The organism is Gottfriedia sp. ABJ_BB2_2 (assembly GCF_055484705.1).
In genome coordinates, this window is record NZ_JBVFKR010000001.1 from 173,014 (window position 1) to 230,684 (window position 57,671).

The window sequence follows — 57,671 nt, forward strand, 5'->3', positions numbered from 1 at the left end:
AACTCCATCAACCTTCATTCCAAATTCCTTCTGGAAATTTCTAAGTGACCAATAAGTACCCCAGCCAAAAACACCATCAACTTTCCCTTTAAAGAAACCGATGAATTTTAAACGTGACTGAAGCTCTTTAACGTCCTGGCCAGTTGATCCTCGAGTCAGTACTTGACTAGTAAAAGCATTTACTTCATCTTTAGGTAAATATGTGTTTACCATAAAAAATGACAAGCATATTATGCAAAAGATTATGAAAGCTGCTTTGATTTTATATTTTTTTTGCAAAATAAGTCCTCCTTAAAAAGCATTTAAACTTACTATTTGTAAAAAATTTCTTTTTATTAACAGAAACAGTAAAAAATGATATTTTTTGTCGTTGAAATCAGCGAATAGATTTATTCGAGCGGTTGAATAGTATGGAAAAGAGCAGAGGAGGAGGAAAGATGCAAAAACCATTAAAGCTTATCCTAATTTTTTCAGTTTTATTTTCAATTTTTATGAAAATGTCTCCTGTACATGCAACACCAGTTTATGAACCTCCATATGCAAAATGGGGGAAAATTGCTGTAGAAAAAACAAAAGAGCAATATCCACAAGCAGATATCATTGATTATTTACATATAGGTAGAGAATGGAAATCAACCAATGTAGCGGTAGAGAAATTTAAATTGTGGTTAAGAGTAAAGAGCGGGAACAGAGAATTTGGGGTATTTGTGAATGTTGAATTTGAACCAAGTACAGACCGATATTTAGGCATTTCTTATAGAGAAACTGATCGATAATTTTAAAACACTACAAGTAAGACGCATAATAAAATGGAATTATTTAACCGATAATTTTAGCAAGAATGTATAACACATTCAAATTTAAGTAAACTGTTAATAAAAAATGCACAGTTATAAATGAATAAATAAGTTAGTTTGAAAAATTCAGGAAAATCAATTAAGCAAATTGAAAATAATAGCAATTAAGAATTTAAATATGAATGGCTTAAAATGATTATCTAATTAAAGTAGTAACAATAAGTAATTGTTTGAGACTAATTAAAACGAATAATCTAATAAATGACTAAAAATTTATTTTAAATTAGGATCAAAAAATTCTAAGCAAAACTTATGATTTAAATTTTAAAGATTAAATTTAGAATTCAGATAAAAATCGCTAAAAATGTTAGATTAACCAATTGTATTAAAAAATCTAAAAATCACTTAAATTTCTAATTCGTCTCAAAACTCTAAGAATACTTAAGAATTGAGACGGATTTTATTGTTTTATCATTAACTTCCTATAATATATATTATGTAAACTAGCAAAAGAAACTAAACTTGATCTTCAGGTCTCATTTGAATTCGTATCCCCGCTCTTTGTCTATCACGCTCAACTTGTGTAAGAACAAATGTAATATATAAACCAAAGAAAACCCTTACTCCCATATAAATTTACAATAAATCTTAGTTCTGATTAAATTAATAAATTAAAAAAACTGGCGAGATCTTTCGCCAGTTTTTCTCTTTATTTATTTCATTTACTATAGAATTTAATTCATGGTTTGATAAACACGTAAATTAGATCGTTCTTTGTATTAAATTCTTCCATAAATCCAGGCATTTCTCCCAATTCTCCTCTTGGCTAACTTGTTGATACAAGTATTGCTCATAATACATAGTTAATTCGGTCATATCGTTTGTAGTAAAAAGAGAATCAATATATTTTGCATAACTTCTTAGTGTTTCATTTTCATTACGCTTTAATCCATATCGAGCTAATTGACGTAATAAAGTAAGGTAAGCTGATTCTAGTCTATCTTCTTTTTTACTAAAACGGTAAATTAACATGTAAAAGTATGGGAGCCATTTTCTACGATTTAAATAAAGGATACTTATTACAACAAGAATCAAAACTAGAGTAAGAATAATCTCTTTCCAATCACTAATTTTCGACTGTTTGATTTCATTCCAGAGATTAGTAAATACATTTGTTTTTTCGGTTTTCTTTGTTACTTCACCGTCTACTTCTAGTGCAGGATTCGGTTTATTTTTAATAATATCTGTAGGTAATTCTTGCTCATCGCTGGTTGATGAATTTTCATTGCTGGTGCTGATATTTAGTTCATTCGAAAAGCCTTTAGTTGGTTCAAATGACACCCACCCTTGATTTGGTAAAAATACCTCAACCCATGAGTGAGCATTGTCAGCAGTCACTTCGTAAATTTGTTTTGATGTGTCTTTTTTGCTGTTGTTCACAAAATTTCCGCCAGTAAATCCTTTTACCCAACGTGTCGGTACTCCTAGTGTTCTAAGCATGACTGCCATCGATGATGAAAAATTATTACAATAACCAGTTTTTGTGTCAAATAAAAATTGGTCTACATAATCTTCATTCGGACTAGGAAAAGCTACGTTCTTTTGAGTATATTTGAATTCTGCCTGATCAAAGTAATTCTCGATTGCTTTCGCTTTGTCATACCAATTTGTTTTTCCTGTTGTTATTTGCTGCGCCAACTCACCTATTCTCTTAGGTAAGTTTGCTGGTAATTGAGTATAATTTTGGTAAAAGGTAGCATTTATCAAATTTGAATCAAGTATTACTGTTTTGATTAAATCTTTTGCTTTATATCTAGGTATTTCATATTCTACTTCAAAGCTAGCTGGAATTTCTGGAATGCTATTTTTGAAATAGCTTATTCTTTCAATAGCTGTATCAAGTTTGAAAACATTTATACCGGATTCAAAAGGTAGAATATTTACTACTTTAGTAATTCCTTCAGGATACATAATATAGTGATACTGATAGTTATCATCAATCTTGACCTTTGCTGTTTCAATTTTGGTTTCAATTGTATCTGGATAAGTATTTAACATGACAAAATCTTCTTTTTTCAAAGGACGCTGCGTCGATGCAGAATCAACCCACCCTCGTCCTGTATATGTATCTTTTGTCTCCATTTTCCAATATGTTCTTTGATTAGATTCATATTGAAAAACTGGGCTATCATTACTTTTTATAGAACCGCCTAGAAATGCATCATCGGAGTCATATCCAACAGTCTTTGTTCCTCCCCCGGAACCATTACCATCCTGATTTGATACTTGGAAAGACCAGTTTGGGAAAGTCCAGATTGGTGAAGGCTTAGGAGCAAAAGATCCAATTAGGACAAAAAGAATAATCATACTAACGAGAGGAATCATCCATTTTTTTACATATTCTGAATAATAATGAACTCTTCCCTTATCCAATAGATTGTCAAAAATTAATAGACTCATAGTTGTAAAACCAAGTAAAACAGTTCGAATAATAGCAAATTTGGCTTCATAGTCGGTAAATGAATCTAATATAGAAATATATAGAACTGTCAATAATAATAAGTAAAAAATCCAATTTCGATTTAAAAAGAAATTGATGAAATAGACGATTATCGAAAGGAAAAGTATGAATAAAAATGTCTTAAATTCATAAGTCAATTCATTCAATTGGCCAGTTATAAGCCAAACCATATTCTCAAATAGATGTGAAATAAAAATGATGATCCATTTAAACTGAAAGAAACCTATTTCGTAATGGAATCGATTAACGAAAAATAAAACTAAGATTATGTTAATAAGCCATTGTAGGATTTTTTTTACTTTAAAAAAAGATACTGTAAAAACCATTACCATGTAAAACATGAAAAGTTTCATATGATCCGTAGTGGTTAAATGATCAATTGGCCTTACCCATTCCAATAACAATATACAGCCATATGAATACAACAAAAATAAGGTGAAATTACTTTTAGTCATCGTAAATCTCCCCCTGTAAAAGCTGCATTAAAATTACCTTCACGTACAATGATTGTTTTCACCCCGCGTGTATTGGCGATTGAAATGAGGGTTTTTTCACTGTTCGGTATAACCGTATTCGCTGCCTTTATGACAAATATTGTAAATGAACCTTCTCTATTTTTAATAAAACTCGCTTTTTCGACCAAATTCTTAGACAAATGGGTAGTGACCAAGATATAAGATACATTTTGTTGACTGAATCGAGTTTCTTTTTCTAAAACCAACTCAAGTGGTGAAGTATTATTTGCCTCGATCTTCGCTAGATGGTATAAAAGTGTTTGAAAATGCCCTTCTCCCCCTCTAATTGGAAAGGAATCTCGTTTTTTGTTATTTGTTAAAAGGCCAACTTGCACACCTTTTTTCAGAACAGTATGCAAAAAAGATGCTGTAAACGAGACAGTTGATTCGAAAACTTCATTTTGAGCACAATCCATTATGACAAACAAGTCATTTGATTGTAATTCTTCAAACTCTTTTGTCATCATCTCATTTCGTTTCGCAGAAGCTTTCCAATTAATCCATGAAAACCGGTCTCCAGAGCGATATTCTCTGATGCCAACAGCCATTGATATATCCCGCTGAAAGTGATGGCTTGAAATTGTTGAGCCTTGATTATTTTGATGCTCAAGTGCACGATAATAGAGCTCCGAATACTGAGGAAATACAACGAACCTATTCATAATGTTGTATTTTATTTTCGATTCGAAAATACCAAGCGGGTCGCCAATCTTTATCGTTATGGAGTTAATAAAGTACTCCCCTCGTGGTAATTTTGGAATGATATAATCAAAAGTACATTCCTTTTTAAAGCCAGTTAATATCAGCTCCTTTTTAAATCCTTGCTGATCAGTAGTGTGTATGTTATTTGAGAAATTTTCTTCTATTAAGAAATAAAATGCTGGTAAAAAAAACGATTTTCTTACAGTTAAATTAACTTTTATCGGATCACCGACCTTGAAAACGTTTTTAGGAAGCTCTCTAGTCACTTTCAGATTTTCCAAAGGATAAAATGATAATGCCACACTATATAAGATAAAAGGTAGACAACTATAGAATAAAAACCAACTTACAAATCCTCCTTGAAACAAGGCAAACAATAATAGTGATGGTATTAGAAATAACAAGAAATACTTCCTGGCTTTATTGAGGATACGTAATTGAATTTTCATTAGTATTTCACTTTCCTTTGAACAGGTACAGAAATATTTTTAACAATATTTTTAATAATTCTTTCAGCGGTAATTCCTTCAAATTTTGATTCTGAATTTAATATAATTCGGTGTGACAAAACAAATGGAGCTAGATATTGAATATCATCCGGTAAAACGTAATCACGTCCGTACATGAATGCATATGCTTGTCCCGCTTTCATCAGTGCGAGTGAACCTCTTGGACTTGCACCCAGATACACATTTCCGTCCTGTCTCGTTCTATTAACAATACTCACAATATAATGTTTAATGGATTCGTCGATAAAAACTTTCTTCATTTCCCTTTGTAGCGATAATAAACCATCAATGTCAATAACGGGTTTTAACTGATCAATTGGAGGTATATTTTGGAACCTATTTAATATTTCTAATTCTTCATCAATTGTCGGATACCCCATTGTAATCTTTAACAAAAATCGATCTAGCTGTGCTTCAGGAAGAGGATATGTACCTTCATATTCAATTGGATTTTGTGTCGCCATAACAAAAAATGGTTTTGGTAGGTTATAGGTTTTCCCATCAATTGTTATACTTGCTTCCTCCATGCCTTCTAAAAGTGCAGACTGTGTTTTTGGAGATGTTCGGTTAATTTCATCAGCTAAAATAATATTTCCCATTAAAGGTCCTGGATGGAACTGGAACTCCATCTCTTTTGGATTGTAAATAGATACCCCTGTTACATCTGAAGGCAACAAGTCTGGGGTAAATTGAATTCTACGGAAATTTGCACTAACGGATTTTGCAAGTGATTTTACCATCATGGTTTTCCCAACACCCGGCACATCTTCCAATAAGACATGCCCCCCTGCAAGAAGGGCTACCAAACTAAGTTCAACTACATTTCTTTTTCCAATCATTACATTTTCGATATTTGTTATAATATTTTCGATATCAGGATGCATTTTTTCTTTGATCATGCTTTTAATCCTCCCCAAAGTGTAATAGTTTGCTAAATAATAATATTCATCGTTAGATTCCGGCTATGGTTATTTTCAAGGAGTATTTAATAATTAATATTTACTTTTCATTCTTCTTCGTTGACAGACTTATTCAATAAAACAAATGCGAAAATACAAATCGTTTTAAATGTAAGTGTTTAGAATCGAAATAATCACTAAAATTCAGTTTTAGAATATTAGTTATTTTAAAAGTACAAGTTTCATCCTCCATATAATGTTCATGTTGACTATGGGAATCTTTATCTACAGTATAGTATAATTTTAAAAAAATTTCGATAATTTAAAATACTAATATGACAAAAAATTCCAATTTTAGAGTTGGTATTTAATGGAATTTCATCCGTAAGAACCGTTCCAATATGAAAAAAGCCACTCCATATGGAATGACTTATTTCAACAATATATATGAAAATGCTAGATCGAATGGGTTTCTAACTCTCTTTCAGGGAATAGCTAGACACTAAGTTTCCAATCGAAACTTTTAAAAACTAAAATTTGGTTTATATTGACCTTTATAAGGTTCATGTTCAACAAAAATAGTAATGTCATTGCCATCTTTGTCTTTACCAGTTCTTTTATAAGTAAATTTATTTTTATTAAGTTCTGTAATTTCAAGAACTGCACCATACTTGTTAGCACCAATAGAAACATGGGCTCTTATTTTGTTTTCGTGACCTATATCGTAGTATCCATAATCACCACGGCTTTGGCCCGTTGTTGGATTAAAAAATTCATATTTATTTGACTTGTTGTCATATTTAGCTAGACTAATAAAATTAGTATTATACGGCGTTATATCATTACCATTTGCATCTAACACTTTTGTTCCGTTCCAAAGAGTATTACCTAAAATAATATCTCCGTCAATATTACGAATAATATTGCCAGTCGTAGTATCTAACTGTTTGTCCGGATTAGTAAAAGAAAGATTTTTTTCTTTAAAAGGAACATGCTCAACGAATACTTCTACATCGTTACCATTAGCATCTTTTCCCATTCTTTTATAAGTAAATATATCTTTGTTCAGTTTGATCATTTCGACAACCGCTTGATATTTTAGTGATTCTGATATAAGTATTCTCTTTTTTCCATCATTTGAAATAAAAAATGTTCCAGTATCTCCACGACTATTACCAGTCTTAGCATCAAAAAATTCATATCTTCCTGATTTTGCTTCATATTTTGCAAGACCAATAAAATTTGTATTCTCTTTTGTTAAGTCATGATGATTTTTATCATATACTCTTGTTCCTTGCCAATTTGTACTACTTAGAATATTAGACATTTCCTGTCCTTTTGTTTCTAGTAGATTATTTTTGTAAAATTTATAAATTGCATGTGATTTTGCTTCTACCCTTTTAATTAAGTAAGCTTTTTCGTTTGCATATTTCTTAGAGGTCAAGCTCTTATTCAAATAATTTAATGTAGCTTTTTTGATCTTTGCAGAAGTCTGAACATTAGTAACATTTTGGATAGATAGTTTGTAGTAATTGTTTACCTTTTCTTTTGCAGTTTGAAGCGTACTCGTACTGTTCGCAGCAGCAGGTGTTACAATAGTCACCAGCATTGCAGTAGCAGCTATAGAAGTCAATAATTTGTTTCTTTTACTTGTAATAAATGTCATAATAAAATCCTCCACTCCCAAATTTAATCTATAAATTTATAATTAATTGATAGAATACAGCTGTGTTATTTATACCCTATCAAAATTATTTACTGCCTTCTCTTAATAAAAATTTTTCTTTAAACTTAAAATCATTCTCAAATGTACTTTGTAAAAGAGTTACATTTGTTTATAAGCTTTGTTCACAACAAATCTATCATCTATAAGCAACTATGCTGTTAACAACAAAAACAAACAACGTGTTTTAAAAGACGAGGCTCTTTAAGAGATAATCCTCCTTTAGATAACTGTGTTTCTTCTGTCTTTCATTATGTTAATACATGAAAATAAACTCCCTCTGAACAATTTCTTAACAAAGTATTAAATTAATAAAAAGTTTTCATGAATTTTTTTAAAAACCAGTCACCTTAAATAAAGTAAGAGGTACTTAACCTTTGAAAGTTATAGAGTTATATTCATGCTTGAACTAAGTAACCGTTAGTAATGTCGGTTCATAGAACGTAATATAAAAAACTCTAGAAATGTCGATTGATCAACGATTCTAGAGTTTTTTTGTTTTTACTGTTATTAATGTCATCTCTACTCTTAATTAGTGGAGGTTAGGAAATATTCAGAAACCTAAATAATTCAAAAGTTATGTATTAGAACCATATAAATAGAAAAAAGATTAGTGTCTAATTACGACACTAATCTTTGTAAATCTTTTCTTTTAACGAAACAAATGGCCAATGCCTATACATTGCGCGAGTAAACTCATTGGTTTAATCTTTGTATTATTGTATTGGTATCACTTTTAAGTTATTACATAATCAATTAGGATGCTACCTAAAAAGCTTGATACAGCTTCAATAACTTAATTCTATCTATATTCTCTCTGTTGAGAAATGAAACTTGGCTGAATTAAACATTTGATTTCGTTACCTCAACCTGTATTTCGTTAAGTTTACTTACATTAAAAATACAAACACACTCAACAATTAATCCAAAAATGACAAATTTATATCTATAATTTTATTTAATTTTTCTCTGTCAGATGTCAGCTTTGCCTTCACCTGAAGTCCTATTATTGAATTATATAAAATCATAGCCATCTCTTTTGCGTCTAACATCTTGGAAAATTCTCCTGACTGTTGGCCATCCAAAATTAGTTCATATACTAATTGTTCTGCAAAATCCCAGCTCCTCTGAACCCATTGTCTGGCTTCAGGATCATGTTTTGCTAACTCAACTGCGGTGTTAACTATTAAGCAACCCAAGGGAAATTCTTCTTCTTGTTCGATTGCCCAGTTGAAAATGAATCGAATTGCTTCCTTTGCAGATTTGGTATCAGATATTCCTTTCTTAATAATTTGTTGGCCCAATTCAGAATAATGTTCTAATGCATTGACATACAAGGTATGTTTATCACCAAACGTGTCATACATGCTCCCTTTATGGACTCCCATTTGTGAAACAAGCTCTTTCATGGAAGTCTTCTCATAACCTTGCTCCCAAAATAACAACATTGCTTTATGTAAAGCGTCGTTTACATCGAATTCCTTTTTCCTTGCCATTTAAATAGTCCCTCCTTGAAAACAAATGTAGCACTATAAACAAACGGATTTCATTTTTGAACAAACGTTCTTAATATTTATGGTTGATTATATCCCAAACAATTATTTAAGTCCAATCATATTAGGTTTTTAACAATATGAATCCTAGCATTAAAAAGTTACGATGCTATAACCTCATTAAAATCTCGATTTATATGATTCTAGAATTAAATAAAATCTTATCATTCATAAAATGTTTCCAAAAAAATAGAGAAACAACCAAATATCTGGCAGATTCTCTACTATTATGTGCATTGTTAATTGGAAGAAGTAACTAAATATTAAATTGGTTTAGAAACTTGTTGAATTAACTCTTATGTTTTACATAAGATTTTTTTCTTTTTCTTTTAATTCTTGAAGTAATTTTCTTAATTTTTCATGTTTCTTAACAATTTTTAGCTCTATATTATCTAATGCAGTTTGATCACTTATAATTAATTTTTTATTTTCTTCAATTAATTCATAAAATGTCTTCTTTTTTAGTCTTCCCATAATTCCACCGCTTTTAGTTCCATTTTTTTATTTAACGTTCCTTTCTTTTGTAGTTCTTCAAATTCACAACAACGTAGGCTAAATAAAATACAGCCCCAATTTTTATCGGGGCTGCATTATTCTATTAAGGTTCAATTTGATTGAATGAAAGCAACTTTATTTGATCAGATTTTACTTCGTCGTTTAGCGTAGCTTCTTTAAAGCCGTGCGTAGTTCGGAAGTGATGTGTTCTGGTTGCTCCCAGGCTGCGAAGTGCCCACCCTTAGGAAGTTTGTTGTAATGAATTAAATTAGGGTATGCTTTTTCTGCCCAGCTCTTAGGTGCTTCGTAAAGCTCATCTGGAAAAACGCTTACGGCAACTGGGATTTTTACGCCCTTGACACCGAAGAATGAAATTCCAGCAACTGTGTTCTCCCAGTAAATACGAGACGTCGAAACACCAGTATTCGTAAACCAGAACAACGAGATATTATCAAGAATGTCGTCGATTGTGATACCTTCTTCTAATCCAGCAATAGATCTCGACTTCATTGCAAGACTCTTCCAATCATGGTCTAGTAGGAAGGCTGCTAACCCGACAGGCGAATCAACCAGACCTGTCATTGTTTGTGGGCGCGTTCCCAATATAGCTGCGAAAGCGAATTTATTTTCTCCAACTTGTGCAGCAGCTTTTTTCTCTTCGTCTGAAAGACCTGATGGCAATGGATTACCTGTCCATATTGCAGCATCAACTTCTGCTGGAATGACACCAGCCATGTTAGTGTGAATTCCGATTAGTCCTTCTGGCTCCTGAACTCCCATGAAGTCAACAACAATCGCACCCCAGTCACCGCCTTGTGCAGCATATTTCGTATATCCAAGACGAGTCATTAGCTCACCATAAGCACTAGCGATGCGTTTTGGATTCCAACCAGTAGTTGTTGGTTTGCCAGAGAATCCATAGCCTGGCATTGATGGAATAACCACATGGAAAGCATCTGATGCACTTCCACCATATTTAGTTGGATTAGTAAGAGGTTCAATTAACTTCATCTGTTCAATGATTGATCCAGGCCATCCGTGAGCAATGATAAGCGGCAAAGCATCTTCATGCTTCGAACGCACGTGGATAAAGTGAATATCCAGGTCATCAATTTCTGTAATGTAATTTGGATAAGAGTTTAATTTTGCCTCCATTTTGCGCCAGTCATATTCATTCGCCCAATAACGCGCCAGTTCTTGAATTGTCTCTAACTGTACACCTTGTGATTGATCTGTTACTGTTTCCTTCTCAGGCCATCTAGTTGCATTAATTCGTCTACGTAATTCGATTAGTTCCTCTTCAGGAATACTTACATGAAATGGGCGAATAGCTTTTTTGTCAGTCGTAGTTGTCATTTTAAAATCTCCTTTTACATTACATTTTTTTGTTTTTTACTTAATACTTCACGGATAACCGTATTTTTCAACCAATAGATTATGATAAGTTTTTTGTTCATAGAAAGATCGAATTCTCATGGCTTAATGATTCAAGTGTTTTCTACTCAGCAGTAACTTTTGTTTCAATCAATTCATTTCAATATTTTAGCTAGATGCTTGCCTTCATTTCAAACAAATATTTGATTGTATCCTAGCAGTATAAGTATGTCCCATGAAATACTTATCTGATTTTTCTGATAAATAAACGTACAATACCAATATTTTATATAAAAGGTTTGATTATCTATTAATGTATATTCCAAACAATTAATTGATTCACCTATTAAAGGCTAGTCCTTAGCTTTAGGTATTTTTCATACCCTGTTCGCAGAATAAATGAATGCTTTACATTAAACAGTCATTTAATACTGAGCTCCCTATTCCTTATCAACTATATGTTTGTCACCTCCTTGTGAAATAAATATAGCACATTCAAGAACGAGCGGTCAAGAATTATTTTGACCAATCGTTCTTGAATGTGCAAACTCTCAAAAAGCTTTTGTTATCAAGGAAAATTTATAATCCAACATACTTCATGAACCAATCATTTTATGAAAAATAAAAAGAATCCATTTTGAAAATAAGATGTTCAAAATGGATTCTTCACTATTACATTTATTTAAAAGGAAGGTTATGCACCTTTTTATATTTAAATACTACAGGTATCTCCAGGTTGCTCTCGCTCTTCTTTTAATTCCTCACGAATAACACCCCAAAGCGGCTCTAACAATGGATCTTTAAACTCACGTTGTATTTCCTCAATCGTTCCAATGCCTCTAGATAATCCATTTAACCTTGCTGCTAAGGTTGAATCAACAAGTAATTCTTCCCCAAAATTAAGCTGGCACCACTTTTGATATACTGGTTTCCATCGTTGAAGATAATATTTTTGATGCCGAGTTACTTCCTTATAAAATTGTTCTAGTGGCTCTAGAGCAGTATAGATAACTCCGTATTTCTGTTGCATTTCATCTACTTTTTGAGACATTTTCTCTTTTTGCTCTTCATTTTGATAGAACAAAACTGAACGATACTTCATCGAATGAGGTGCTCTTGTTGTATTATGCTGATCAAAAAATTGAGTAAGTATTTCATCTAGACTTAGTAGCTTTGGATCATATTTGATTTGCAAAGCCTCAGTAAAATCTAATGTGTTTTTCGAAGTAGGTTGACCTTCTTTTCCACCTGCATATCCAACTCTCGTTTTGATTACGCCAGGTAGATTTCCAAAGCGTGCTTCCGGCCCCCAAAAACAGCCCATTCCAAATGTAATAGTATCCAATAGAATCACTCCTTAAAAAAATGCTATCAAAATAAAGTAATGCTTAATTTGAATGTTGTTAATTCTATATTCGAACTTTATATATGATTTAGGTAAATGAAGATGTTCTTTTCTCAAAACCACAAGATACCGCTCTAACACTCCTGGTACTTTCTTTAGTGAGAATATTGGCTAACTGATAAAATCTAGCTGTTAGTTGTTCTAGTTAGTCTATGTTAAGTTCAAAATCCTCATTTAATCATACAATAAATATGAAATATTTTTGTTTAGTATAAAAAAAGTCCCTGGTGTAGTCACCAAGAACTTTACTATATGAATTTAAATAGAATTTGTACTCGCCATAGTTATCTTATTTCAACTTCTCTTTTGGTTTTCTCGAATAAATTGTGCTCTTCCAGAACCTTCCTTGTATAGTTTATAGTGGAAGGAATTTTTTTTATAGTACTGTTGATGATTTTCTTCAGCAGGATAAAACATAGACGCTTCTTTGATTTCAGTTACTATTGGCTTTTTAAATTTATTACTATCTTCTAATATTTGCTTAGATTCTTCTGCCTTACGTTTTTGTTCTTTATTATGATAGAAGATAGCTGTTCTATAAGACTCGCCTCGATCATTAAACTGACCATAAGCATCAGTAGGATCAATTTGTAACCAGAAAAGCTCTAATAACTTTTCATACTCAAAAACGTCCGGATCGTATGTGATTTGAACTGCCTCATAGTGGCCAGTTGTATTAGAGCATACTTCATCATAGGTCGGATTATCCTTATGTCCACCTGTATAACCAGAAACTACCTTTATAATGCCAGGTAACTCATCAAATGGTTGAACCATACACCAAAAACAACCACCTGCAAAAGTAGCTAATTCATATTTTGTTACCATAAATATAACCCTCCCAGTTTAGTGATATTTGAAAGAAGTAATAGCAATATATTTAAGGAAAAAACACCCTTGTTATTTCAACTAAAGTCTATCTACTAACAAACAGTAATGTCTTGGCGTGCTTTTTTTGCCCTCCACCAAAAAGTACTTTTTCAAAATAGTCTCAAACTAATATGGACATCATTTGTTTTCATGCTTCTTTTCGTTAAATTGTGGGGCATATGCACCATACCCTTTATTTTCAAGATCAGCTTTTGGAATAAATTTCAGGGCAGCAGAGTTCACGCAATATCGTAGTCCACCTGTGGATTCGGGTCCGTCTGCGAATACGTCACCTAAGAAGGAATCAGCTTTCTCGCTTCTGACCTCGGCCCCCATCAATATTCCTTTCCGTTTAAGAACAACATTTTTTTGCTCAATTGGTTTTGTAAAACTCGGCCAGCCTGTACCCGCATCATACTTGTCCTTTGAGCTAAACAACGGCTCTCCTGAAACAATATCCACGTAGATGCCTTCTTTTGTGTTATCCCAATATTCATTATAAAACGGAGCCTCGTCCATGCCATTCTGAGTTACGTTGTATTGGATATTCGTCAGCGTCTTCAATTTTTCATCTTTGTTAAAATCTTTATTGAAGTCTTGCTTTGAACTATGTTTCATTTCGAGAACACTCCCCCAATAATATATTTGAAAAATAACCCTAACCAATAAAAAGAACTCATTTATCTTGTTTACTGAATGAGGTTCGATCAATCGGTTTATGAAAGAAAATTAAACGGTTATCCTTTCGGAACAAATGTAACATTTTTAAGAACGAATGGTCAAGAATTATTTTTTACCGTACGTTCTTAAATGTTTGGGCTCTGAAATACATCTTATGATCATCTCAGTTTTAAGCGGGAAATTAGAAAAGATTAAGTATAAAAAAAGAGGCAATTGTAAATGAAAATTTTTACAAATAGCCTCTTTTTACATATTATTTAGCTTTAATTGGTATTCTAATTAGACCTATCAGCTGACTGTATCTAGGGTAAACATTCATCTTAGTTCTTTTCAAAATCAATATATCTTATGAAATTACATTAACCTATGAACTTATTGAACAACAGTTACGTTTTTAGGTGTTGATGTGATTTTAAAACCGTCTAATGTAACAATATCTACTGTAATTGTATATGTTCCATTTGGTAGGTTTTTATCTGGTGCCCACGATGCTTTTAATGAATGTTCATTGTTTATTTGGTACGAATCGACAACCTGACCGCTTGCATTTTTAATTGTAACAGTCCAGTTACCTCTGTTATAACCCCATGCTGAAATTTTTGCTGGTTTAGATTGGTTAACACCTGTAGATGGAGTTACGCCCATTGTTTGAATAGCCATACTTTGTTTATTGTAGCTTTGATCTCCCCAAGTAATCCATGAGATGTTTCCTGCAAAATCCACAGTTAAAATAACCAAACCTTTTGGTTCTGTATTAACTGTTAGAGAGTTTTTACCGTAAGGAACTTCATTATATTGACCATTTACATAAATAATTGCAGAATTTATGTCAGTTGCATTATCTTCTGCTTTATAAGTAATTTCATATTTTCCATCTTTTGGTGTTACTTTTATTTCAGATACTTTTGGTAAAACAGAATCTACAGTGATAGGCATTTTTACAATTTGTGGTTTTGCGTTTGGATAATCTAAAGTAGTTTTCATTACATATTGGTATACGCCGTCAGGTACATAATTGCCTTCTACATCTTTCATATCCCATTGATATGCACCATATTTTGTATCACCAAAAGACATGATATTTTTTCTGAATTTCCAAGGCTCTCCTGTATATTCACTAAAGTCACCTAAATATTTCACTTGTTTTCCTGATGAATCCTCGATATAAACTTCAACTTTATCTAAATTTCGTAGAGCCTGAAAAGAACCATAAATTCCATTATTTATATAATTTTTAGAGAAAGCGATATGATTAAGATCAAAAGATTTTCCATTAAATCCTAATGGAGCACTTTCTGAACTATCATCCCAGAGTGCAGTATATCCGACAAATGCATCTTTTTCCCAGGCTGGGGCATCGATATTTCGTAGCTCATCCCATTTTCCATAAAAGCCCATATAAGGAATGGTTAATGGTACAGCTTTATTTTTGTCTTTTTCTACAGGTACAAGTCGAACGAAACCTTCAACAAAAATATTTTTATTTAATGAATCTGGTAATGTTACATTAACAGTTAACATTTTTGATTGACCTGGTTTGATTTTAACTAAAGCTCCTGTTTTTTCTGTTACATTTTTATCATTTACAGTAACCGTTGCACCATTAATTCGTTCACTTGATAAGCTTAAATATTCTTTATTATCTAATTGACCATCACTATCAAGATCAAATTGCTTTGTTTCTGTTTTATCTTTTAATAGATCAACATAGATATTGTATTCAATATCATCATTATTATTTATACCTTTTGGTGCATCAAATGCTTCCATATTTAATTTAAAGCTTGTTTTTTGTCCGATTTCCTTAAGTGCAACAGCACCGGCCTTTTCTAAAGATGCATCTCTATTTGTTACAATAACTGGCGTATTGATTGCGTTTTGAATTTGCATTAATCCAGAGCCTTGAACGCGAGGGGAATATGGAACCTCACTATTAGTTCTTGGATCCATAGATACTTTTGATGTATTCATTAAAGCAATTTTTGATTTTAATACAGTTTCCTTCGAATGTGATAATCCTTTTTCGTAAAGAGATTGTAATAGTAATGCTGAACCGCCAGCCACATGAGGAGTTGCCATTGATGTGCCGCTCATCACCTGGTAATCATTTCCTGGAATTGTAGAATAAATATTTCCACCAGGACCTGAAATTTCTGGTTTGAAATCTAATGTACTTGGCGCACCAACTGACGAGAAAAAGGACATCGTGTCTTTAGCTGGATTTTCTGCCCAGTAATCACCAACATTTTTCATACTGACATATTGACCACTTGGTAAACTATTCATTTTGTTTAATAATGTCTCACCGATTGCCTTACTTGTTGAAGCAGTTGGTGTTGCAGTTGGTGTTACTGGTAATGTTGCATAATCTACCCAATTTGTAGGTGGTATCATAATAATTGCCTTTGCTCCTGCACTTTTAGCAGCAAATTGAATACTAGAGACAGTACTATATGAATTTAATAATTTAACTACTGCAATATAGTTCGTTTTACCAGCAGGATAATCAGTAACTTTCTTACCTTCGCCAACGTAAACTAAATCGTAGTTTGTATTAGGTAATAGGTTCTTTGATACACTAAAATGATAAGATGGACCAAATTGGGTATGGTCTTTAAAAGGTACTGTTAGTCCATGTCCATCAGATATTGCATTTAAATGGAATTTCGTATTTTCATAGGAAGCTACCGATAGTGCAAATGGGCTTACTCCAGGTGCACCAACTGTTCCAATATCAGGATCTTGTGCATATGGCTTCAATGATGAGAAAGTAATATTATTCTTTGTACTGTAAGCTGAATTCCCAGCGGCTACAACAACTAAAGTACCATTTTCTGTAGCAACTCGAATTGCTTTTTGAATTGGATCAAACTCCTCATCTACATAACCTGCATCTACACCTAAACTCATGTTAATGACATCTGCACCCATAGTGATGGCATGCTCAATACCTGCGATAATATCATCCTCTGCAGCTCCACTAGCATTATCTGAAAATACTTTTTCTGCTAAAAGTTGTACGCCTGGTGCAACACCAGCAACTCCACCAGTAGTTTCATCGCCATTTGCTCCGATTGTTCCGGCTACGTGTGTTCCATGAGCGCTACCTTTTGGTCCAGGAATTACATTCGTATCATTGTCTGCCCAATCATAACCAGTTGGGACTTTATCCGAATACCAGATTTCATTGACTTCTGTCTCTGCCAATCTTTGATTCATTTTTTCCTGAGTCCATTTTTCCTTTGCTTTTGCTTCATCAGATAGTTTCATATCTTTATGAGTATAATCGATTCCTGAATCAACTACAGCTACGACTAATCCCTCACCTTTATAACCATATTGCTCCCATACCTTTTGGGCCTGTACTAATTCTTTGCTTGCAGCCATATTTTCCTGGAAAGTCCTAGCGACATGAACATGGGTAACACCAGGAATTGATTGAATCTCTTTCATGTTTTTGAATTCTGTTTCAATACTGAATCCGTTAAAACCTTCGAAAAAGCGATGCTTCATTTTTAAAGTTGAATTTATTTTCTTTTCTTTTGTAATTTGTTCAATTACCTTATCTTGTTTTTGTTTATTTATTTCTCTTTTATTTTTTGTTGTTACTTCTTGTTCATCTGCCTGCTCAACTTGCACAATGAAACGAACAAGTTCATCTGGTTGATAAGTTTCCGTTATGTCATCTTTTTTAGTGTCTTTATAAATTGAATTTTCTTGATCTATTTCAATTTTATTTTTGGCAAAAAAAGGTACTCCTTGTTCCACAATATCATCTGTCGGTTCAGTTTGAGAAATGTCGTTATTGTCGGCAAAAGCCGTTAAAGATGTAAAAATTAATGAAGTTAAAGCTACTGTAGACATAACTTTATACGCTTTCAATTTTCTATTTTTCATACTCATCTCTCCTCAATAAATTTTGTATCTAATTTCCTTCCACTTTAGATCAAGAGAATAATAGTTCATTATAGAGATAACTAGCGTTTTACTATTCATCTATTTATGTGGTCATCAATAAATACAATCAAATTGTACATCTCAAATAAATGGAGGTATATTGGGGGAATTTACGCAATTTGTAAATCGCATAATTCGTCAATTTTCAAATGTAAACGATAAATAAACTTGATTAATTTATTATTAATAGTAAATCCGGTATTTTTTTGTCAGATTAGTATATAAATAGTCGGAACTTTTAAGTTAAATATTGGGCAAATATGACTTAAAATACATTTTATTAAACAAACTATCCAAAGGCTTTTTGAGAAAACAGTACAAATAACCTAGGATCGGTAATAAGAACAGTGAAAAATGTTCAGTAAAATGTTTAATATAATTTACTTATTAAAAAAAGCGGAGATCAAAAAATGATCACCGCTTTAAAAACTGTTAATTATGTAGATTGCATTCTGCCAATTTCTTTTTTAATACTCACCTTTAATGACAAAAAATGAGCCTCTAATTGTTCCAGCTAGTTTAGATTTCTGCCTAGCGAACTTAAACTTTTCTTCTAACTCTTTTGGTATCTCCATTCCCTCAGAAAGCTTAAAGCCAACAGCACGCTTTTTAGGGTCATCAACAGTATACATTACATTAATCGCAAGACCGTCCTCATAAAAAACATAAGCAAATTTGATATTTTCCACTTGGAAACGAGACGTTTCTAAAGGTTTAGCCGCAAACTCAATATCACGTTCTTGTAATATTTCGTTCACATAATCGAGAGTCTCTTGACTTTCGCTAGCCGGTACTACAGTAAATTCATGCTTATATTTGTTCATAAAGTAACGTGCTTCGTGCGCGCGTAAACCAGCAAGTGCCTCTACTACTGGTGAAGTCTCTAAACCAATTGTTGACACATTTTTAAAATCTACGATATAGGGCATTTCAATCTCTCCATTCATTTTTACTATACTTCAATTAATCATTACTTTTTCTAATCTAACAAAATTAAAATCATGTGACAATCCAATCATCGAACCATGTTAAACAATCTTTATTCGGCTCATGATTTTTACCTCTTTCTGGAAAAAATTTACTTCTATAAATCATTCTAGACGTATTTTGAAGAACCCTTCTAAAAGAACTGATATCTCAGAAATAATTTTAAAAAACTTCATTAAGTGGCTTCAGATACGCATTACGGTTAATTATTAGATTAGTAACCAATCAAAAAAAACGGTAACGTCATTTAAAACGTTACCAATTAATATATAAATATGTTTAAATTATCTCATTTACTCAAATCAGAGTTCTTGAATAACATCTACTAATGTTTTCCCTTTATAACTTTTTGCTAGCTTTAGGAAAATTGTCCATCCATGGATTTTGCATCGAGTACAAATCTTTTTCATCAACAACATGATCGTAGTTGATATCAGCTTCTTGTTTATTTGTACCCTACTTAGTTTGTAGGAATAAAGCCTCTATGTAAACGACCTTATTCATTTATTCTTTTAAATTCAATCATAGTTTCATTAATTCTAATTTGTGTATCCGCCACAACATTTTGCAGATTATCAGTAATTCCACTTACTTTTACTACTTCGTTTTTCATGTTATCAATATTATTATTAATTTTTATAACTGCTTCTTTCACACTTTCGGCTAATTTTCCAACTTCTTGTGCTACGATATTGAAGCCTTTTCCATGTTCTCCAGCTCTAGCAGCTTCAATAGAAGCATTTAAAGATAATATATTTGTTTGAAAAGATATATTTTGTATTGATTTTGATAAACCACTTATTAATTCCGTTTGTTTCTTCAGCGATTGTAGTGCTTGAATATTTTCATTTGAATTTTGAACAATTAAATCACCAAGTTCAACAGACATATGGTTTAACTTAGCTACAGTTGCTTTCATATTTGATTCTCGCTCAGTAATATCAGTCGCAATCTTTAAAACAGCGATAACATCTTCTGCTTCATTAAATATTGGCATATAAGTAGCTTCAAGCCAAAGCAAATTGCCTCTTTTTCCAATTCGCTGAATCTTTTTTTGAGATTTCTTACCACTTCGAAGATCGTTCCATAATTCAATGTACTCTTGGCTCTCATAAAACTCTTTTGTACAAAATTGCTTATGCATCATTTGCTTTAATTCATAAACTTCATATCCTAATGTTTTTGCAAAATTTTCATTTGCCCATAAAACTTCTCCATTTGGAGTGAACTCGATCATAGCTAAATTTCGCTCTAATGATTCTAAAACATCAATCATATCTAAAATTTGAGAACTTCTATTTTTCATAATTTTCTCCCTAGTTGAAAATATATTTCAAATTATTTTAGCAAAACTATGTAATGGTGAACAGATTATGATTTACCTATGACAGAGGTCCTGGATTCTAATGTTATGAAGCTATCATCTAGCTTATCAATGAGTGCCTACTAAGAACACAATGTGTAATAATTGCCTTTTTAGTATAAGTTCTACGGAAAGAGTTTTGTTTTGATCAGCACTGGCAAGTATAGATAATATAAAATTTCAAATAATAATGATAGTCAATTTATGCCTACATTTTTTATTTTAGGAAATTTAGAAATGGCTCAGTTTGTTTATTTAAAGCTCTTAGTCAATGGATAGATTCTGATTATACGCAAAAGGCTCATTTAAAGTGAGGATATCAAATGGATAAACCAACTAAACGAAAACTCCAAATTATCAATATTCTAATTAGTCAAGATAAGTGGTACACATCAGAAGAATTAGCAAGCAAATTAGCTTGTACAGAGAAAACGATACGGAATGATATACAAGCAATCAACATGAGTTTACCTAATGGGTGGGAAATTGAAACAATTAAGGGTAAAGGGATTTATATAAAAAAGCCTAATACGGCGTCTATTTATGAAATTCGTACACTATTTGTCAGAAATTCAAGCACTTTCAGAGCAATATTTTTTATTCAATTTAAACAAATAAAAAGTATAAGTGGTTTAGCAGCGGCTCTTTATTCTCAACAACAAGCTGTTTATAAGATTCTTGAAAGAGTTGAAGCATTACTTAATTCGTATAATTTGCAGTTGAAACGTGGACCGCTCCAAATTATTGGAAGAGAATTTGATATTCGATTATTGTGCTGTGATATTTTGGTTGCATTAAATGATCATAGAAATAACAATTTAGATAATTGGCCATTCGAAGACATCTCATTTTCAACATTGAAAGATATTGTCACAACTACGTCAAATCAATTCAAATTATTCATATATCCTATCACGATTTACAAATATATTTATTTCCTTGCTACGCTGCTAAACCGAATGAAAACAGAAATTGATCTAAACTTAAATAATGAAACAATTCAAAGAATTGTTGATTCTCACTTCTTTACTATCTCAGATGAAATTTGTGCAAAAATAGAAAATGAATTTAACGTTGTTATTTCATTGAATGAAAGGATTGCATTTACTTTATCTATATCTACTTTACCTTATTATAGTTTTGATGAAATTGAGAAATCTAAATTTTTATCGTTATTTCATAGTAAAAAAACGCCATATTATCATGACATGTTTGACTTGGTAGAAAGATTAGAACAAAAATTAGGAATTTCATTACTTAATGATGAAGATTTTCTCTATACTTTTCAAAGTCAATACAAACGATACTCGTTAGTTTTATATTCTATTGATAAAAGAGAACCTTCATATACGTTAGACCGTTTTACATATGAGAATTACCCTGAATTATTTACTAAAGTAAAAAACATTTTGCTCGAATGGACAAATGAAAAGTCTTACCCAGAGGTTACAAGAGATGGAATTGCTAAAGTTACATTGAATATCCAAGCAACAAATATTAAATTAGAAATGTCGAAAAAAAATATATTATTACTTACAAGTAATGGTCCGGCAGTTTATCGATATATTTCCACAAAGCTAATAAAGGAATTCGGCCATAAAATGAATATTCTGCAACCAAAACAAGGTGATTTTGAGTCTAAAAACTTAAATAAACTTTCAATAGAATTTATTATTGCAGATTTTCACTTGGAAATTGATACAATCCATCCTGTTATTATGATTGATCCAACTCTCACACAACGAGATTTAAACCAAATTTCTCTTTTATTAGATTCAATATAAAATGATAACAAAAAAAGGCACAACTAATGTGCCTTCTGACTGCCCGCCCGCCAAAGCATCTTACTTATTTGGATGTACTTCTTTTTGATTCTTCATATTTAGTAGCATGTCTCTGTTTATATAGCGTCCCTGAGTGAGACCGACTGAATCAGTCATTGTTTTTTATTAATGAAAAGTAAGAATTCCCTTTATCATTTGGATTTAGTCAGAACATAGTGTGAAAACTTTTGAGGTGTTCCATAACGCATGATGTCTTGGATTAATTCAGCATCTTCATCTGTAATTGTATTTTTTACGGAACCATTGTCTTCTTGAATTGAAACTGGAATTAAATTCCCATTAATATAGTCAAAATTAATAACCTTTCCTACATTTTTCCCTTTTACACTTAAGCTAATTCCCTCATTTAACATTGCATATCCGACTATTTCATACTTTTTACTAAAGACTTCTTCAATTGCATCAAAAGAAATAAATTCTTTTTCTCCATCATTGTAGACTGTATCTTTATCAAATGTAACCTGTATTCCTACTGGTTCTGAACCTCCTTTTGCATCTTTTCCATAGACGATTTCATTGAGTGTTCCAGAATGATATATTGGCTCTTCATCATTTATACAATATTGATCACTTCTCTTTATAATTTCTACTCGTTCACCTTCATTTACTTCTAGCTCTTTTTTATTACCAAAAACATTATAGAATTTCAATTTTAAACCTCCTAATTTTTTATCTAATCAAATTGGGCTAAACCAAATGTAAGCTACGCAATTTTCGATACCACATATACTGTACAAATACCATGATCATAATGAAGGTATCTAAAACTGTTGCTTATAAACTCAAAACATCAGCTAATGAAATCTTTTAACGGTTTGGTGTATTTACCACAATATGATTTTTACGATTCGTTTATTAGAATTTGAATAATCACTCCATTCCATACAAAAAATAAATAGGTCTAAATACGGAGAAGAAAATATGAATAAAAGAAGCTCCATTAAGAAGCTTCTTTAAATTGAAAACTAAAAAAAACATGAAACTTCCATTCCATGCTTTTTCTATATTTTTTAATGACTACTGTTTATTAATTAAATGTAACACTTTTATATGCTAACCATCAGAGTAGTTTAAACCCAATAGCACTTATATTGTTACAACTCTATTTGTTTCGGCTGCTTCAATAATACCTAAAATTACTTTTAATGATGATAGTGCATCTTCACCTGTCACAAGTGGAACCTCATCAAGCTGTATACTTTTAATAAAAGCATCAATTACACCACTTGATGTTTGGTTATCATTTGTTTGAATATTTTCAAGTTGATAATAAACCTTTTCCCCATCTTTTGTAATGACCTCTATTTGATAGTCATTACTATGATATATTTTAATGATCCCTTTTTCACAATAGATGATTGTACTATTGTCTTCTTCTCCGTAATAAGTCCATGAAAACGATGCTGTACCTAATCGGCCTTTTTTTGTTTTTAAACTACATACAATATTATCGCAAACCTCGATTGGTTCTCCGTTTTCATTGACCTTATCTAGTGATCCTTGAAATGCACTAACCGATGCGATTTCATCATCAAGTAAATAATGTAATAAATCTACTTTATGAATGCCTAAATCTCCAGCAACGCCAAGACCAGAACGCTCCTTTTTAAAAAACCATGTTGAATTTGATTTATTTACACCCCAATGCTCAGGTCCTGCGTGTCCAAAAGTCGTTCTAAATGTAAGCACTTTTCCTAGTTTTTTAGACTGGATGATTTCTTTAGCTTTTTGATGTGCACGTGTAAAGCGTTGATTATGATCTACCATTAATTTTTTCCCAGATAACTTTTGGGCTTCCACTATTTCTTTTGCATGTTTAATTGTTAATGAAATCGGCTTTTCACATAAAACATGCTTTCCACTTAGCAAAGCTTTTGTAGTAAATATATGATGCTGCTCATTGGATGAGCAATCACTAATCACGTCTATTGAATGATCAGCTAATAAATCTTCAACAGTTTGAGCGATCCTTCCATCAAACATAGTTGCTAAATTTTTTGCCCGTTCAATATTTCGGTCGTAAAAAACGATTTCATCCACAAATTGATTGGCTTTATATTCTGGGGCATGACGCAATTTTGCGATTGAACCACATCCGATAATACCTACTTTCATTATTATCTACCCCTCCTACTCTTTCTTTTGGAATACAACAGCAATGATGATGATTAATCCTTTTACAAACCCTTGAAGATGTGGAGAGACATTCATTAAATTCATCATATTATTCAAAATTCCTAAAATCAGAACACCAAAAAATGTTCCAATAATCTTCCCGCGACCACCAGTCATTCTCGTACCTCCAATAATAACTGCAGTGATTGCATCTAATTCATATTGAACCCCTGTACTAGACGATGAAACTGAATTTAATCGTGATGCTTCAATGATTGCAGCTACACTGACTAATAAGCCTGCCAAACTATATACTCCGATTTTAATGCGATCGACTCGTATAGCTGACAGAAGTGCAGCTTTTTCGTTACTTCCAATTGCATACACATATCGTCCAAATCTAGTCTTGTGCATTAATACATAAACAAGTGCTGTCATAACGAAGAAAATGATTATCGGGTAATCGATGATCCCTAAATTATTATTTGCGATTGCTGTAAATCCAGTTACTTTACCAGAAATACTACCACCTTCAGTTATATACAAAGCAATTGAGCGTGCAGCGGCCATCATCCCTAAAGTGGCAATAAATGAAGCGATTCTTCCTTTGGCAACCATTAATCCGTTCAAAAATCCAGCAAATAAACCTACCAATAGTGCAGTTACGATCGCTACAAATATACTACCAGTAGCATTTAAAGCTAACACGGTACAAACACCGACAAGTACTAGTACTGAGCCAACAGATAAATCTATTCCACCTGAAAGCATGACAATCGTCATTCCTAATGCAACAATCCCAATAATAGAAACTTGCATTAAAATATTGAGTTGGTTATTCATATCAATAAACCTAGGGTTCATAATTGTTGCTGCAATAAAAATTATTAAAAATGCAATAATGACGCTATACTCTGACCAAAGCCAAGAGAGGCGACTTTTTGTATTTGAAGTTTTAGGATTATTTTCATTTAACACTACATTAGCCAATTTTTCCGACCTCCCGTTTCGAGCCAGTTGCATAACTCATAATTTCATCTTCAGTTGCTTCTTCACCACTGAATCTAGCAGTTATTTCTCCTTGGTACATTACATTAATGTTATGACAAATCTTTAATACTTCTGGGGCTTCTGATGAAAGAATTACAACAGCTTTACCTTGTTCAGCTAAGGAAACGATATGCTGATAAATCTCTTGTTTTGCCCCTACATCAATCCCTTGGGTTGGGTTATCAAAAATGATAATATCCGTATTTACTTCAAGCCATTTAGCAATAATCACTTTTTGTTGATTCCCACCACTTAACTTGTCGATTGTAATTCGTGGATTGTGTACTTTTATGTTTAATTGGTTCTTATAATATTCGAATTTCTCCTTTTCTTGTTTTTCTTGGATCAACCCTGCATTTTCAAAATGCCCGATTGAAGATAGACTCATATTATGAATAACACTTAAATCTTTTATGATTGCATTTTCCTTACGATCTTTCGGAACAAGACCCATACCTGCTTTTAATGCTTTACGTGGATGATCTATTTTTACCAACTGGTTATTTATTCTTATTTCACCAGTGTATTTTTTTCGATAACCAAATAAGCTTTCAAATAGTTCAGTTCTACCATCTCCAGCTAAACCAGTAAAACCTACTATTTCTCCTTTACGAACTGAAAAAGTTATGTTCTTAAACAATCTTTGACTGGTTAAGTTTGTAACCTCTAATAAAACAGGACCTAATTTGTTATTTTGAACAATTCGATCTTCTGAAATAGATTTTCCTACCATTAGTTTCGTTATTGAATCTAAGTTTTCATTTTCAATACTTCCAGTACCTACAACCTCTCCATCACGTAACACAGTATAGCGGTTGCAAATTTCTTTTATTTCTTTAAGCTTATGAGAAATATAAATAATTGAAACACCAGAATCCTTTAGGTTATTCATTAGTTCAAATAATCGATTCACTTCATGTTCAGCTAAGGATGCTGTTGGTTCATCCATTATAATAAGAGTGGATTTATGTAATAGTGCCTTTGATATTTCTATCAATTGTTTATATGAGGTATCTAAATTTCTAACATATTCTTTAGGATTGATGTCAACACCTAGCTTTGCTAAAATCTCACTAGTTTTGTTGCACATCTCATCTACTTTTAAAAAACCTATTTTATTGCGAAGTTCAGAACCTAAAAACATATTTTCATAGACTCTTAGATCGGAGACTACATTTAATTCTTGGTGAATAAAGCTTATTCCATGTTCCTGTGATATTCTTGGATTCAGCATTTTAATATCGATTCCATTTATCTGAATTGAGCCTTGATCAGGTTGATGAACCCCACCAAGAATATTCATTAATGTCGATTTTCCTGCTCCATTTTCTCCTAATAATGCATGAATTTCACCCTTCTCAACTTGAAGTGATACATTTTTTAATACCGGTATACCGTTAAATGATTTTTCAATGTTGTTCATTGTCATTAAAGGATTCGTAGTCATGGCATGATCCCTCCTTTATAGGAAAATAGGAAATACAATATCTGTGTCTACAATTATTGTATTTCCTCTCGATTAATTAGAATTTAGAATCTGGATTGTAGTATTCTTCAACATTATCCTTTGTAACTTGTGTTGCTTCTTTTACGATAATATTTTCATCTGGATCATTACCTTGCGCGATATCTGCTGCAATTTTTACTGCATCAGCGACCATCGTTGGTGAATATAAGAACGTTGCAGTAATTAAACCGTCTTCTTTCATATTATCAAAAACAGCCTTACCACCACCGGCACCTGTGATGAATTTGATATCTTTGCGTCCTGCTTCCTTAATTGCTTGAAGTACACCTAGTGCCATGCCATCATCCTGAGTGAAAACTGCATCAATATGTGGGTGGGCTTGTAAAATATTTTGCATAACTTCTAATGATTTTTCAGTAGAAAAATCTCCACTTTGTGAAGCGATTACGTCAATTCCACCAGCAGAATCCATTGCTTCTTTAAAACCAGATCCTCTTTGCTCAGTAACTGAACTTGGTGGCCCTGTAATTTCAACTACTTTCCCTTTACCATTTAACTTTTCAACGAAGTATTTACCAGCGTTAACGCCAATCCCTTCATTGTCTCCTTTTACGACAACAGTAGCGGCATCATTTTCTAGCTCGCGATCTACGATTACTAACGGAATACCAGCATCTTTAATCTTTTGTCCTACTGGAGTAAGTGCAGCCGACTCAATTGGAAGCATTACAATCACATCTACATCTTGCGCAATCAAATCATCAACGTCGTTTGCTTGCTTGTTTGGATCAGTTGCATTTGTCATTACATACTCAATACCATCACTCTCTTTTAGGTCCTTTGCTTGTTTTTCAGCACTATCAATTAAAGCCCCCATCCAACCATGTGTTGCAGATGGTAAAGATATGCCGATTTTTAACTTATCATCTTCTTTTCCACCAACACTACTGCCTTTATCATTACAAGCTACCAACCCAAATACTGTTACTAAAGACATTCCAGCCACTAGTAATTTTCTCAAAACCATTCACCCCTTAGTATTTGTTTAATAAACTCCCCTTTTATGTAATCGATTACATTTAAGGTCAGCGCTCTACTATTAACCTCTTTTAATAACAGAGCGCTGACCTTAGATCGATTTAACCCGAAGTAGACTCACGGATCACTAATTCATGATCTAATATGATACTATCAACCTTTTCCCCTTTAATCTGATCAATTAACATTTTAGCTGCTATGGTTCCCATCTTATGCATTGGTTGTGCAATCGTTGTAAGAGTAGGATTTGTCATATTTGAAAAATCAATTTTATCAAAACCTACAACTGCTATATCATTTGGTACGTGTAGTCCATTACTATTGATTTCTTTTAATGCGCCAATTGCTAAAAGGTCAGATACTGCAAAAACCGCAGTTGGTCGATCTTCTATATTTAATATTTTTTTCATTGCCTGCTGGCCGTACTCGAATCCTAAATGCTGAGTATGAATGATATATTCATCTCTTACTGTGATCCCGTGCTCTTCTAATGCTTTTTGATAACCTTTTTTTCGTTGTCTTGCATATAGATATTTTTCATCAGAATTCATTAACGCAATTTTTGAGTGACCTATTTTAATTAAATGCTTCACTGCTCGATAAGAAGCTTCCTCATTATCAATTGTTACATAAGGAATTCCGCTGTCCTCTCCATATTCACTACATTGAATAATAGCATGGTTTTCTGCTAGCTTTTTTAAAGTATCTACATTCACAGCAGGATCCATAGAAATAATTCCATCCGCCATTTTTTTCCTAACTAGGTCAAAGTAAATATTCTCTTTTTCAGGATTTGAATCTGTTTCACATAGTAAAATATTATAATTTTGACTGATTGCAATATTTTCAATTCCTTTGATAATGTCCAAATAAAATGGATTTGAGATCGTGGGTATTAAAATTAAGATAATCCGACTTTCGGAGTTTCTTAAATTTCTACCTAACATACTTGGTTCATAATTTAATTTATGAATGGCTTCTTCTACTTTAATTCTTGTTTTAGAGGAAACTGTGTTCTGTCCGTTTAATACTCTTGAAACTGTTGCTACAGAAACTCCTGCTTGTTTAGCAACTTGTTGGATGTTTGCCATCTTTTTATCCTACCTTCTGTAAAATCAATGTAAATAATCTTTTGAAATCGATTACATTTTCATAGTATTATGTTCTGAATTATCTGTCAATAAAATATTTTAATTCAAATAAAACTATTGATTTAAGTGAAAAATTTATATATGTTAGAAATGTAACGGATTACATAACAGTATATTCTGATAATTATATTTAAGGAGGGATTTTTCATTGAAATTAGGTGTCTTTACAGTTTTATTCTCCGATCAAAGTTTTGATGACATGTTAAGCTATGTTTCTTCTAAAGGTATAGAGGCTATTGAGTTAGGTACTGGAGGATACCCCGGTGATGCTCATTGTCAAATTGATGAGCTATTACATAATGAATCTAATATAAAAAAGTTTAAGCAAAAGATAACTGATCACGGATTAATCATTAGTGCTTTGAGTTGTCATGGAAACCCCCTTCACCCACAGAAAAAAATCGCAAAGTCAGCTGACGATGTTTTAAAGAAAACAATACGCCTGGCCTCCGAATTAGAAGTCCCTGTAGTAAATACTTTTTCAGGTTGTCCTGGTGATCATGAAAACGCTCTTTACCCTAATTGGCCAGTAACTGCATGGCCACATGATTTTCAAGAAATTTTAAAATGGCAATGGGAAGAAAAGTTAATACCATATTGGAAAGAAAAAAATGACTTTGCCATAGCACACAATGTGAAAATCGGTTTAGAGCTACATGGAGGATTTTCCGTTCATACACCAGCGACAATGTTACGATTAAGAGAAGCTTGTGGACCTGCTATTGGAGCTAACCTTGATCCTAGTCATATGTGGTGGCAAGGAATTGATCCAATTGAAGCAATAAAAATTCTTGGACGTGAAAATGCCATCCATCATTTTCATGCAAAAGATACAATTATTGACCAGCAGAACATGAATCGCAATGGCCTCACCGACATGACTGACTATTCGGAAATGCGTGATCGTGCCTGGTATTTTAGAACCGTAGGATTTGGTCATGATCAAAAAACATGGGCAGATATCATAAGCACTCTTCGACTCTATGGTTATGACTATGTTGTTAGCATCGAACATGAGGATGGATTAATGTCAATTAACGAAGGATTTACTAAGGCAGTCGAAAATTTAAAACCGCTAATTGTAAAAGAATCTATTAGCCAAATGTGGTGGACTTAGCATGTAGACTATGTAACTCTTGTTTTTAAGAATAATGAAAGTAATCTACCCCGTAAATGTTAGACGTTAACTAATATTTACGGGGTGTTTTGCATTCCCTTCCCTCCCTTCTTTTCTAATGTAACTGTACTCTGTGACTTATTTCATATAGTTCGAATTTCTCATACTCAACTGTAATATATATAACTCTAGATGGATGGTATTACCCTCTACCCAAAACGGTTCGTGTAAAAAGTGCATAGTTTGAATCACTAAAACGATAGCTATATGGTTAATTTATTATCTTGTCCCAGTATGATTTAGTTTTACTGAAATGAGGAGGAATATTTATGAAGGCTATAGTTTGTAGGAAGTATGGAGCACCTGACGTTCTTGAATTATTAGAAGTTGAAAAACCAATTCCAAAATCCAATCAAGTACTTGTAAAAATAAAAGCAGCATCCTTAAATTATGGAAATCTTGTTCTTTTAAAAGGCGAACCTTTTCTAGCTAGATTTGCTTTTGGACTTCTCAAACCAAAATACTCTATTCCTGGCGGTGATATAGCAGGCCTAGTTGAAGCAGTTGGCAAAGATGTTAAACACTTTAAACCAGGAGATGAAGTGTTTGGAGACTTATCAGCTTGTGGTTGGGGTGGCTTTGCCGAATACGTAGCTGTACCTGAGAATGCCATGGCAATCAAACCAGTAAATTTGTCCTTTGAGGAAGCAGCAGCTGTTCCTATGGCAGGAGTAACAGCATTACAGGCGATTAGAAATAAAGGTAATATTCAGTCGGGACAAAAGGTATTAATAAATGGTGCTTCTGGTGGTGTGGGTACTTTTGCAGTCCAGATTGCCAAAGCATATGGTGCTGAAGTAACTGGTATTTGTAGTACAAGAAATATAGATATTTTAAAGTCGATCGGTGCAGATCATTCCATGGACTATACTATAGAAGACTTTAAAGAAATAAAGGATAGCTACGATTTAATTATTGCTGTAAATGGCTACCACCCAATATCAACTTATAAGCGAGCACTTAAACCAGGCGGCAATTATGTAGTGGTTGGAGGTTCAGGAGCTCAATTAGCCGAAGCGATGGTGATTGGTCCTTGGATTTCAATGATTGGGCGTAAGAAAATGAGTAGCATGTTACAAAGGGCAAACCAAAAAGACTTGATTACTTTGAAAGAACTACTTGAAGAAGGCAAAATAAAACCCATTATTGATCGGTGTTATAAGTTAAGTGAAATAGCTGAAGCTTTTAGGTATTTTGAAAAAGGTCATGCTCAGGGTAAAGTTATTATTACTCTATAAAAACTTTCATATGATAGATGTACATAAAAAAGGCTGATTATCAGCCTTTTTCCATTTTTTGTTTTGTCATATATGCAAATGCCTGTTGAAGGTCGTCCACAATATCCTCCCATGCTTCTAAACCGACTGACATACGTATCATATTTTCTGTAATTCCCATTTTTTGCTGTAATTTTTTAGGCACAACTGAGTGTGTCATTGTGGCTGGGTGTTGAATTAGTGTCTCTGTATCCCCTAGACTTACTGCAATTTTAATCATCTTCAGCTGATTTAGAATATCTTGTGTTTCTTCCTTCGAACCGTGCACTGTAAAAGCAATCACGCCTCCACCTTTTTTCATTTGCTTATTAGAAATGTAGTAGTCTGGATGATCTGAATCGCCTGGATAAAATACTTCTTTTACAATTGGATGAGATTGTAAAAAAGTAAATACTTTTTCAGCATTATCACAATGGCGTTCCATTCGAACAGCTAAAGTTTTTAATCCACGAAGCAATAACCATGCATCAAACGGAGACATTATGCCACCGGTGTCCTTCCTTACTGGTGCCATTGCATCAGCCAATTCTTTTGTTTTACTCACAACAATTCCTGCGATGACATCCCCATGTCCGCCAATATATTTCGTTGCACTATGTAACACAATATCACAGCCAAGAGTTAATGGCTTTTGTAAATATGGTGAACAAAATGTATTATCCACGACCACTACTATGTTCTTTTTATTTGCAACTGTTACTACCTTCTCAATATCAATAACTTTCATAGTAGGATTTATTGGTGTTTCAATAAAAATAACCTTTGTGTTCTCTTTTATTACATCCATTAACTCTTCTTCTGTGGACATGTTGCAAAAATCGTGTTGTACATTAAACCTATTTTCCAACATTTCTAATAAACCAAAGGTACATCCGTATATTCCTTTTGAGCATACGATATGGTCTCCAGATTTAATTAATGAAAACAAAGTAGTCGACACAGCGGCCATGCCAGACCCAAACGCTAATGCAGCTTCACCTTCTTCCAAAGTAGCCATTCGCTCCTCTAAAATATGAACAGTTGGGTTGCCTAGCCTTGAATAAATAAAGTCATTATTCTCTCCACTAAAGCTTCGTTCCCCATGTTGCGCTGTTGGAAAAGTAAAAGTGGAGGTCTGAAATAAAGGTGGTGTTAAACTGCCCTGATACTCACTTGATTCATATCCTTCATGAATTAGAGATGTCTCGATTTGTTTTTTTTTCATACCAAATTAACCCCTCTCTTTTAACGGTCTTTTTTTAGTTAAATGAGCATTCATGCTTTGGAAGTTATAGAAATTGATGAGGTTCTAGCAGATTTTTAAGTAGTATCTAATCGCAAAAAAAAATAAAATGATTAGAAAATAGATAATAAAAACCATACTCAAAGAAAATAAATGCAATTATGAAATAAATGTAAGCGCTTTACTATTTATGTTTATTAGCTTATTTTGATAGAAATACATATTTTCATTAATAAAATGAAAACCGTTTAAAGATATTTGTTTGAATGGAAGATTCCTAAAATAGTTAATCCGATGACTAGTCTTAGTTCATTTACTCTTTAAAATTTCAAATCCGCATAAAATATTAAAAATCATTATGGATTTATTTACCATGAATTTTATTACTTTTATGAATCAAAATAATAAATGCTCTTATTCTAAATAAGGTGGTGAATTGTCATGAAAAGATTTTGTTTAGTGATATTCTCTTTAGTATTAGCGCTATCATTTTTAACGAATAATGCTTCAGCTGAGAACAGATATTCAAACGATAATATGAATCGTTATAATCCAACGCCAGTTGCTAACACAGCAGCAACAGACGATGACGATGATAACGATTGGGGTTGGCTTGGATTACTGGGGTTAGCTGGATTATTAGGATTAAGAAGAAGAGATCGTGACGACAGAAAATAAAAAGATACATTTCCCTGTATTTCTTATAGTCTAGAATGATGCTTTTAAAAACCTGTTGTACAGGTTTTTTATTTTTTGAACTACATTATTAGCTTAAAAAAAGCTGTAGCTCTAAGCTACAGCATATTTGTCATAAACTATATTCTTCCGTCGGTATCTTACCGGTAAGTATGTCATATTCAGCTTTCATTTCACCGAACTTCTGAGGATTACCTTCATTTAGGGCATAATCTGGGTGCCACAGTCTTGTATATTGTCTCATATGTTTTTTCCAAACTTCAGCTCCATCTTTTGGATTGAAGTACTTATATTGATATGTATGATTTTCTTTTATTGTAAATGAATAATCTCTAAAATATCGTTCCCACTCTTTCGCCCAATCATCTAGTTTTTTCTTAAACTTTTCGGCTTGCATGCTGTTCTTCATTTTCTCTTCGTTCTTCCAATATTCCATTTTTTGATTGAAGTCATCTAAATCTTTATTAGAGGTTTTCCATCGTTGCTCGGCTTCTTTTAATTCCTGGTTAAATTCTTGTTCTAAAGAGTTCTCAATTACAGTATCTTCATTAAAAATTTGATTAACGCCAGTAAGATTCAAATGATTGGCATACTTTTCATTAATCATTTGTTCTAACAATTCTGCCATAGTTTTACCTGTTAATTGAGAAAGTTGATCTAACTTATTCATGCTTTCTTGATGCAATTTATGTGTTACATACACTTTTTTAGGTTTCTTTTTCAACCACCTCAACTCCTTAACTAAATGTTACTATACAAGAATGTAGCAAACCATTAAAAAATGGAGACAATCTTGTTACAAAAATCAAATTTCTAAAATAATTGGTAAATGAAGTAATTTGAATTGTTTTTTTAATAAATCATTTGTTTTGGGGTTGTCTTTTTTTTGATTTTTAAACAAAAAACACTTTAACAAATTGTTAAAGTGTTAAAATCAATTTATGCATTATTTTCGAAAGGAACGCTATAATCTGCCTTTTGTCTATATACAACTTTACCTACTTGGGTTTTCCCTTTCACGTCGGCGGTTGCTTTTACACCTACTAGTTTCACATGTTTCGTTAGTTCCTTTTTAGAAACCATCTTTTTTACGTCTTTAAAATCAATATATCTTGTCATTTAGAACCACCTCCAAATAGATAATCGATTGTACCCATCAGTCTTGAATTAGCTACTATTAAAAGATCCAATTCTTCATCCTTTAATTCTGCTTCATCATCCGTAGCTGTGATTGTCACCGTTAGAACGCCCTCTGTTCCCATAGGATAACATATTAAATAACTTTTATACAAGTTATCTCTTGTTAAAAGGAACAATATATTGCTCTTCAAATAACTGTCTACCACGAGAATTCGCTCACCAGAATCTTCCTCAATACCATCATTCACATTAAATTCATGAAAATGTTTACTTGGTACTTCTCCAACAATATGTCTTAATCCTTCTGAACCTTCCCTTTTCCAAAAACCAATATCGGTTAGTTCGAATCCTCTTGGAACACCATACTTAGGCTTTAGTGTTTCAACTATGTATTCATGAATATGATCAGGACTTGTTTTCATTAGTTTTATGGCGATATCTGCAGAGAATTTTGAAGCCACGTTTAATGCATTGATTCTAAGTGTGGCTTGTTCATAAAGATCTTTATAATCGACAAATGGACCAGTTTGTTGAATGATTTCACCAATTTCACCACATGCTACTCTTACTGCAGCTTTATGGTTTACTATATCTCTTATTTCATAAGTAAGATGATTTATACCAACTAAATCAGAAAGGAAATGAAAATCTAACAGTTTCAGTTCTTCTTCAACTTGAATTTTTTTTGTTTTATTTGGGATTAAAAAAAATACTCGACCTCTACGTAGTTTCCCCCAAAACAAGCCCATTTCAAACAAAGTATTGTCACGAGTAATTAAGCATTTATTGCCTCGAATAGTAATGACATCATCAGGAGAACATATAAATACACCATAATCATTTTGATCTAGCTGTTTTTCTAAGTCTTCCATCGTATATTTATTTATAGTAAAGGCTGAATTCCAAGGTGTAACTTCTGCATAATAGCTTAAATGATACTGTACTGCATCAACATATGGCATGGCTTCCCTAGATGAACCTATAAAAACTCTAGATCTTCTCTCTTCCATAAAACCTCCAACGATTAGTAAATATTACCACAAATTATATCATAAAATTCTCAGCATTTGATTGTAATCATTCACAACAAACGACAAATGGTTCAAATTTCCTTGGACAAGTTTGAAAAATGATATTTTATGCTCTTTAAATTGGGTTGTGAAATTTTCAGTTAATCAAGTAGGTTTTATTTTCGCAAGGTACATTAAGTCACCAAAATAAAAAAGGTAAGGAATTCCTACCTTCTCAATTAATGCATTAATTATTAAGAATGCTTACTTCTAATACATCATCTTTATTTCCGTATTTCTTTATGATATGACTTTCTCCCCACACACATAATGAATACAGGATTTCATTCAAGCTTACTCCATAATCCGATAAAGAATATTCAACTTTAGGCGGGATTTGATTATATACAGTTCGATTTATGATTCCATCTTCCTCAAGTTCCCTAAGCTGTTGAGTTAGCATTTTTTGAGTGATTCCTGGCATTGCTCGTTTTAGTTCACTTGTTCTCCGAGTACCTAGTTTTAAATGGCATAAAATCACGACTTTCCATTTTCCACCTATTACTTCTAATGCTGCTTCAACCGGTATGTTATATTTCTTCATTACAAATCTCCTTCGAAACATGATAGACGTACTAATAAATAATCCTCACTATATAGCGAGGATTATTATTCAACATACTTCTATTTTTATATATGTATCCAAGTTTATTGTTTTCCTATTCTAACTTAATCATTCGTAGGAAATAGCCATATAACTTGGAGTATTATAGAAGATTAAAATCCAGTTGTGTATTGTCTTGGAATCGTTGTCTCTTTATTTAACTTAGATGCTGCTTCTAAAGTCCAATAAGGATTTCTCAACATCCCTCTACCTACTGCAACTAAGTCAGCGTCTTCATTGCCAATGACAGCATTTGCAAGACTTGGTTCGTCTAATCTTCCAACTGCGATGACAGGAACATTAAGAGCTTGTTTAATTTCCCTTGCAAGAGGTACTTGATATGCTACATGTGTACCAGGTCTACCGTGTGCAGCAATTTTCCCTTCACCACCAGAGCTTACATGGAAGATATCTACACCAGCATTTTGATATTCTTTAGAAAAATCAATGCTATGATTCATACCATATCCATCTTCTACATATTCAATAGCAGAAATACGTAAAATCAATGGCATTTCTTCTGGCATCACACTTTTTGCAGCCTGAATGACTTCTTTACCAAAAAGAGTTAAATCCTTCCCGTACTCATCAGTCCTATGATTTGTTAATGGAGATTGAAATTGATGGATTAAGTATCCATGTGCACCATGTAACTCAATCGTGTCTACGCCGATTTTTACAGCACGCTCTACAGCTAAACGGAACTTTTCAACCATATCCTTTACTTCTTGTGTTGTAAGTTCTCTCGGTATTTTTGAATTTTCATCGAAAGGAATTGCAGATGAAGATACTGGTACTTGTGCATCTACAGCTTTACGTCCTGCATGTGCAATTTGAATACCTACTTTTGCACCGTGTTGCTGACAAGCTTCAACAATTCGTTTTAAAGCTGGAATTTGATCGTCTGACCATAATCCTAAATCAAAATCTGAAATTCGACCATCTGGTTCTACATCTGTCATTTCAATAATAATTAAACCAGCTCCACCTATTGCTCTACTTACATAATGAGTGTAGTGCCAATCAGTTGCAATTCCATCTTTGTTTGTAACTGAATATTGACACATTGGAGGCATGACAACTCGATTTTTTAATTCTAACCCTTTTAATTTAAATGGTGTAAACAAATGATTCATTTTCATTACCTTCCTTTTGGTTTCCAATATTTTAATGTAAATTTACTTCATTCCCAAAGTGATTGAAAGTTTTTTGCTTATAAATAATATTTACGAAAAAAAAATTCAAATTCTTGTATCAAAACATTGGAAAATAGCTTTTAAATCATAAATTAAAGTATTGCCTAAATCTAAAGAAAAAGAATAATTATTTTTGTCGATTTCTAAGTATGTTAATTGAAATAAAAGAATATTGACAGTAGATAGTACTAGTTTTATTATAGTTCTATGACTATCAAACAAAATACCTCAGATGATAAACGTGTAAAAATATTTAAAGCACTAGCTGAAGTTAAAAGGATTGAAATCATACGATATCTTTATCATGAAAAATATAAAAATTCATGTGGGGAAATTGGTGAAGCAATTGGAATGTACAAATCAAATGTCTCATACCATCTTAAGATTATGATTGAAGCGGATCTTGTTGTTTATGGTAGAGATGGACAGCAAAAAAACATAACGTTAAAGGAGGACACTTTTCAAGAGTTCTTACCAGGTTTTTTGGCAACACTTTAGTGCCAAAGAGCCTTTATTTTTAATCAATAGTTTTAAAGTTCTAGAACTATAATATTGTTACTTTTGGTGATTTGAATAATCAATATTACTTTTTCTTCTTTGTAAAAAATAAATGAGGAGTGTTAGAGTTGGAAACGAAAAAAGTTAAAATTTCAAGATGGTTATTATTTACATTATGTTTCATCGTTATGTTAGGTCCAATGAATGCTGTATTATTTAATGTGGCACTTGAAGATATTTCTAAAGACCTATCAATTAGTTCTACAAAGGTAAGTTGGGTTGTAATAGGGTATTCTTTAATTGTTGGTATTGGTTCTATAATTTATGGAAAACTTGCCGATCGTTATAGTGTGAAAAAACTTTTAATTATTTCTATATTGTTATTTATATTAGGTTCAGTGATAGGTTTTATTTTTCAAACATATGAGTTTTTAATTTTTGCAAGGCTTTTACAAGCTAGTGGTGGTGCTTCATTTATTTCCTTAGGTATGATAGCAGTAACAAAAATGTATTCAATAGAGAAAAGACCGGGTGCGCTAGCCATGATCAGTTCTTCTATAGCACTTGCTGTAGGTATTGGTCCTTTAGTTGGTGGTGCCATTACCAATACACTCGGGTGGTCATATTTATTTTTATTTATGGTTATTTCAATCATTGGAATTCTTTTACTTTTGAAGTTTATGCATATCGAAGTTATCAATAAAGCTAATGAACCGTTTAGTTTTGACTATATTGGGGCAATTTTATTATTCGGTTTAATTACTTCGATACTACTAGGAATAAGTATTAACACCTGGTTTTTTATACTTTCGTTAGCTCTTCTATATCTATTCAAAATTCGTATGATGAAAGCTAAATATCCCTTTATCGATATTGAATTATTTAAAAATATACTATTCTTACGTTTAATAACAATTGGATTTATTATTAATGTAGCGTTATGTGCCAATTTATTACTACTTCCAATGCTATTAGCAAGAAAACATGGGTTATCACCATTTATCATTGGAATCGTATTATTTATCAGTTCATTATTCGGTATTTTGTCTAGTTATATGACAGGAAAATTTATTCCTAAATTCGGCAATGTGAACATAATTTACGGAGCATCAATATTAATGATTATTGGCTTTATATCTTTAGGATTGATCCCAAATGCCAACATTAGTTTAATAGTAATTTCAACTATTTTAACGTTTTTTAGCTATTCTGCAATTCAAGTATCATTAAACACATTTCTTCCAAGGATTTTAAACCCAACAAAAATTGGTGTTGCTCTTGGTTTATATAATTTAATCAATTTTGTAGGAATGGCGTTTGGCCCAGCGGTTGCAAGTAAATTAATGGAAACAACAAATAGTTTTAGCCTAAACTATGTCTTAATCTCACTTTCAATCACAATGCACTTCCTATTACTCTTTAAAATCTCAGTAGTAAAAGTAAAATCAAAGCTGTTAAATAGAGTTTAGAATATAATGCCAAAAAAACCTTAGTTATAGTTAGTCATCAATAACTAAGGTTTTTTTATAAAGACAATAAATGACAATCCTATTACCGATCTGTTCAGATTGATACCGCCCTTTTAAATTTATAACTTGTATTTTTATACATGATTACATATCATTAATTATCTTAATTATTTACTAGTTAAAGCTTTAATGTTCTTCTTCACTACTTGTAAAAGTATTTCTAATAAACTCTAAAATCTTTTGTTCGTATTCTTTTGGCTCTTCTTGATACGAAGTTATATGTCCATAGTCAGTCAACCATATTGTTTTTTCACTTTCTTTTGGAATTTGCTCTAAAATTAATTGGCTACTAGTAAATGGTACGCGTTCGTCATTTTTACCGTGAATAAGCAAATAACTTGTGTTGTGGCCTTTTTGGACTTCCAAGATTGGTGAAACTGTTTTCGGGTCTATCCGTAATAAGTGTTTCATCGATTTTATAATAATTGGTGTAAATGGCTTTTTTGGTAGTTTGGACCAAACATTTAAGTTCTCTTCTAAGTAAGTTTGCAAATCATGAAACGGACTGTCAGCTATAACACCTTTCACATAAGGATGTCGACTTCCAACAAGTAAACTTGTAGCAGCGCCCATACTCCAACCTAACAATATGATTGATGATTGACCTTTAGATTTTAGTGCAAAATCCACTGCAGCTGTTAAGTCGTGCTGCTCATAATAACCAATTCCTGTACTACGTCCACCTGATTTGCCACTATTTCGAAAATCAAACATAAGTACATTGACATTATTTTCATGAAGTTTTTGAATTAGCCGTAATGATTGAATCGTTTTTTGACTTCGCTCATCAGTATAACCGTGAGCAGTTATGACCGTATTCGAAGTAGTTACTTTTGAAGGAATCCACCAGCCTCTTAGTGTGACCGACTGAAATTCACTTTTAAATTCTACCTCATCGTATGATAATCCATAATCAGCAGGTGTTTCATCAGTTTTCCTTCTTTTCGGATGTGTTAAGATCAAGCCAACTAAAATTGGTAAGATGAAGATAACAAAAGGTGTAAAAATTAATGTCCAGATTACGGTTTTTTTGATTTTGTTTCTTTTCATCTGGTACACTCCTTTCAATCTCAAACATCATGATCTATTGTGTTCCAATATATAATTCATATGATTCAAGATTATTTTCTCTGTTCATATTCTATTTATGAAGGATTTGTAACTTTTGTTCAAGTGAATTTTAAAAAAAGCCCAATATTTTCAACAAAATAAATGCTTCTTTAATTGTTTATAAAAATCAATAAAATACAAATAATAATACCCAACTACATTTTTAAGTAGTTGGGTATTAGAAATTTATATGAATTATGATGATTGGGCTACTCTCTCAACATGATAAAGTTTGATATCTTGAGGACCTTGCTTAAAAGTCACTACTAATAGAGTTATGATTGCAAATAAATATAATAAAAGCATTGTACAAAAACCAATAATTAAGAACATTTGATTACCACCTTTTAATTTGATGTGATTGAGTTCTTACAAGTTCAATGTAACATATAAGATCCATAAAACACTTTCTATTTCGTGAACAATTTGTGAATATTTTCACATGATGATATCACAAAAAAGTAAGCAAATGATAAGTGCTTACTTATTAAGATCTCGGATTTCAAAAGAGAAATCATTTTCTATTTTAATATTCAGCTTGTTTTTGATTATTGTTTAAAATACTAGCATCTTCTTTCTTTCCATAACGAGACCAAATCACAACTGGAATTAGTAAAAGTGATAGAGCACCACCTATTAATGCTAATGTTGAGTAGCTTGAATTTGCGACAACCATGCCTGACATGGCACCTCCAGAAGCGCCGGCTAATGCAATAAAAACATCTATTAAACCTTGCGTTTTAGCTCGAGTTGAAGAATTTGTTGAATCAATAATCTGTGCTGTACCGCTTATTAATCCAAAATTCCATCCTAAGCCTAATAAAGAAAGTGCAACAATTAAGAATATCATTGAATCACTTGGAGCTAGTGCCGCTAACAAACCCGCAAAAAGTAAGGTAATTCCAGCGGCAATTGACATGGCAATTCTTCCAATCTTATCAACAAGAACTCCAGTAACAAGTGATGGTAGATACATAGAACCAATGTGAAATCCAATGACTACACCAACATCACTTAAATTATGGCCATGATGCTTCATATGCACTGGGGTCATCGTCATGATTGCAACCATCACGATTTGAGTTAATACCATTATAGACGCACCAACAACTATTCCTCGTTTATTATTTATTTGAGAAGGCGAATTGTTGTCTTTTACAACTTCATTTTCTCGCTTTTTTGATTCTATGAGTCTTGCAATCATGAGTGGGTCCGGTCGTAGCAAGATGTAAACGATTAAACCTGCCAAAATAAATGCTATTGAAGAGAGAATGAAAGGTCCGGCTAGAGCAGGCACCCCTATTGAGCTTGCAAAATTGCCCATTACGCCAACTAAACTTGGACCAGCCACTGCACCAAATGTAGTTGAAACCATTGCAATACTAATTGCTGTCGCTCTTTGATTTTTATTCGCTAAGTCAGTTCCTGCATAACGAGCTTGTAGATTCGTTGCTGTTCCGGCTCCGTAAATTAGTAAGGAAGGTAATAATATAAAAATATTGTTTGTTATTGCTGCGATCACAACGCCAATTGCTCCAATTCCACCAGTTATAAACCCTGCAGTAAGTCCAATTCGACGGCCGAAACGCTGAGAGAGTCTACCGACTAATAACGCTGCGATTGCAGATCCTAATGTAAATAAAGCAGCTGGTAATCCTGTAACTGAATCTGATCCTAGCATTTGCTGTGCAAGTAGTGCACCGACTGTAACACCAGCAGCAAGTCCTGCTCCGCCAAATATTTGCGAGATACATACGATAATGAGTGTTCTTTTATAGATGTTTTTTTGTTCTTCTGCTGTATTTACTACAACATTTTGTACATCATATGCTTTCCTTGCCATTCATTCACCTTCTTCTAAAATTGGTTCATCTATTATTCTCATATTGATTTGTAACATATTTTCATAATTTATGAAAGGCGATATGAAAAAAGCTTTTGAAATTGAAACTTTTTAATCATATTTTAATAGATTTTTTTTTTTGAAATTGTACCTTTTTCACCTCATTCTTACTTACATACGTACTTCAATTACTGATTTTTTGAAAAATTAGTAATTGAAATTTTCAGCATATTATAATAAAATAGTTTGATATCTGAGAAAAAATGTTTCTTTCAGTCAAAATTGTTTATTTTTTGAAAGAAATTATTATTCGATGATACTTTTAAAACTTCATAGAAAAACGGAGGTATATCATGGACATTCAAGTAATTATATCAATCTCTATTTATTTTATTTTTATGCTAGCAATTGGAGTTTACGCTTACAAAAAGTCTACTGATAGTTTATCTGAGTACATGCTTGGTGACCGTGGACTTGGACCAGCTGTTACTGCACTATCTGCAGGTGCAGCTGATATGAGTGGTTGGATGTTAATGGGATTACCAGGAGCGATGTATGCAACTGGGATTTCTTCTGCTTGGATTGCAATTGGTCTTACAATTGGAGCATATTTAAACTATTTATTGTTAGCACCTCGTTTACGAGTTTTTACTGAGGTAGCTGATAACTCAATTACAATTCCAAATTACTTTGAAAAAAGATTCCAAGATACAAGTAGAATCTTAAGAATTGTTTCTGCAATTGTTATTATCGTATTCTTTACATTGTATTGCTCTGCAGGTTTTGTATCTGGAGGAACTTTATTCGAATCTGCATTTGGTATCGATTATAAGGTTGGACTTTTTGTTACTGCTGGAGTTGTAATTGCCTATACACTATTCGGTGGTTTTTTAGCAGTAAGTTTAACGGACTTTGTTCAAGGATTAATTATGTTTATTGCCCTTATCTTAGTACCACTTGTTGCCTTTGTAGATGTTGGTGGTGTAAAACCTGTATTCGATGAGATTAAAAGTATTGACCCGAAACTATTAAATATTTTTACTGGGACATCATTTATTGGGATCGTTTCTTTACTTGCATGGGGTTTAGGTTATTTTGGACAACCTCATATTATTGTTCGATTTATGGCAATTTCTACTGTAAAAGAATTAAAGCCTGCTCGTCGAATTGGTATGAGTTGGATGATTTTTACGATCGTAGGCGCAATTTTTACAGGACTAATAGGGATTGCTTATATTTCAGTTAACAAATTAACTTTAGAAGATCCTGAAACAATTTTTATCTATTTCTCTGAAGTGTTATTCCATCCTTTAATTACGGGATTCTTGTTATCTGCAATTTTAGCTGCTATTATGAGTACAATTTCTTCTCAACTTTTAGTAACAGCAAGTGCATTAACTGAAGATCTATATCGTGTTTTTGGTAAAAAGGATGCTACGGATAAAGACCTTGTTCGTGTGGGAAGATTAGCAGTTTTAATCGTTGCAATCGTATCACTGCTACTTTCATTAACACCAAATGACACAATTCTAAATCTTGTTGGAAATGCATGGGCAGGCTTTGGAGCAGCATTTGGACCAGCGATTCTATTAAGCTTATTCTGGAAACGAATGACTCGTTGGGGCGCTCTTGCTGGTATGATTGTTGGTGCATTAACAGTTATGATTTGGATTAGTGTAGATGCGATTAAAGAAGCAATCAATTTATATGAAATGGTACCTGGCTTCTTCTTTAGCTTAATTGCTGTCATTATCGTTAGTCTCCTTACTTCAAACCATAGTAGTAAAATTGAAGAACAGTTTGATGAAATGGAAAAACGTCTTGCATAAAAAAATAAACCGGGGTGTGATCATCACACTCCGGTTTTTATATTGAATCTTAAAATGAATTAAGCAAGTATGACTTTTGCATCTTCAAGAATTTCTTCTATTATTTCCCTTGCGCTTTGTCCACTAGTTAGCATTCGTAAGCCTTGACCTGCCCATAGTGACATATAACCTGGATTATTTTGTTTAGCAGCTCCATTTCTTATATCTCTTGTCATTGTATTTTGAGTCGGAAAAGGGAGAGGTTTGATATCTATATTTTCCCAGTGCTCTATAAATTCATTTTTAATTCCCCTAGCTGGACGTCCTGAAAATGAATTTGTGATGACAGTACTTACTTCAGTACTTTGCAAAAGTTTTTCTTGATAGGAATTATGCGCACCTGATTCGCTTGTGGTTAAAAAACGAGTGCCCATTTGAACACCCTGTGCCCCAAGGACAAGAGCAGCTACTAATCCACGTCCGTCCATAATTCCACCTGAAGCGATAACAGGAATGTTTACTTGATCAACGATTTGCGGAACTAATGCAATTGTACCGATATTATTTCCCATTGGTTGGTCAGTAACGTTAAATGTGCCTCTGTGTCCCCCTGCTTCTGTTCCCTGCGCTACTATTGCATCACAACCCGCTTGTTCTGCAAGAAGTGCTTCCTGAACAGATGTGACCATTGACACAACTTTAATCCCTAATGCTTTTGTTTGTGCGATCATATTTTCTGATAGCAAACCAAATGCAGTACTAATAACCGGTACCTTTTCTTCTATTAATATCGCTAACTGTTCATCAAAATTAGAAGGCGATGTTATAATCTCTTCTAATACAATTGGAATCTCCAGTAATTTTCTGAATTTATTTAGTTCACCTTGTACTTCATTTATTCTAACAGTATGATCAACATTTTGAGTGGCAAATAAATTAACAGCAAAAGGGTTCTTTGTTAAACCTCGGATTTCATGAATTGCAGCTCTAATATTTTTTGGATCCATATAAGCAGCACCAATTGTTCCAAGTCCACCTGCATTTGAAACCGCTGCGGCTAGTTTTACTGTACCTGGTCCTCCTGCCATTCCTGCTAAGAAAATAGGGTAACGAATGTTGAATAACTGACAAAGTTTCGTATTAAGCTGGATATTCACGGAAATACCTCCTATTAGTAAGTACATAGTGTTAAATACATTTTCAGGAAGAAAACTAGATAAACTTCTACTAAAAAAACCTTCTCATCAAGAAGGTCTTAACTAATGTAAGAAAGTCATCATTTACTTAAAAGTAATTGAATGTCTTCTGGTATAACAGTAAATTTCCCATTGCTATCTAATGGAAATTCAACAACTTTAATGACAGCATCTAAGTTTAATGGTCCATAAATATGAGGATATAATTTACCTGATTGAATTAAATCTTCATAAACGTATTTTGATTCTAACTTTGTTGGATCGATACAAAGTATAAGTAAATTTTTATGTCCTTCAAAGAAAAGATTTGCAACTTCAAGTGCTTGTTCAAACGTAGAACAGTGAATAAATCCCTCAGTTTTTAAACTTGGTGGCATGTATATCCCCAATTCTTTTGCTCTGAACCAATCTTCATTTTCAATTATATGTAATATCATTCAGTAATCTCCTATCAATATGTTTATGATATCTATAAACAGTAACATGAATTATATAATTTTGAAATCAAAAAACCAACATTCATTTGCTGGTTTTTGATAAATTATAATTTCATTGTCATGAATACACTATTTGGATCCTCGGTATAATCAGAAAATGGATCACAATATTGAAATCCGAAGTTTGAATATAGTTTTCTTGCAGGTACAAATGCATCCATTGAACCTGTTTCTAAACTAACTCGCTTATAACCTCTATTCTTTGCTTCGTTAATGATATATTGAAGTACAGTTTTTGCAACACCTTTGCGTAAGTGTAATGATGAAGTACGCATTGACTTAATTTCACCGTGGGTTGAATCGAGCTCTTTCAGTGCGCCACACCCTAGTAATTCTCCTTGCTCCCATGCGCTCCAAAAGGTAATTTCAGGTTTTTTTAAACCCTCAATGTTTAAAGCATGAATACTTTCAGGTGGAGAATTTTTGGCCATACCTTGAAGATGTTCCCCGATTAATTGAATTATTTCTGTCCCCGATAAGTCATCTTTCTTAATTTGCATTACTTTGTCCCTCCCGCTTTTTCTGTCATGACATAAGAAATATTATACTTAATTTTAAATTTATTGAAAGGTAATAAAAAAGCGATTTTCCATTTAATTTTGAAAAATCGCTAGTTAACGTGATTAAGAAGATGAATACGATCTTCGAGAATACGAATGTGAATGTGAATGCCTATGATGATGGCGATGATGATGGTTTGAAGAAGATGAATGATGACGATGACGACGATGTTTGTTATGATGACGTTTAGAACTGCTACCAAATAATTTTCGGAAGATACCGAATTGAAGTGTGTTCGTTTCAGTACCAAATCTACCTACATCCACGATACGTATTTCACCATTATTCGTTAACATGATATTGTGGTTATGTAAATCAAATGCATCAAGTCCAGCAAGATGTGCATCAATCATTGCTTCTTGTATTTCATTTTCATAACGAATTCTCAACTCATCATCATGTCCAACCAGTTGATAAAAAGTATCGCCGTAAATTCGTTCACTTACCATAAAGTCATTTGTGTATGCTTCAACTTGTGGATAATAAATACTGTTTTCGAGGCGATGTAGCTTCATACCATCATCACGACTTTTCCCGTCTTCCTTAAACACTTTGATAACAAGGTCATTTCGAGTATAAACATCGCCATCTTTACCACTTGCTAAGTACTCAAAATGATCTGCATGCTCTCCCCATAATGAAAACTCATGTATTTCTTGCAATAAAGATTCTTTCATCCTAATCATCTCCTCTCATCTTACCTATATTTTACAATATAAACGTAACTTTTTGAAATTTGAGCATAGACGTTTTATAAATTGAAATAAAAAAAGATTGAGTAATAACTACTCAATCTTTTTAAAGTTTTTATAGCTTAATAAGCAGTCCAACCAGCATCTGCTGTAATAATTGTTCCATTTACGAAACTTGATTCATCAGAAGCAAGAAATAGTGCAACATTTGCGATTTCCTCTGATTTACCCATTCTTGGATTTACTGATAGACCAGCCTGTGTACGCCCAATTCCAAAATGATTAATATTAGTCATAGATGCACCGATATTTGTTTCTACTCCACCTGGTGCGATTGCATTACAACGAATACCATTTGGTGCATACATAAAGCCAGTATTTTTTGTAAACCCAACAACTGCGTGTTTAGAAGCTGTGTATGTTGCACCAGCACGAGCTCCATATAAACCACCAGCGGATGCAATATTTACAATGACACCCTTTTGTTTTTCTAAAAATATAGGTAATGCCTTTCGTGTTGCACGCATGACACTTGTTGTATTGATTGCAAAAACCTTTTCCCAATTATCATCTTCTATATCAGCAGCCGGTTCAAAATTGTCCATTATTCCGGCATTGTTAACTAAAATATCAAGTGTTCCGTAAGTATTTACTGTCGTATCTATTAAATTTTGAATATCTTCTTCTTTTGCTACATTAGCCATAATCGCTATTGCAGTTCCCCCATTGGATGTAATTTCTTCAACAGTTTTATTAGCTGCATCCAAATTAATATCTGAAACAACTACTTTCGCACCTTCTTTTGCATATAAGTTAGCGATAGCTTTCCCCATACCTGAAGCTGCTCCTGTTACGATTGCTACTTTATCTTGAAGTCTCATGATTGTTTCCTCCAATTGTTGTTTAATTTGTATGCGCATACAAGAAAGTTAATGAACATTTGTTTATTAACGTTCCATGTGTATATTATAATGAATAATAAGTAGACTAAACAATCGGCAAATACAGTGTGATTTGTTCGTTAATGAACAATTGACAGATAAATTGATGGTTAATTTTATTTAGTAAACATGGGAGATCACAAATGACTATTAAAAATAACAATATTGATAGAAGAATATCAAAATCTAAAAATGCGTTAAAGGAAGCTTTATTAGTTCTAATGAAGAAGAAAGATTTTAAAAAGATTTCAATCACTGACATCGTACAGCTTGCGGATTTAAATCGAGGTACTTTTTATAAGCATTACCAATATAAAGAAGATATTTTAGAGGAAATTATTGATGATGTCATAACAGACTTAATTGCATCATATCGAGAACCGTATAAGGAAAGTGAATCATTTGATGTAAGTAAACTCTCTCCATCAGCGATTAAAGTTTTTGATCATGTTTGGAAATATGCTAATTTCTATACTCTGATCGTACAATCAAATGCATTACTTGGATTTCAAAATAGATTTTGTAATGTATTAAAAACATTAGCACTGCAAGAGCTTAGTGATCAAATGTCTAATCCAAACATAAATCGAGAATTACACGCAAGCTATCAGGCATATGCCATTTTAGGAATGATCATAGAGTTGGTTAATGAAGGATTTAAATACAGCTCTAGTTATATGGCTGAGCAATTGTTAGAAATCATCATGAATAGTAAAACAAATACAATCGTTAAACCGAATATAGTAGCCAATTAAGGAATTGAAAAGGACTGTTAAATGAATTACACCTTCATTGTTAGTCGTATCTAACTTTGGGTCATAATCATAACAGTCCTTTAGTTGACATTAACTTTCTGAAAGAGATTTGATTTTTCTGAGTGAAGGAAATAAATACATCCAAAGACAGGCAACGATTACCGTACCGATGCCGCCAATAAATGCAGCTGGTACTGCTCCCATAAAGCCTGCTAATGTTCCAGATTCAAATTCACCAAGTTGATTGGACGTTCCGATAAAGAGAGAATTCACCGCGTTTACTCTTCCCCTCATTTCATCTGGCGTTTGAAGCTGAACAAGTGAAGATCTAATGACCACACTGACAACATCCGATGCTCCAATCACTAGTAATGCAAATAATGATAAATAAAGATTTGTTGACACTGCAAACAACATTGTAGCAAATCCGAATACTCCTAAAGCGGCGAAAAGTTTTGGACCAATTGCTTTTTTTAATGGAAAATTAGCTAATATAATCGACATAAGTAATGCTCCAATTGCAGGTGCTGTTCTCATTAGTCCCAATCCAAAAGGTCCCGTTTTAAGGATATCTTGTGCAAAAATTGGTAAAAGTGCTGTTGCTCCACCTAGTAGTACTGCAAATAAATCAAGCGAAATTGTACCCAATATGATTGGATGACGACGAACAAAAACTAGGCCTGAAAAGATTGAACTTAGTGTTACAGGTTCAGAAATTCTTTCAACTTTTTTAGAGTGAATTGACCAAGTAAGAATTGAGGCAACTAGTAAAGATGCCGTTGCAGTACTATATACATAAGTAGGACCAAATGCATATAATAATCCGCCAATTGATGGACCTAATATCTGAGCTGTTTGACCAGCTGATGTACTAAGTGCAATTGCTTTTTGCAAAATAGATTTGGATACCAATTGTGGCAAAAGTGCAGCAGACGATGGACCTTCAAATGCGCGGCATGCCCCAAGAACCATTGCAGCTAGTAATATTTGTTCACGGCCAAGCCAACCAAAAAGATTGCCATAAAGTAGAAGTCCCGCAACACTGGCTTCTATGATTTGGCATAAGTAAACGATTCTTCTACGATCAAAGCGGTCTGCAACTTGACCTACTACTAAAGTCAGTAACACCATTGGAACAAATTGTGCTAGTCCAACTAACCCAAGACTAAATGCATCATGAGTTAACGAATACATTTGCCATCCGATTGCAACAGACAACATTTGAAAAGATGATGAAGACAGCATTCGTGAACCCCAAAACTTCACAAAAGATGGCTGTCTTAGCAGTGCTCTCCTTGAATCTCCCAAAACAAACCTCACACCCTTTTTCTACGAACAAAATATATGTAAATATTAAGATATACAACTGATATATTATACTAAATTTTCACCAAATTTGTTGAAAATTTGTACTAAAAAGTATATTATATTGTATCGTAGTATAATTTTGTTAATGATTAAATCTACTTATTGATGACGGAAACAATATAAAAATTTTATATTTCAATTTTACGTCAAACAACTATTGAATGGGAGAAGAAATATAAAATGAAATGGTTAATAGTATTTGGTCCTCTTTTAGAATTAGCGATTACCGCTGGAGTTGCAAAATTCTGGGCAGATGATTTTAGAGAAATCGCACCCATTATTATCCTCCAATTTTTACTTTACACATTTCTAATTACACCAATACTCTTATGGGGCTTTTTCTTCAGATAGTAAATATTGTTAATTGAATGTTCAATTCCTTCCACAAACTTATTGGTATTAGCAAAAAAAAAGATGACATCATATAGTCATCTTTTTTTAGTATATTTAAACGGATTGTTTAATTTTTATAAATGAATTTATGATTCTGGAAAAATTTCTTTTAATGAACTCTTCATCTCAGGTTTAAATTTAATCGTTGGACGAATTGAGCGAACCATTTCTTCCGCTTCTTCAATTGTTTTCGCTTGACCTAATGCCAGTAATGTACCAATTGCTACAGTACCTGCACGTGTATTTCCCCCACCACAATGAAAGTATACTTTTTTATTATTTTCATAAGCATCTTTCACTTGATGTAAAGCTTTCTTTAATGACTCAGCTTGATGTTCTTGTTCATCAACAATGGGAGTATGTACACGATTAATATTTGAATCAAAGTCATACTCTCTTACTCGTAAATCAAACACTACGTCTGCCTTTTCATGTTCCATCATTTCAGATACATCATTTGCTCCACCGAAATATATACGGTTTTTAATTAATTCTTGGTATTTTTTCTCCAAAATTATTGCCTCCTTTATGCTGTCATATAATTTTACTATATTTTTACTAATTTTTTTAATTAACAAGCATTGGTTTCTTGAAAAAAAGCTCCTTATATAGAAGGAGCTTCGGTTAGTATACAAGGTATAAAAACTAAGAGATTTTGAGTCTTACTGGTTCACTGTTTGCTTTAATACACCTGGTTTATTGTATACTCCAATCGAATCAATAATTGACTTACTAGATCCATTTAGTCCAATTATTTTTGTTTTAATTCCGTTTTCATGAAGCTTTAAAACAATTTTATCTATTGCAGAAACACCAGATTCATCCCAAACATGTGCATGAGATAAATCAATTTCTACAATTTCAACATCATCTTTAAAATCTATTGCATTTACAAAATCTGTTACAGATGCAAAAAATATTTGACCTTCCACAGTATAGAAACGTGTGTTGTTTGAATCTATCAAAATGGATGACACTTTAACTTTTGAAATTTTTGCTGCAAAGAAAATAGCACTTAAAAAAGTACCGACAATTACACCAATTGCTAAATTATGAGTTGAGAGTACAAATCCAACTGTGATGACCATTACAGTAGCATCTGTTTTAGGTAATTTAAAGAGCGTTTTTAAAGATGACCAATCAAATGTACTAATTGAAACAAATACCATTACGGATACAAGTGCAGCTAAAGGTATTTGAACGACTAACTTATTTAAAACGATAATGAAAAACATCAAAAACGTTCCCGCGATAAAAGTGGATAAACGACCTCGGCCACCTGATTTAACATTAATAACAGATTGTCCGATCATCGCACATCCAGCCATTCCGCCAAATAATCCATTTACGATATTTGCAATCCCTTGACCTTTGCTCTCAAGATTTTTATTACTTGAAGTATCTGTCAGATCATCTAGTATTTGTGCAGTTAGCAATGATTCAATTAATCCAACTAAGGCAAGTGATATTGCATATGGGAAAATGATTGCAAATGTTTCAAATGATATCGGTACGTTAGGTAAGATGAAACTTGGTAAAGTTCCTTGAATATCTCCCATATCTCCTACTGTTCGAACGTCGCTTCCTGTGATAATTGCTATGATACTAATGATTAGAATTGCAACTAATGAAGATGGAATGACTTTTGTTATTTTTGGAAATAAATAAATGATTACTAAGCCCCCTGCAACCATTGCATACATCTGCCAAGATTCACCGATAAAGTAAGGTAATTGTGCAGTGAACACTAAGATTGAAAGAGAATTTACAAAACCAGTCATCACTGAACGTGGTATAAATTTTACTAATTTTCCAATTCCTAAAAATCCTAATAAAATTTGTATAACACCAGTTAAGATAGTTGCTGCAAGCATATATTCTATTCCATGATTTTTAATTAACCCTACTAATACTAATGCCATCGCACCAGTCGCTGCAGAAATCATTCCTGGTCGACCACCAACAAATGAGATCACTACAGCAATACAAAACGATGCATATAATCCCATCATTGGATTGACTCCAGCAAGAATGGAAAACCCAATAGCTTCAGGAATTAATGCTAATGCAACAACAATTCCTGAAAGAACATCTCCTCTTACGTTCGAGAACCACTGTTGCTTAAAATATCCTTCCACATTTTTTACCTCACTTACTATTTTGTATTGAAAGTGTTCATTGATATCTAACAGTATTGATATCGTTCCGACTCGATAAAAACCATTATATCTGTATAACTCTACGTTAACAATGAAATTATTTTATACTTTTTAATTTTAATGGAAATAAAATAACCGCTCAGGAAAAAATCGAGCGGTTGTAACAATTACTAAATAGAATTTTCTGAATCAAGATAATATACAGTGCTAAAGCTTTTAAAATAGTAATTCAGTTTATAATTCTTAACAAATACGTATCCAATTATTTTGAACGGCTTTAATGACAGCATTTAGACGGTCTTGAACTTGCAGTTTATGAATGATGTTTGAAACATGGTTTTTCACTGTTTTATTTGAAATAAATAATTCACTACCAATTTGTATATTAGAATATCCTTTTCCTAACAGTTTTAGAATTTCGATTTCCCTTTTTGTTAACATCTTTTTTAAAGAGTTTTCATCTAATGGTACACCTTGGTTACTTTTTTCAACTAAACGTATATTTTCTTGGATCACATCATGTGTTAAGCGATGATCTAAGAAGAAATGACCATTACGTACTTGAGTGACAACTTGAATTAAATAGTGCTCATCGATGTCAGTTAAACAAATACCATTAACACCAATGTGTAATAATCGGACAATTTCTTTATATTCTAAATTATTTTTGATAATAATAATATTTGTAGCATTGTCTCTAAGCTTAATATTTTGAGCCTTTTTTTCCATTTCTTCATTTTTAACATGACAAATAGAAATCGTATCATTTTGATCTAGTAAATATAAATGGTCTAGCTCTTCTTTTTTAACGACCATTTGGTGGTGTTCTAAAATAGTGCATATACCGGAAACAAAAAGTGAATTCTCTACAAAAATAATTGTTTTGTTCTTTTGATGATTATTTACCCTATTTGCTAACAAATTATTTCATTCCCATCTAAGTTGTTTTAATTCATCTCTGTATTTAATACGATGTATACATATTTATTAAAATTACATTAATAACTGAACATTTATTATTGTACATTGTTTTTTTAAGAAAATATATTAAGCGATTGTAATTTTAGTATTAAGTAATACTTAGAATACATGTTTTTTTATACAAATATTAAACACTTTTAGATGAAATTCCGGATTTTATGAAGGGGTTTTGATTGATAATAAAAGAAATAGACAAAACTGTGTTTAAAATTTAAACACAAATGGGGAAATGAATTTCGTATAATTGGGATATATTGTAAGAGTTGCGGATGAGAAATCCATTACAAGAACTTCGACTTCGGAAACATTACAAATCTAACCTTCTGGCATTATCCTAATTATCTCTTAATTAGAAAAAGAATCGGTTATAGATCTTTCATCGCTCACGAATTGGAGTTACTTAAGGATTTGTTGTATATAAAAAATCAAATAATATCCTCAATCATCAATGGGAATTAACATTAATACCAACTCTTGGGTATTTTACACTTCTCAAATGAATTATCTAGCTCGGCTAAAAGTTTCATTAAAAAGGTTAAACATCAAATCAATAAATTAAAAGTAGGATCATTCAAGATCCTACTTTTTTTAAATAAGTCTTAGAATCCTCAAATGATATCCTTTCTTTATCCTTGTTACATAAAGTTAGACATAAAAGGATCCTCCCACAACACCAGTTAAAACAACTAACCAAGGTGGTAATTTCCAATATGAAATCATACTAAATAAAATTGCTGCAAATACAAAGTCAATTGGATATAAAATCGTGCTTGTCCAAATAGGTTCATAAAATGATGCGATTAAGATTCCTACTACTGCAGCATTTATGCCAACTAATGCGCTTGAGATTCTATTATTACCCCTTAATGTATTCCAAAAAGGTAAAGATCCTAAAATCAGTAGAAAAGCAGGGAGAAATATTGCAAAAGTTGCTATGAATCCACCCTTCCATCCATTTAATACTGCTCCTATATATGCTGCAAATGTAAATAATGGTCCAGGGACAGCCTGCGTTGCACCATATCCTGCTAAAAAAGTTTCTTTATTAATCAGTCCTTGTTGAACAAATTCGTGCTCGAGTAGCGGTAATACAACATGTCCTCCACCAAATACTAACCCCCCTGTTCGATAAAAACGATCGAAGAGATCAATCCAAGGTAACGCAGTAAACTTACTTAGTATTGGTAATATAAAGAATAAGAGAAAAAATAAAGTTAAACAAAACAGAGCAAAACGTTTCGAGACCCTAATGATCATGTTAGTTTTTTCGTCTATCGAAGTATTTTTTTTGAAAATAAATAATCCGATTAACCCAGAAATTAAGATGATCACAATTTGGGAGAATTCCGAAGTCCAAAGTAAAGTAACAATGATTGAAAACAAAGCAACTGTTTTTGTTTTTAAATCTGGTGTTAGTTTTTCAGACATACCCAAAATTGCATGAGCAACTATTGAAACTGCCACAATTTTTAATCCATGTATCCAACCAGTATGGATGAGTGCAGAATGCTGAAAAAACTTTGCAAAAATGATTAGTCCTATGACCGATGGGACAGTAAATCCAATAAATGAAACAAATCCTCCAAGTATACCTGCACGAATTAAACCAATTCCAATTCCAACCTGGCTACTTGCTGGACCGGGTAAAAATTGGCAAAGAGCAATTAAATCTGCATAAGATTGTTCGTCAATCCACTTTTTTTTACGCACGTATTCTTCATGAAAGTAAGCCAAATGAGCAACAGGTCCTCCAAATGAAGTCAATCCCAGCTTGGTTGAAACAACCAATAGTTCTATTAATAATAAAAAAGTATTTTTGATCTTCTTCTCATTCATAAAGCACCTTCTAATTCATTTTCAGTTTGCTTTATTAATTTTAGCTTATACAATACTTTTATTTTAAGGTGTTACATATTTTTTATATAAACTTTACAATCTCTTATTAAAATGACACTCAAAAAATGTTTATTTATATTCAATAATAATGCGGAACGCGAAGGGAATCTTATTTCGAAATAAAAAATATTCTCGTATTGTCCTATCGTTTAATTTTTGTTGAGAGTTTTTATTCTGGTGGCAATTTATAAATTACGTTTCCATTTTTATCTAAAAATTCCATACAAGGAACATCAAATTCATCAATTGCTAAACGTATTCGTGGATTCCCTTCACGATCCATTAATTTCACAGATACATCACCATTTTTACTTTTACCCATAAATGCACGCTCTACATTACCACTCCATAGGTTTGCAATTTCTTCTTCTTTTATTTTTTCATCCATTAATATACTTTCGATTTCTTTATGTTTTTTTATCATGTCCGGAAGTGGCGTGCAAGGTCGATCATATATCGTAAAACCATATTGTTTATCTCCATTTTGATCAGTATAATGCATTTGTACTACTTGATCTTGTTTATATTGATCAAAAGTAAGAGAAGCTACTGCGTGATAATTGCCCTCTTCGTCAACTTCATTGCCATATATTAGTCCACCAACCTCATCGCCATCATTGTTATAAAACATCATTCCTGAGCAAGGATCATTTTTTCTATGATTTAAAAAGATTTTGTTATTCATCATTCCAGGTGGGATATGGTCATTATTAAAAAGTGATAACTTAACATTACCGTTTTTATCAACGATATTTAATTTTTCAACTTCTAAGCTATCGATTTTGATATATTTATTATTCATCCTATTTCTCCTTAAATAGTTTTTTATTATATTTTCTAGGTTTTTCCAAACATTTCCTGTAAAAAACAAAAAACAAAGTTATAAACTACTAACTTTGTTTTTTTATTTATTTATATTAAATTGATTGAGTATTTTCTACAGCTAGTTCTCTTAAGCGAAACTTTTGAATTTTTCCTGAAGCTGTCATTGGATATGTATCAACAAAATCAATATATTTTGGTATTTTATGTTTAGATATTTTCCCTTTACAGTAAGCTTGGATTTCTTCTTTGCTAATGGATACTCCTTCTTTTGGGATAATCCATGCCATAACTTCTTCACCATACACTTGATCTGGTACTCCTACTACTTGAACATCTAGAACTGATGGGTGAGTATATAAAAATTCTTCAATTTCTCGAGGATAAATATTCTCTCCACCACGGATGATCATGTCTTTTAATCGACCAGTAACTTTACAGTAACCATTTTCATCCATAATTGCTAAATCACCTGTGTGCAACCAACCTTCTGCATCTATTGCTTCATTGGTTGCACTTTCATTTTTATAATAGCCTTTCATTACATGATAACCTCTTGTGCATAACTCACCTTGTACGCCCCTTGGTACTTCATTTGTAGTCCCAGGCTCAACAATTTTGACTTCAACATTTGGAAGTGCTCTCCCAACAGACTCTACTCTTAATTCAATAGGATCATCTGTACGTGTTTGTGTAATAACTGGTGAGGATTCTGTTTGACCATATGCGATAGTTATTTCAGTTGCACCCATTTTTTCGATAACAGCCTTCATAACCTCTATCGGACAATTTGATCCAGCCATGATTCCAGTTCTTAAACTAGATAAATCATAGGTAGAAAAGTCTGGTTCATTTAATTCTGCGATAAACATCGTCGGTACACCATGTAAGCCAGTACATTTTTCATCCTGAACCGTTTGTAATACTTTTTTAGGATGAAACTCCTGCACAGGTAACATTGTCGCACCAACAGATACACAAGCCATCGTTCCTAATACACAGCCAAAACAATGAAAGAATGGGACTGGAATGCAAAGACGATCATCTTTTGTTAACTTCATACAATTTGCAATATTATAGCCATTATTGACAATATTTGAATGTGTTAGCATAACTCCTTTCGGGAACCCTGTTGTGCCCGAGGTATATTGCAAGTTAATGACTTCATGAGGATGCAAAGAATCCATTCTTTCATTCAATTCATGATTAGACACGAATTTTCC

49 protein-coding genes and 2 pseudogenes (2 of these 51 only partly in view) are annotated in these 57,671 nt (G+C 32.6%); 10 read left to right on the forward strand and 41 right to left on the reverse strand.

The features are described 5' to 3' along the window. Positions 1-213, reverse strand: the 5' end (the start) of a protein-coding gene (sleB, locus tag ACX6U0_RS01030) for a spore cortex-lytic enzyme (RefSeq protein ID WP_464958859.1). The gene continues 534 nt to the left of window position 1, outside the view; 213 of the gene's 747 nt are visible here — the first part of the coding sequence; it begins with the start codon at positions 211-213; its stop codon lies off the left edge, out of view. Between the two features lie 224 nt (positions 214-437). On the opposite strand from sleB, the gene ACX6U0_RS01035 reads away from it, so the two are divergent. Continuing rightward, positions 438-776, forward strand: coding sequence for a DUF3889 domain-containing protein (locus ACX6U0_RS01035; RefSeq protein ID WP_464958153.1), 339 nt, complete (start codon positions 438-440; stop codon positions 774-776). A 783-nt stretch (positions 777-1,559) separates the two neighbouring features. Here the strand turns inward: ACX6U0_RS01035 and ACX6U0_RS01040 are convergent. The 13 genes and pseudogenes from ACX6U0_RS01040 to ACX6U0_RS01100 form a co-directional block, all read right to left on the reverse strand. Beyond that, complete coding sequence (locus ACX6U0_RS01040) at positions 1,560-3,773, reverse strand: transglutaminase TgpA family protein (protein ID WP_464958154.1); 2,214 nt, start codon at positions 3,771-3,773, stop codon at positions 1,560-1,562. Next, on the reverse strand, positions 3,770-4,939 hold the full coding sequence (locus tag ACX6U0_RS01045) for a DUF58 domain-containing protein (protein WP_464958155.1): 1,170 nt from the start codon (positions 4,937-4,939) through the stop codon (positions 3,770-3,772). Before ACX6U0_RS01045 ends, ACX6U0_RS01040 begins: the two co-directional genes overlap by 4 nt. 44 nt (positions 4,940-4,983) lie before the next feature. Further along, positions 4,984-5,943: an AAA family ATPase gene (locus tag ACX6U0_RS01050; protein ID WP_464958156.1), complete on the reverse strand. Its 960-nt coding sequence runs from the start codon at positions 5,941-5,943 to the stop codon at positions 4,984-4,986. A gap of 523 nt (positions 5,944-6,466) precedes the next feature. Then, positions 6,467-7,303, reverse strand: a pseudogene (locus ACX6U0_RS01055) (DUF4822 domain-containing protein); the annotation flags it as partial. A gap of 1,283 nt (positions 7,304-8,586) precedes the next feature. After that, complete coding sequence (locus ACX6U0_RS01060) at positions 8,587-9,162, reverse strand: TetR/AcrR family transcriptional regulator (RefSeq protein WP_464958157.1); 576 nt, start codon at positions 9,160-9,162, stop codon at positions 8,587-8,589. Between the two features lie 360 nt (positions 9,163-9,522). Then, positions 9,523-9,693 (reverse strand): FbpB family small basic protein, encoded by a 171-nt coding sequence (locus tag ACX6U0_RS01065; RefSeq protein WP_464958158.1) that lies wholly within the window; start codon positions 9,691-9,693, stop codon positions 9,523-9,525. Positions 9,694-9,876: 183 nt separating this feature from the next. Further along, positions 9,877-11,070: an epoxide hydrolase family protein gene (locus ACX6U0_RS01070; RefSeq protein WP_464958159.1), complete on the reverse strand. Its 1,194-nt coding sequence runs from the start codon at positions 11,068-11,070 to the stop codon at positions 9,877-9,879. A 730-nt stretch (positions 11,071-11,800) separates the two neighbouring features. Then, entirely contained in the window at positions 11,801-12,433 is a 633-nt protein-coding gene (locus tag ACX6U0_RS01075) for a peptide-methionine (S)-S-oxide reductase MsrA (RefSeq protein WP_464958160.1), read from the reverse strand. Positions 12,434-12,796: 363 nt separating this feature from the next. Beyond that, positions 12,797-13,321: pseudogene (gene msrA / locus ACX6U0_RS01080) on the reverse strand (peptide-methionine (S)-S-oxide reductase MsrA); the annotation flags it as partial. A gap of 180 nt (positions 13,322-13,501) precedes the next feature. Beyond that, positions 13,502-13,981, reverse strand: coding sequence for a peptide-methionine (R)-S-oxide reductase MsrB (msrB, locus tag ACX6U0_RS01085; RefSeq protein WP_464958161.1), 480 nt, complete (start codon positions 13,979-13,981; stop codon positions 13,502-13,504). A 435-nt stretch (positions 13,982-14,416) separates the two neighbouring features. Continuing rightward, complete coding sequence (locus ACX6U0_RS01090; RefSeq protein WP_464958162.1) at positions 14,417-17,941, reverse strand: S8 family serine peptidase; 3,525 nt, start codon at positions 17,939-17,941, stop codon at positions 14,417-14,419. 527 nt (positions 17,942-18,468) lie between these two features. Next, positions 18,469-18,930 (reverse strand): phage tail protein, encoded by a 462-nt coding sequence (locus tag ACX6U0_RS01095; RefSeq protein WP_464958163.1) that lies wholly within the window; start codon positions 18,928-18,930, stop codon positions 18,469-18,471. A 554-nt stretch (positions 18,931-19,484) separates the two neighbouring features. Then, complete coding sequence (locus tag ACX6U0_RS01100) at positions 19,485-20,294, reverse strand: methyl-accepting chemotaxis protein (RefSeq protein WP_464958164.1); 810 nt, start codon at positions 20,292-20,294, stop codon at positions 19,485-19,487. Positions 20,295-20,674: 380 nt separating this feature from the next. Here ACX6U0_RS01100 and ACX6U0_RS01105 point away from each other — a divergent pair, with 380 nt between their 5' ends. Further along, positions 20,675-22,135, forward strand: a complete 1,461-nt coding sequence (locus ACX6U0_RS01105; RefSeq protein ID WP_464958165.1) for a BglG family transcription antiterminator — start codon at positions 20,675-20,677, stop codon at positions 22,133-22,135. A 191-nt stretch (positions 22,136-22,326) separates the two neighbouring features. On the opposite strand, the gene ACX6U0_RS01110 is transcribed toward ACX6U0_RS01105, so the two are convergent. The 6 genes from ACX6U0_RS01110 to ACX6U0_RS01135 form a co-directional block, all read right to left on the reverse strand. Beyond that, positions 22,327-22,845, reverse strand: a complete 519-nt coding sequence (locus tag ACX6U0_RS01110; RefSeq protein ID WP_464958166.1) for a hypothetical protein — start codon at positions 22,843-22,845, stop codon at positions 22,327-22,329. 436 nt (positions 22,846-23,281) lie between these two features. Beyond that, on the reverse strand, positions 23,282-24,316 hold the full coding sequence (locus tag ACX6U0_RS01115) for a Gfo/Idh/MocA family protein (RefSeq protein ID WP_464958860.1): 1,035 nt from the start codon (positions 24,314-24,316) through the stop codon (positions 23,282-23,284). 9 nt (positions 24,317-24,325) lie between these two features. Next, on the reverse strand, positions 24,326-25,300 hold the full coding sequence (locus ACX6U0_RS01120; protein WP_464958167.1) for an ABC transporter permease: 975 nt from the start codon (positions 25,298-25,300) through the stop codon (positions 24,326-24,328). Then, positions 25,293-26,807, reverse strand: a complete 1,515-nt coding sequence (locus ACX6U0_RS01125) for a sugar ABC transporter ATP-binding protein (protein ID WP_464958168.1) — start codon at positions 26,805-26,807, stop codon at positions 25,293-25,295. The genes ACX6U0_RS01120 and ACX6U0_RS01125 overlap by 8 nt, the downstream gene beginning before the upstream one ends. 76 nt (positions 26,808-26,883) lie before the next feature. Further along, complete coding sequence (locus tag ACX6U0_RS01130; RefSeq protein WP_464958169.1) at positions 26,884-27,855, reverse strand: substrate-binding domain-containing protein; 972 nt, start codon at positions 27,853-27,855, stop codon at positions 26,884-26,886. Positions 27,856-27,967: 112 nt separating this feature from the next. Further along, entirely contained in the window at positions 27,968-28,957 is a 990-nt protein-coding gene (locus ACX6U0_RS01135) for a LacI family DNA-binding transcriptional regulator (protein WP_464958170.1), read from the reverse strand. A 208-nt stretch (positions 28,958-29,165) separates the two neighbouring features. Here ACX6U0_RS01135 and ACX6U0_RS01140 point away from each other — a divergent pair, with 208 nt between their 5' ends. Next, the gene (locus ACX6U0_RS01140) at positions 29,166-30,134 is read left to right on the forward strand and encodes a sugar phosphate isomerase/epimerase family protein (protein WP_464958171.1); all 969 of its coding nucleotides are present in this window, start codon (positions 29,166-29,168) and stop codon (positions 30,132-30,134) included. Positions 30,135-30,463: 329 nt separating this feature from the next. Then, entirely contained in the window at positions 30,464-31,432 is a 969-nt protein-coding gene (locus ACX6U0_RS01145; protein WP_464958172.1) for an NAD(P)-dependent alcohol dehydrogenase, read from the forward strand. A gap of 40 nt (positions 31,433-31,472) precedes the next feature. Here the strand turns inward: ACX6U0_RS01145 and megL are convergent, their stop codons facing one another. Further along, positions 31,473-32,675, reverse strand: a complete 1,203-nt coding sequence (gene megL, locus ACX6U0_RS01150) for a methionine gamma-lyase (RefSeq protein ID WP_464958173.1) — start codon at positions 32,673-32,675, stop codon at positions 31,473-31,475. Between the two features lie 459 nt (positions 32,676-33,134). Between megL and ACX6U0_RS01155 the strand changes: the two genes are divergently transcribed. Further along, positions 33,135-33,371: a WGxxGxxG family protein gene (locus ACX6U0_RS01155; protein WP_464958174.1), complete on the forward strand. Its 237-nt coding sequence runs from the start codon at positions 33,135-33,137 to the stop codon at positions 33,369-33,371. A gap of 130 nt (positions 33,372-33,501) precedes the next feature. Here ACX6U0_RS01155 and ACX6U0_RS01160 read toward each other — a convergent pair whose 3' ends face one another. The 5 genes from ACX6U0_RS01160 to ACX6U0_RS01180 all read right to left on the reverse strand — a co-directional run bounded on the left by ACX6U0_RS01160 (position 33,502) and on the right by ACX6U0_RS01180 (position 37,339). Further along, a complete protein-coding gene (locus ACX6U0_RS01160; RefSeq protein ID WP_464958175.1) occupies positions 33,502-34,113 on the reverse strand; it encodes a hypothetical protein in 612 nt (203 codons plus the stop codon). A 215-nt stretch (positions 34,114-34,328) separates the two neighbouring features. Beyond that, positions 34,329-34,508, reverse strand: coding sequence for a hypothetical protein (locus ACX6U0_RS01165; RefSeq protein WP_464958176.1), 180 nt, complete (start codon positions 34,506-34,508; stop codon positions 34,329-34,331). Beyond that, positions 34,505-35,539 carry a TIR domain-containing protein gene (locus ACX6U0_RS01170; protein WP_464958177.1) on the reverse strand — a complete coding sequence of 345 codons (1,035 nt, stop codon included), beginning with the start codon at positions 35,537-35,539 and terminating at the stop codon, positions 34,505-34,507. Before ACX6U0_RS01170 ends, ACX6U0_RS01165 begins: the two co-directional genes overlap by 4 nt. A 247-nt stretch (positions 35,540-35,786) precedes the next feature. After that, positions 35,787-36,143: a winged helix-turn-helix transcriptional regulator gene (locus ACX6U0_RS01175; protein ID WP_464958178.1), complete on the reverse strand. Its 357-nt coding sequence runs from the start codon at positions 36,141-36,143 to the stop codon at positions 35,787-35,789. Positions 36,144-36,316: 173 nt separating this feature from the next. Beyond that, entirely contained in the window at positions 36,317-37,339 is a 1,023-nt protein-coding gene (locus ACX6U0_RS01180; protein ID WP_464958179.1) for an NADH:flavin oxidoreductase/NADH oxidase, read from the reverse strand. A gap of 267 nt (positions 37,340-37,606) precedes the next feature. Between ACX6U0_RS01180 and ACX6U0_RS01185 the strand changes: the two genes are divergently transcribed. Beyond that, positions 37,607-37,897: an ArsR/SmtB family transcription factor gene (locus tag ACX6U0_RS01185; protein ID WP_464958180.1), complete on the forward strand. Its 291-nt coding sequence runs from the start codon at positions 37,607-37,609 to the stop codon at positions 37,895-37,897. 128 nt (positions 37,898-38,025) lie between these two features. Continuing rightward, positions 38,026-39,366: an MFS transporter gene (locus ACX6U0_RS01190; RefSeq protein ID WP_464958181.1), complete on the forward strand. Its 1,341-nt coding sequence runs from the start codon at positions 38,026-38,028 to the stop codon at positions 39,364-39,366. Positions 39,367-39,552: 186 nt separating this feature from the next. On the opposite strand, the gene ACX6U0_RS01195 is transcribed toward ACX6U0_RS01190, so the two are convergent. The 3 genes from ACX6U0_RS01195 to ACX6U0_RS01205 form a co-directional block, all read right to left on the reverse strand. Further along, entirely contained in the window at positions 39,553-40,476 is a 924-nt protein-coding gene (locus ACX6U0_RS01195; protein ID WP_464958182.1) for an alpha/beta hydrolase, read from the reverse strand. Between the two features lie 255 nt (positions 40,477-40,731). After that, positions 40,732-40,869, reverse strand: coding sequence for a hypothetical protein (locus tag ACX6U0_RS01200; protein ID WP_464958183.1), 138 nt, complete (start codon positions 40,867-40,869; stop codon positions 40,732-40,734). A gap of 193 nt (positions 40,870-41,062) precedes the next feature. Next, positions 41,063-42,379 carry an MFS transporter gene (locus ACX6U0_RS01205; protein WP_464958184.1) on the reverse strand — a complete coding sequence of 439 codons (1,317 nt, stop codon included), beginning with the start codon at positions 42,377-42,379 and terminating at the stop codon, positions 41,063-41,065. A 353-nt stretch (positions 42,380-42,732) separates the two neighbouring features. Here ACX6U0_RS01205 and putP point away from each other — a divergent pair, with 353 nt between their 5' ends. Further along, positions 42,733-44,208, forward strand: a complete 1,476-nt coding sequence (gene putP / locus ACX6U0_RS01210) for a sodium/proline symporter PutP (protein WP_464958185.1) — start codon at positions 42,733-42,735, stop codon at positions 44,206-44,208. 59 nt (positions 44,209-44,267) lie between these two features. Here putP and ACX6U0_RS01215 read toward each other — a convergent pair whose 3' ends face one another. From ACX6U0_RS01215 to ACX6U0_RS01235, 5 genes are all read right to left on the reverse strand, one after another. Continuing rightward, complete coding sequence (locus ACX6U0_RS01215) at positions 44,268-45,344, reverse strand: NAD(P)H-dependent flavin oxidoreductase (protein WP_464958186.1); 1,077 nt, start codon at positions 45,342-45,344, stop codon at positions 44,268-44,270. 119 nt (positions 45,345-45,463) lie between these two features. Further along, entirely contained in the window at positions 45,464-45,820 is a 357-nt protein-coding gene (locus ACX6U0_RS01220; protein ID WP_464958187.1) for a DUF952 domain-containing protein, read from the reverse strand. A 104-nt stretch (positions 45,821-45,924) separates the two neighbouring features. Continuing rightward, positions 45,925-46,380: a GNAT family N-acetyltransferase gene (locus ACX6U0_RS01225; protein ID WP_464958188.1), complete on the reverse strand. Its 456-nt coding sequence runs from the start codon at positions 46,378-46,380 to the stop codon at positions 45,925-45,927. 123 nt (positions 46,381-46,503) lie between these two features. Continuing rightward, positions 46,504-47,118, reverse strand: coding sequence for a hypothetical protein (locus ACX6U0_RS01230; RefSeq protein ID WP_464958189.1), 615 nt, complete (start codon positions 47,116-47,118; stop codon positions 46,504-46,506). 137 nt (positions 47,119-47,255) lie between these two features. Next, the gene (locus ACX6U0_RS01235; RefSeq protein WP_464958190.1) at positions 47,256-48,014 is read right to left on the reverse strand and encodes an SDR family oxidoreductase; all 759 of its coding nucleotides are present in this window, start codon (positions 48,012-48,014) and stop codon (positions 47,256-47,258) included. A 203-nt stretch (positions 48,015-48,217) separates the two neighbouring features. Here ACX6U0_RS01235 and ACX6U0_RS01240 point away from each other — a divergent pair, with 203 nt between their 5' ends. Continuing rightward, complete coding sequence (locus ACX6U0_RS01240; protein ID WP_464958191.1) at positions 48,218-48,829, forward strand: TetR/AcrR family transcriptional regulator; 612 nt, start codon at positions 48,218-48,220, stop codon at positions 48,827-48,829. Between the two features lie 90 nt (positions 48,830-48,919). Here ACX6U0_RS01240 and ACX6U0_RS01245 read toward each other — a convergent pair whose 3' ends face one another. After that, the gene (locus tag ACX6U0_RS01245; protein WP_464958192.1) at positions 48,920-50,149 is read right to left on the reverse strand and encodes an MFS transporter; all 1,230 of its coding nucleotides are present in this window, start codon (positions 50,147-50,149) and stop codon (positions 48,920-48,922) included. A gap of 228 nt (positions 50,150-50,377) precedes the next feature. On the opposite strand from ACX6U0_RS01245, the gene ACX6U0_RS01250 reads away from it, so the two are divergent. Further along, positions 50,378-50,548 (forward strand): hypothetical protein, encoded by a 171-nt coding sequence (locus ACX6U0_RS01250; protein ID WP_464958193.1) that lies wholly within the window; start codon positions 50,378-50,380, stop codon positions 50,546-50,548. Positions 50,549-50,676: 128 nt separating this feature from the next. Here the strand turns inward: ACX6U0_RS01250 and ACX6U0_RS01255 are convergent, their stop codons facing one another. The 6 genes from ACX6U0_RS01255 to ACX6U0_RS01280 form a co-directional block, all read right to left on the reverse strand. Continuing rightward, complete coding sequence (locus ACX6U0_RS01255) at positions 50,677-51,102, reverse strand: protein-tyrosine phosphatase family protein (protein ID WP_464958194.1); 426 nt, start codon at positions 51,100-51,102, stop codon at positions 50,677-50,679. A gap of 150 nt (positions 51,103-51,252) precedes the next feature. Next, complete coding sequence (locus tag ACX6U0_RS01260; RefSeq protein WP_464958195.1) at positions 51,253-52,728, reverse strand: SulP family inorganic anion transporter; 1,476 nt, start codon at positions 52,726-52,728, stop codon at positions 51,253-51,255. Positions 52,729-52,992: 264 nt separating this feature from the next. Beyond that, entirely contained in the window at positions 52,993-53,670 is a 678-nt protein-coding gene (locus ACX6U0_RS01265; protein ID WP_464958196.1) for a response regulator transcription factor, read from the reverse strand. A gap of 705 nt (positions 53,671-54,375) precedes the next feature. Continuing rightward, entirely contained in the window at positions 54,376-55,566 is a 1,191-nt protein-coding gene (locus tag ACX6U0_RS01270) for a chromate transporter (RefSeq protein ID WP_464958197.1), read from the reverse strand. Between the two features lie 229 nt (positions 55,567-55,795). Further along, positions 55,796-56,428, reverse strand: a complete 633-nt coding sequence (locus tag ACX6U0_RS01275) for a hypothetical protein (RefSeq protein WP_464958198.1) — start codon at positions 56,426-56,428, stop codon at positions 55,796-55,798. Positions 56,429-56,543: 115 nt separating this feature from the next. After that, positions 56,544-57,671, reverse strand: the 3' portion of a protein-coding gene (locus ACX6U0_RS01280; RefSeq protein WP_464958199.1) for an AMP-binding protein. Its footprint extends 537 nt past the window's final position; only the last 1,128 of its 1,665 coding nucleotides appear in the window; its start codon lies beyond the right edge, outside the window; it ends in the stop codon at positions 56,544-56,546.

Excerpts from the sequence above, each read along its gene's own strand:
- ACX6U0_RS01035 (WP_464958153.1), top strand. The coding sequence starts at position 438 with ATGCAAAAACCATTAAAGCTTATCCTAATTTTTTCAGTTTTATTTTCA.
- ACX6U0_RS01040 (WP_464958154.1), bottom strand. The coding sequence starts at position 3,773 with ATGACTAAAAGTAATTTCACCTTATTTTTGTTGTATTCATATGGCTGT.
- ACX6U0_RS01050 (WP_464958156.1), bottom strand. The coding sequence starts at position 5,943 with ATGATCAAAGAAAAAATGCATCCTGATATCGAAAATATTATAACAAAT.
- ACX6U0_RS01060 (WP_464958157.1), bottom strand. The coding sequence starts at position 9,162 with ATGGCAAGGAAAAAGGAATTCGATGTAAACGACGCTTTACATAAAGCA.
- ACX6U0_RS01065 (WP_464958158.1), bottom strand. The coding sequence starts at position 9,693 with ATGGGAAGACTAAAAAAGAAGACATTTTATGAATTAATTGAAGAAAAT.
- ACX6U0_RS01070 (WP_464958159.1), bottom strand. The coding sequence starts at position 11,070 with ATGACAACTACGACTGACAAAAAAGCTATTCGCCCATTTCATGTAAGT.
- msrB (WP_464958161.1), bottom strand. The coding sequence starts at position 13,981 with ATGAAACATAGTTCAAAGCAAGACTTCAATAAAGATTTTAACAAAGAT.
- ACX6U0_RS01090 (WP_464958162.1), bottom strand. The coding sequence starts at position 17,941 with ATGAAAAATAGAAAATTGAAAGCGTATAAAGTTATGTCTACAGTAGCT.
- ACX6U0_RS01095 (WP_464958163.1), bottom strand. The coding sequence starts at position 18,930 with ATGCCCTATATCGTAGATTTTAAAAATGTGTCAACAATTGGTTTAGAG.
- ACX6U0_RS01100 (WP_464958164.1), bottom strand. The coding sequence starts at position 20,294 with ATGAAAAATAGAAGTTCTCAAATTTTAGATATGATTGATGTTTTAGAA.
- ACX6U0_RS01105 (WP_464958165.1), top strand. The coding sequence starts at position 20,675 with ATGGATAAACCAACTAAACGAAAACTCCAAATTATCAATATTCTAATT.
- ACX6U0_RS01125 (WP_464958168.1), bottom strand. The coding sequence starts at position 26,807 with ATGACTACGAATCCTTTAATGACAATGAACAACATTGAAAAATCATTT.
- ACX6U0_RS01130 (WP_464958169.1), bottom strand. The coding sequence starts at position 27,855 with ATGGTTTTGAGAAAATTACTAGTGGCTGGAATGTCTTTAGTAACAGTA.
- ACX6U0_RS01135 (WP_464958170.1), bottom strand. The coding sequence starts at position 28,957 with ATGGCAAACATCCAACAAGTTGCTAAACAAGCAGGAGTTTCTGTAGCA.
- ACX6U0_RS01145 (WP_464958172.1), top strand. The coding sequence starts at position 30,464 with ATGAAGGCTATAGTTTGTAGGAAGTATGGAGCACCTGACGTTCTTGAA.
- megL (WP_464958173.1), bottom strand. The coding sequence starts at position 32,675 with ATGAAAAAAAAACAAATCGAGACATCTCTAATTCATGAAGGATATGAA.
- ACX6U0_RS01155 (WP_464958174.1), top strand. The coding sequence starts at position 33,135 with ATGAAAAGATTTTGTTTAGTGATATTCTCTTTAGTATTAGCGCTATCA.
- ACX6U0_RS01165 (WP_464958176.1), bottom strand. The coding sequence starts at position 34,508 with ATGACAAGATATATTGATTTTAAAGACGTAAAAAAGATGGTTTCTAAA.
- ACX6U0_RS01170 (WP_464958177.1), bottom strand. The coding sequence starts at position 35,539 with ATGGAAGAGAGAAGATCTAGAGTTTTTATAGGTTCATCTAGGGAAGCC.
- ACX6U0_RS01175 (WP_464958178.1), bottom strand. The coding sequence starts at position 36,143 with ATGAAGAAATATAACATACCGGTTGAAGCAGCATTAGAAGTAATAGGT.
- ACX6U0_RS01180 (WP_464958179.1), bottom strand. The coding sequence starts at position 37,339 with ATGAATCATTTGTTTACACCATTTAAATTAAAAGGGTTAGAATTAAAA.
- ACX6U0_RS01185 (WP_464958180.1), top strand. The coding sequence starts at position 37,607 with ATGACTATCAAACAAAATACCTCAGATGATAAACGTGTAAAAATATTT.
- ACX6U0_RS01195 (WP_464958182.1), bottom strand. The coding sequence starts at position 40,476 with ATGAAAAGAAACAAAATCAAAAAAACCGTAATCTGGACATTAATTTTT.
- ACX6U0_RS01200 (WP_464958183.1), bottom strand. The coding sequence starts at position 40,869 with ATGTTCTTAATTATTGGTTTTTGTACAATGCTTTTATTATATTTATTT.
- ACX6U0_RS01205 (WP_464958184.1), bottom strand. The coding sequence starts at position 42,379 with ATGGCAAGGAAAGCATATGATGTACAAAATGTTGTAGTAAATACAGCA.
- putP (WP_464958185.1), top strand. The coding sequence starts at position 42,733 with ATGGACATTCAAGTAATTATATCAATCTCTATTTATTTTATTTTTATG.
- ACX6U0_RS01220 (WP_464958187.1), bottom strand. The coding sequence starts at position 45,820 with ATGATATTACATATAATTGAAAATGAAGATTGGTTCAGAGCAAAAGAA.
- ACX6U0_RS01225 (WP_464958188.1), bottom strand. The coding sequence starts at position 46,380 with ATGCAAATTAAGAAAGATGACTTATCGGGGACAGAAATAATTCAATTA.
- ACX6U0_RS01230 (WP_464958189.1), bottom strand. The coding sequence starts at position 47,118 with ATGAAAGAATCTTTATTGCAAGAAATACATGAGTTTTCATTATGGGGA.
- ACX6U0_RS01235 (WP_464958190.1), bottom strand. The coding sequence starts at position 48,014 with ATGAGACTTCAAGATAAAGTAGCAATCGTAACAGGAGCAGCTTCAGGT.
- ACX6U0_RS01240 (WP_464958191.1), top strand. The coding sequence starts at position 48,218 with ATGACTATTAAAAATAACAATATTGATAGAAGAATATCAAAATCTAAA.
- ACX6U0_RS01250 (WP_464958193.1), top strand. The coding sequence starts at position 50,378 with ATGAAATGGTTAATAGTATTTGGTCCTCTTTTAGAATTAGCGATTACC.
- ACX6U0_RS01270 (WP_464958197.1), bottom strand. The coding sequence starts at position 55,566 with ATGAATGAGAAGAAGATCAAAAATACTTTTTTATTATTAATAGAACTA.
- ACX6U0_RS01275 (WP_464958198.1), bottom strand. The coding sequence starts at position 56,428 with ATGAATAATAAATATATCAAAATCGATAGCTTAGAAGTTGAAAAATTA.